General features: G+C 71.7%; 51 protein-coding genes, 1 pseudogene and 1 riboswitch (2 of these 53 only partly in view). Of the genes and pseudogenes, 24 read left to right on the top strand and 28 right to left on the bottom strand.

Annotation, left to right across the window (positions count from 1 at the left end):
* On the bottom strand, positions 1–612 hold the 5' portion of the coding sequence (locus AB0L29_RS11740) for a helix-turn-helix domain-containing protein (RefSeq protein ID WP_365825894.1). It extends 351 nt beyond the left edge of the window; the window shows 612 of its 963 coding nt (coding positions 1–612); it begins with the start codon at positions 610–612; the stop codon falls past the left edge of the window.
* Between the two features lie 95 nt (positions 613–707).
* Here AB0L29_RS11740 and AB0L29_RS11735 point away from each other — a divergent pair, with 95 nt between their 5' ends.
* Positions 708–926 carry a hypothetical protein gene (locus tag AB0L29_RS11735; protein ID WP_365825892.1) on the top strand — a complete coding sequence of 73 codons (219 nt, stop codon included), beginning with the start codon at positions 708–710 and terminating at the stop codon, positions 924–926.
* A gap of 153 nt (positions 927–1,079) precedes the next feature.
* On the opposite strand, the gene AB0L29_RS11730 is transcribed toward AB0L29_RS11735, so the two are convergent.
* The 5 genes from AB0L29_RS11730 to AB0L29_RS11710 form a co-directional block, all read right to left on the bottom strand.
* A complete protein-coding gene (locus AB0L29_RS11730; RefSeq protein ID WP_365825890.1) occupies positions 1,080–2,090 on the bottom strand; it encodes a ribonucleotide-diphosphate reductase subunit beta in 1,011 nt (336 codons plus the stop codon).
* Positions 2,090–4,432 (bottom strand): ribonucleoside-diphosphate reductase subunit alpha, encoded by a 2,343-nt coding sequence (locus AB0L29_RS11725; RefSeq protein WP_365825888.1) that lies wholly within the window; start codon positions 4,430–4,432, stop codon positions 2,090–2,092. Before AB0L29_RS11725 ends, AB0L29_RS11730 begins: the two co-directional genes overlap by 1 nt.
* Before the next feature lie 122 nt (positions 4,433–4,554).
* Positions 4,555–4,696: riboswitch (cobalamin riboswitch) on the bottom strand.
* Positions 4,697–4,861: 165 nt separating this feature from the next.
* Entirely contained in the window at positions 4,862–6,490 is a 1,629-nt protein-coding gene (mctP, locus tag AB0L29_RS11720; protein WP_365825886.1) for a monocarboxylate uptake permease MctP, read from the bottom strand.
* A complete protein-coding gene (locus tag AB0L29_RS11715) occupies positions 6,487–6,744 on the bottom strand; it encodes a DUF3311 domain-containing protein (RefSeq protein WP_365825884.1) in 258 nt (85 codons plus the stop codon). The genes mctP and AB0L29_RS11715 overlap by 4 nt, the downstream gene beginning before the upstream one ends.
* A gap of 448 nt (positions 6,745–7,192) precedes the next feature.
* The gene (locus tag AB0L29_RS11710) at positions 7,193–7,957 is read right to left on the bottom strand and encodes a GntR family transcriptional regulator (RefSeq protein ID WP_365825882.1); all 765 of its coding nucleotides are present in this window, start codon (positions 7,955–7,957) and stop codon (positions 7,193–7,195) included.
* Between the two features lie 398 nt (positions 7,958–8,355).
* On the opposite strand from AB0L29_RS11710, the gene AB0L29_RS11705 reads away from it, so the two are divergent.
* The 4 genes from AB0L29_RS11705 (at position 8,356) to AB0L29_RS11690 (ending at position 13,012) form a co-directional block, all read left to right on the top strand.
* A complete protein-coding gene (locus AB0L29_RS11705; RefSeq protein WP_365825880.1) occupies positions 8,356–9,627 on the top strand; it encodes an extracellular solute-binding protein in 1,272 nt (423 codons plus the stop codon).
* An 81-nt stretch (positions 9,628–9,708) separates the two neighbouring features.
* Entirely contained in the window at positions 9,709–10,695 is a 987-nt protein-coding gene (locus tag AB0L29_RS11700) for a sugar ABC transporter permease (RefSeq protein WP_365825878.1), read from the top strand.
* Positions 10,692–11,522 (top strand): carbohydrate ABC transporter permease, encoded by an 831-nt coding sequence (locus AB0L29_RS11695; RefSeq protein WP_365825876.1) that lies wholly within the window; start codon positions 10,692–10,694, stop codon positions 11,520–11,522. The genes AB0L29_RS11700 and AB0L29_RS11695 overlap by 4 nt, the downstream gene beginning before the upstream one ends.
* Before the next feature lie 8 nt (positions 11,523–11,530).
* The gene (locus AB0L29_RS11690) at positions 11,531–13,012 is read left to right on the top strand and encodes a glycoside hydrolase family 3 protein (RefSeq protein ID WP_365825874.1); all 1,482 of its coding nucleotides are present in this window, start codon (positions 11,531–11,533) and stop codon (positions 13,010–13,012) included.
* A gap of 81 nt (positions 13,013–13,093) precedes the next feature.
* On the opposite strand, the gene nagB is transcribed toward AB0L29_RS11690, so the two are convergent.
* Entirely contained in the window at positions 13,094–13,879 is a 786-nt protein-coding gene (nagB, locus tag AB0L29_RS11685; RefSeq protein WP_365825872.1) for a glucosamine-6-phosphate deaminase, read from the bottom strand.
* A gap of 377 nt (positions 13,880–14,256) precedes the next feature.
* Positions 14,257–15,009 (bottom strand): SDR family oxidoreductase, encoded by a 753-nt coding sequence (locus AB0L29_RS11680; RefSeq protein WP_365825993.1) that lies wholly within the window; start codon positions 15,007–15,009, stop codon positions 14,257–14,259.
* A gap of 96 nt (positions 15,010–15,105) precedes the next feature.
* Here AB0L29_RS11680 and AB0L29_RS11675 point away from each other — a divergent pair, with 96 nt between their 5' ends.
* Both AB0L29_RS11675 and AB0L29_RS11670 read left to right on the top strand, forming a co-directional pair.
* The gene (locus tag AB0L29_RS11675; protein WP_365825870.1) at positions 15,106–15,897 is read left to right on the top strand and encodes a TetR/AcrR family transcriptional regulator; all 792 of its coding nucleotides are present in this window, start codon (positions 15,106–15,108) and stop codon (positions 15,895–15,897) included.
* Positions 15,898–16,320: 423 nt separating this feature from the next.
* The gene (locus tag AB0L29_RS11670) at positions 16,321–17,787 is read left to right on the top strand and encodes a PAS domain-containing sensor histidine kinase (protein WP_365825991.1); all 1,467 of its coding nucleotides are present in this window, start codon (positions 16,321–16,323) and stop codon (positions 17,785–17,787) included.
* A 173-nt stretch (positions 17,788–17,960) separates the two neighbouring features.
* On the opposite strand, the gene AB0L29_RS11665 is transcribed toward AB0L29_RS11670, so the two are convergent.
* Positions 17,961–18,218, bottom strand: coding sequence for a WhiB family transcriptional regulator (locus AB0L29_RS11665; RefSeq protein WP_003992873.1), 258 nt, complete (start codon positions 18,216–18,218; stop codon positions 17,961–17,963).
* 320 nt (positions 18,219–18,538) lie between these two features.
* On the bottom strand, positions 18,539–19,507 hold the full coding sequence (locus AB0L29_RS11660) for a diacylglycerol kinase family protein (RefSeq protein WP_365825868.1): 969 nt from the start codon (positions 19,505–19,507) through the stop codon (positions 18,539–18,541).
* Positions 19,508–19,622: 115 nt separating this feature from the next.
* Here AB0L29_RS11660 and AB0L29_RS11655 point away from each other — a divergent pair, with 115 nt between their 5' ends.
* Complete coding sequence (locus AB0L29_RS11655) at positions 19,623–20,063, top strand: hypothetical protein (protein WP_365825866.1); 441 nt, start codon at positions 19,623–19,625, stop codon at positions 20,061–20,063.
* Positions 20,064–20,087: 24 nt separating this feature from the next.
* Here the strand turns inward: AB0L29_RS11655 and AB0L29_RS11650 are convergent, their stop codons facing one another.
* The 3 genes from AB0L29_RS11650 to AB0L29_RS11640 all read right to left on the bottom strand — a co-directional run bounded on the left by AB0L29_RS11650 (position 20,088) and on the right by AB0L29_RS11640 (position 22,230).
* Complete coding sequence (locus AB0L29_RS11650; protein WP_365825864.1) at positions 20,088–21,281, bottom strand: RNA polymerase sigma factor SigF; 1,194 nt, start codon at positions 21,279–21,281, stop codon at positions 20,088–20,090.
* Between the two features lie 17 nt (positions 21,282–21,298).
* Positions 21,299–21,712: a hypothetical protein gene (locus AB0L29_RS11645; RefSeq protein ID WP_003992877.1), complete on the bottom strand. Its 414-nt coding sequence runs from the start codon at positions 21,710–21,712 to the stop codon at positions 21,299–21,301.
* 257 nt (positions 21,713–21,969) lie between these two features.
* On the bottom strand, positions 21,970–22,230 hold the full coding sequence (locus tag AB0L29_RS11640) for a UBP-type zinc finger domain-containing protein (RefSeq protein WP_365825862.1): 261 nt from the start codon (positions 22,228–22,230) through the stop codon (positions 21,970–21,972).
* A 63-nt stretch (positions 22,231–22,293) separates the two neighbouring features.
* Here AB0L29_RS11640 and AB0L29_RS11635 point away from each other — a divergent pair, with 63 nt between their 5' ends.
* A complete protein-coding gene (locus tag AB0L29_RS11635; protein ID WP_365825860.1) occupies positions 22,294–23,892 on the top strand; it encodes a Na+/H+ antiporter in 1,599 nt (532 codons plus the stop codon).
* A 6-nt stretch (positions 23,893–23,898) separates the two neighbouring features.
* Here the strand turns inward: AB0L29_RS11635 and AB0L29_RS11630 are convergent, their stop codons facing one another.
* On the bottom strand, positions 23,899–24,807 hold the full coding sequence (locus AB0L29_RS11630; protein ID WP_365825858.1) for a pyridoxal-phosphate dependent enzyme: 909 nt from the start codon (positions 24,805–24,807) through the stop codon (positions 23,899–23,901).
* Positions 24,808–25,014: 207 nt separating this feature from the next.
* Between AB0L29_RS11630 and AB0L29_RS11625 the strand changes: the two genes are divergently transcribed.
* From AB0L29_RS11625 to AB0L29_RS11615, 3 genes are all read left to right on the top strand, one after another.
* Positions 25,015–26,421 carry a family 2B encapsulin nanocompartment shell protein gene (locus tag AB0L29_RS11625; protein WP_365825856.1) on the top strand — a complete coding sequence of 469 codons (1,407 nt, stop codon included), beginning with the start codon at positions 25,015–25,017 and terminating at the stop codon, positions 26,419–26,421.
* Between the two features lie 147 nt (positions 26,422–26,568).
* Positions 26,569–27,696, top strand: a complete 1,128-nt coding sequence (locus tag AB0L29_RS11620) for a family 2 encapsulin nanocompartment cargo protein polyprenyl transferase (protein ID WP_365825989.1) — start codon at positions 26,569–26,571, stop codon at positions 27,694–27,696.
* Positions 27,697–27,903: 207 nt separating this feature from the next.
* Positions 27,904–28,536: a GNAT family N-acetyltransferase gene (locus AB0L29_RS11615; protein ID WP_365825854.1), complete on the top strand. Its 633-nt coding sequence runs from the start codon at positions 27,904–27,906 to the stop codon at positions 28,534–28,536.
* 168 nt (positions 28,537–28,704) lie between these two features.
* Here AB0L29_RS11615 and AB0L29_RS11610 read toward each other — a convergent pair whose 3' ends face one another.
* Positions 28,705–29,295: a TetR family transcriptional regulator gene (locus tag AB0L29_RS11610; RefSeq protein WP_365825852.1), complete on the bottom strand. Its 591-nt coding sequence runs from the start codon at positions 29,293–29,295 to the stop codon at positions 28,705–28,707.
* Between the two features lie 111 nt (positions 29,296–29,406).
* On the opposite strand from AB0L29_RS11610, the gene AB0L29_RS11605 reads away from it, so the two are divergent.
* From AB0L29_RS11605 to AB0L29_RS11590, 4 genes are all read left to right on the top strand, one after another.
* Positions 29,407–29,991 carry a dihydrofolate reductase family protein gene (locus AB0L29_RS11605; protein WP_365825850.1) on the top strand — a complete coding sequence of 195 codons (585 nt, stop codon included), beginning with the start codon at positions 29,407–29,409 and terminating at the stop codon, positions 29,989–29,991.
* A 26-nt stretch (positions 29,992–30,017) separates the two neighbouring features.
* The gene (locus AB0L29_RS11600) at positions 30,018–30,257 is read left to right on the top strand and encodes a hypothetical protein (protein WP_365825848.1); all 240 of its coding nucleotides are present in this window, start codon (positions 30,018–30,020) and stop codon (positions 30,255–30,257) included.
* Between the two features lie 140 nt (positions 30,258–30,397).
* Positions 30,398–30,664, top strand: a complete 267-nt coding sequence (locus AB0L29_RS11595; RefSeq protein ID WP_365825846.1) for a hypothetical protein — start codon at positions 30,398–30,400, stop codon at positions 30,662–30,664.
* A gap of 278 nt (positions 30,665–30,942) precedes the next feature.
* On the top strand, positions 30,943–32,097 hold the full coding sequence (locus AB0L29_RS11590) for an inorganic phosphate transporter (RefSeq protein WP_365825844.1): 1,155 nt from the start codon (positions 30,943–30,945) through the stop codon (positions 32,095–32,097).
* A 445-nt stretch (positions 32,098–32,542) separates the two neighbouring features.
* On the opposite strand, the gene sodN is transcribed toward AB0L29_RS11590, so the two are convergent.
* Positions 32,543–32,938 carry a superoxide dismutase, Ni gene (gene sodN, locus AB0L29_RS11585; RefSeq protein ID WP_365825842.1) on the bottom strand — a complete coding sequence of 132 codons (396 nt, stop codon included), beginning with the start codon at positions 32,936–32,938 and terminating at the stop codon, positions 32,543–32,545.
* A 224-nt stretch (positions 32,939–33,162) separates the two neighbouring features.
* On the opposite strand from sodN, the pseudogene AB0L29_RS11580 reads away from it, so the two are divergent.
* Positions 33,163–33,336, top strand: a pseudogene (locus AB0L29_RS11580) (S24 family peptidase); the annotation flags it as partial.
* A gap of 65 nt (positions 33,337–33,401) precedes the next feature.
* Here AB0L29_RS11580 and AB0L29_RS11575 read toward each other — a convergent pair.
* Complete coding sequence (locus tag AB0L29_RS11575) at positions 33,402–34,061, bottom strand: CGNR zinc finger domain-containing protein (protein WP_365825840.1); 660 nt, start codon at positions 34,059–34,061, stop codon at positions 33,402–33,404.
* 100 nt (positions 34,062–34,161) lie between these two features.
* Here AB0L29_RS11575 and AB0L29_RS11570 point away from each other — a divergent pair, with 100 nt between their 5' ends.
* Positions 34,162–34,932, top strand: a complete 771-nt coding sequence (locus AB0L29_RS11570; protein WP_365825838.1) for a class I SAM-dependent methyltransferase — start codon at positions 34,162–34,164, stop codon at positions 34,930–34,932.
* A gap of 88 nt (positions 34,933–35,020) precedes the next feature.
* Here the strand turns inward: AB0L29_RS11570 and AB0L29_RS11565 are convergent, their stop codons facing one another.
* Genes AB0L29_RS11565 through AB0L29_RS11555 form a run of 3 tightly spaced genes read right to left on the bottom strand, consistent with a single transcriptional unit; the run spans position 35,021 to position 37,754 of the window.
* Entirely contained in the window at positions 35,021–35,827 is an 807-nt protein-coding gene (locus tag AB0L29_RS11565) for an amino acid ABC transporter ATP-binding protein (protein ID WP_365825836.1), read from the bottom strand.
* Positions 35,824–36,762 (bottom strand): amino acid ABC transporter permease, encoded by a 939-nt coding sequence (locus AB0L29_RS11560; RefSeq protein WP_365825834.1) that lies wholly within the window; start codon positions 36,760–36,762, stop codon positions 35,824–35,826. Before AB0L29_RS11560 ends, AB0L29_RS11565 begins: the two co-directional genes overlap by 4 nt.
* A gap of 32 nt (positions 36,763–36,794) precedes the next feature.
* A complete protein-coding gene (locus AB0L29_RS11555; protein ID WP_365825832.1) occupies positions 36,795–37,754 on the bottom strand; it encodes an ABC transporter substrate-binding protein in 960 nt (319 codons plus the stop codon).
* A 635-nt stretch (positions 37,755–38,389) separates the two neighbouring features.
* Between AB0L29_RS11555 and AB0L29_RS11550 the strand changes: the two genes are divergently transcribed.
* The 4 genes from AB0L29_RS11550 to AB0L29_RS11535 all read left to right on the top strand — a co-directional run bounded on the left by AB0L29_RS11550 (position 38,390) and on the right by AB0L29_RS11535 (position 41,704).
* Positions 38,390–39,619 (top strand): NADP-dependent malic enzyme, encoded by a 1,230-nt coding sequence (locus AB0L29_RS11550; protein ID WP_365825831.1) that lies wholly within the window; start codon positions 38,390–38,392, stop codon positions 39,617–39,619.
* Positions 39,620–39,863: 244 nt separating this feature from the next.
* Positions 39,864–40,829 (top strand): zinc-binding dehydrogenase, encoded by a 966-nt coding sequence (locus AB0L29_RS11545; protein ID WP_365825829.1) that lies wholly within the window; start codon positions 39,864–39,866, stop codon positions 40,827–40,829.
* 99 nt (positions 40,830–40,928) lie between these two features.
* Positions 40,929–41,138 carry an HTH domain-containing protein gene (locus AB0L29_RS11540; RefSeq protein ID WP_365825827.1) on the top strand — a complete coding sequence of 70 codons (210 nt, stop codon included), beginning with the start codon at positions 40,929–40,931 and terminating at the stop codon, positions 41,136–41,138.
* Entirely contained in the window at positions 41,138–41,704 is a 567-nt protein-coding gene (locus AB0L29_RS11535; RefSeq protein WP_365825825.1) for a Clp protease N-terminal domain-containing protein, read from the top strand. Before AB0L29_RS11540 ends, AB0L29_RS11535 begins: the two co-directional genes overlap by 1 nt.
* Before the next feature lie 439 nt (positions 41,705–42,143).
* Here AB0L29_RS11535 and AB0L29_RS11530 read toward each other — a convergent pair whose 3' ends face one another.
* Both AB0L29_RS11530 and AB0L29_RS11525 read right to left on the bottom strand, forming a co-directional pair.
* The gene (locus tag AB0L29_RS11530; protein WP_365825823.1) at positions 42,144–43,211 is read right to left on the bottom strand and encodes a helix-turn-helix transcriptional regulator; all 1,068 of its coding nucleotides are present in this window, start codon (positions 43,209–43,211) and stop codon (positions 42,144–42,146) included.
* Between the two features lies 1 nt (position 43,212).
* The gene (locus AB0L29_RS11525; RefSeq protein ID WP_365825821.1) at positions 43,213–44,193 is read right to left on the bottom strand and encodes a DUF4097 family beta strand repeat-containing protein; all 981 of its coding nucleotides are present in this window, start codon (positions 44,191–44,193) and stop codon (positions 43,213–43,215) included.
* A 132-nt stretch (positions 44,194–44,325) separates the two neighbouring features.
* Between AB0L29_RS11525 and AB0L29_RS11520 the strand changes: the two genes are divergently transcribed.
* On the top strand, positions 44,326–45,171 hold the full coding sequence (locus tag AB0L29_RS11520; RefSeq protein WP_365825819.1) for a hypothetical protein: 846 nt from the start codon (positions 44,326–44,328) through the stop codon (positions 45,169–45,171).
* 104 nt (positions 45,172–45,275) lie between these two features.
* Here the strand turns inward: AB0L29_RS11520 and AB0L29_RS11515 are convergent, their stop codons facing one another.
* The 6 genes from AB0L29_RS11515 to AB0L29_RS11490 form a co-directional block, all read right to left on the bottom strand.
* Positions 45,276–45,455, bottom strand: a complete 180-nt coding sequence (locus AB0L29_RS11515; protein WP_365825817.1) for a DUF6104 family protein — start codon at positions 45,453–45,455, stop codon at positions 45,276–45,278.
* A gap of 88 nt (positions 45,456–45,543) precedes the next feature.
* A complete protein-coding gene (locus AB0L29_RS11510; protein ID WP_365825816.1) occupies positions 45,544–49,338 on the bottom strand; it encodes a multifunctional oxoglutarate decarboxylase/oxoglutarate dehydrogenase thiamine pyrophosphate-binding subunit/dihydrolipoyllysine-residue succinyltransferase subunit in 3,795 nt (1,264 codons plus the stop codon).
* A gap of 281 nt (positions 49,339–49,619) precedes the next feature.
* The gene (locus AB0L29_RS11505) at positions 49,620–50,732 is read right to left on the bottom strand and encodes a HAMP domain-containing sensor histidine kinase (RefSeq protein WP_365825815.1); all 1,113 of its coding nucleotides are present in this window, start codon (positions 50,730–50,732) and stop codon (positions 49,620–49,622) included.
* A complete protein-coding gene (locus tag AB0L29_RS11500; RefSeq protein ID WP_365825813.1) occupies positions 50,729–51,469 on the bottom strand; it encodes a response regulator transcription factor in 741 nt (246 codons plus the stop codon). The genes AB0L29_RS11505 and AB0L29_RS11500 overlap by 4 nt, the downstream gene beginning before the upstream one ends.
* Positions 51,470–51,593: 124 nt before the next feature.
* On the bottom strand, positions 51,594–52,271 hold the full coding sequence (locus tag AB0L29_RS11495; RefSeq protein ID WP_365825811.1) for a spermidine synthase: 678 nt from the start codon (positions 52,269–52,271) through the stop codon (positions 51,594–51,596).
* 254 nt (positions 52,272–52,525) lie between these two features.
* On the bottom strand, positions 52,526–53,203 hold the full coding sequence (locus tag AB0L29_RS11490) for a GNAT family N-acetyltransferase (RefSeq protein ID WP_365825809.1): 678 nt from the start codon (positions 53,201–53,203) through the stop codon (positions 52,526–52,528).
* 171 nt (positions 53,204–53,374) lie between these two features.
* Between AB0L29_RS11490 and lon the strand changes: the two genes are divergently transcribed.
* A protein-coding gene (gene lon, locus AB0L29_RS11485; RefSeq protein WP_365825807.1) for an endopeptidase La crosses the window boundary here: on the top strand, positions 53,375–55,140 show its 5' portion. 658 nt of this gene lie beyond the right edge of the window; 1,766 of the gene's 2,424 nt are visible here — the first part of the coding sequence; the start codon lies at positions 53,375–53,377; its stop codon lies off the right edge, out of view.

The following is a 55,140-nucleotide window of genomic DNA, read 5'->3' as shown; positions in this document are numbered from 1 at the left end:
CCGCTCGATGTACTGGGCCTGCCCGCCGTCCCGGTGCGGCGGCACCACCATCCGCCGGGCGATCCGGTTGGCGACCTCCGGGCCCTGCTCCTTGCGGACCAGGTGCAGACAGGCGTCGATGCCGGCGGCGGTGCCGGCCGAGGTGATCACCGGGTCCTCGTCGACGTACAGCACGTCCGGCTCGACGTCCGCCCGCGGGTACCGCCGGGCCAGGGCGTCCGCGTGCCGCCAGTGCACGGTGCAGCGCCGGCCGTCGAGCAGCCCGGCCGCGGCCAGCACGAAGACGCCGGAGCAGACGCTGAGCACCCGGGTGCCGCGGTCGACCGCCCGCCGCAGGGCGTCCAGCAGCTCCGGCGGGAAGTCCCGGGTCTCGTAGTCCCGCCCGGCCGGCACGGCGATCAGGTCGGCCGTCTCCAGCCGGTCAGGGCCGTGCTCGACGTGCAGGGTGAAACCGTTGGCGGAGCGCAGCGCCGGGCCCTCGGCCGAGGCGACCGCGAAGTCGTAGACGGGCAGACCGTCGTCGCTGCGGTCGGTGCCGAACACCTCGCAGACCACGCCGAGCTCGAAGGGGTTCACGCCGTCGAGCAGGGCGACGGCCACGTTCTGCAGCATGCCGTCCAGTGTGCCTCGTCCATGGCAGTAATTCGAGGGTGTGCGGCAGTCCTGCCACTGGTCGGTAAGGAGTGAACAGCGCGACAGTGGTGTCCATGAACACGACGTACACGGAGGCACTGATGGCACTGCTCACCGTTCTCGGAATGCTGGTCCTGCTGGTCCTCCCGGCGGTGATCGGCATCGCGCGCGACCGGCGCGTCGACCGCCAGCTCAGGGAGGCCCAGCAGGCCCGCACCGCCACGGAACGGGCCCGGCACCCGGACCGCGTGGCGCGGGAGACGCCCCCGCGCCACGTCACCCGCGCGGCGTGAGCGAAAGCGGGGACGACCGTCCGGCCCCGTCCGCGACCCCACCCCTCCGCGGTGCCGCGACGCGGGAGCGCGGCACCGCGGACGGCCGGAGGCCGAGGAGGAGGGTCCCGGGGGCCGTGGGACGGACCCCGGTGACGCCGGAGCAGCCGCCGGCTAGAAGTCCTCGTCCAGGTCGACGGTGCCCTCCACCGCGACCTGGTACGCCGACGGACGCCGCTCGAAGAAGTTGGTCAGCTCCTGGACGCCCTGCAGCTCCATGAAGGAGAAGGGGTTCTCGGAGCCGTACACCGGAGCGAAGCCGAGGCGGGTCAGGCGCTGGTCGGCGACGCACTCCAGGTACTGCCGCATCGACTCGGTGTTCATGCCCGGCAGGCCGTCGCCGCACAGGTCGCGCGCGAACTGCAGCTCGGCCTCGACGGCCTCCCGGAGCATGTCCGTCACCTCCTGCCCGAGCGCCTCGTCGAACAGGTCCGGCTCCTCCTTGCGGACGGTGTCGACCACGTCGAAGGCGAACGACATGTGCATCGTCTCGTCGCGGAACACCCAGTTGGTGCCGGTCGCCAGGCCGTGCAGCAGGCCCCGGCTGCGGAACCAGTAGACGTAGGCGAAGGCCCCGTAGAAGAACAGGCCCTCGATGCACGCGGCGAAGCAGATCAGGTTCAGCAGGAAGCGGCGGCGGTCGGCCTTGGTCTCCAGCCGGTCGATCTGCTCCACCGAGTCCATCCACTTGAAGCAGAAGCCGGCCTTCTCGCGGATGGAGGGGATGTTCTCGACGGCCGCGAAGGCCGCCGCCCGGTCGTCCGGATCGGGCAGGTAGGTGTCCAGCAGCGTCAGGTAGAACTGGACGTGGACGGCCTCCTCGAAGAGCTGCCTGCTCAGGTACAGGCGCGCCTCGGGGGAGTTGATGTGCTTGTACAGCGTCAGCACCAGGTTGTTCGCCACGATCGAGTCGCCCGTCGCGAAGAACGCGACCAGACGGCCGATCAGGTGCTGCTCGGCCGGGGTCAGCTTCGCGAGGTCGGCGACGTCCGAGTGGAGGTCGACCTCCTCCACGGTCCAGGTGTTCTTGATGGCGTCCCGGTAGCGCTCGTAGAAGTCGGGGTAGCGCATCGGGCGGAGGGTGAGCTCGAAGCCGGGGTCGAGGAGATTCTGGTCGCTGGTCATCACTGGCAGGCCTCGCAGGACTCGGGGTTTTCCAGGGAGCAGGCGACCGCTTCGGTCTCCTGCGCGGGGGCGGCGGCGCGGGCCGCCCGGGCGATGCGGGTCGCCGGGCGGGAGCGCAGGTAGTACGTCGTCTTCAGGCCCTGCTTCCAGGCGTAGGCGTACATCGACGAGAGCTTGCCGATGGTGGGCGTCTCCAGGAACAGGTTCAGCGACTGCGACTGGTCGAGGAACGGGGTGCGGGCGGCGGCCATGTCGATCAGGCCGCGCTGCGGGATCTCCCAGGCGGTGCGGTACAGCTTCCGCACCTCCTCGGGGATCCACGCGAAGTCCTGCACCGAACCGTTCGACTCGCGCAGCGCCTCACGGGTGCGGGCGTCCCACACGCCGAGGTCCTTGAGGTCCTGCACCAGGTAGGAGTTGACCTGGAGGAACTCGCCGGACAGCGTCTCGCGCTTGAACAGGTTGGACACCTGCGGCTCGATGCACTCGTACACGCCCGCGATGGAGGCGATGGTGGCCGTCGGCGCGATCGCCAGCAGCAGGGAGTTGCGCAGGCCGACGGCGGCGATGCGCTCCCGCAGGGCCGCCCAGCGCTCCGGCCAGGCCGGTTCGACGTCGTAGTGGTCCGGGTGCAGGACACCGCGGGCGGTGCGGGTCCGGTCCCAGGCCGGGCACGGCCCGCTCCGCTCGGCGAGGTCGGCGGAGGCCCCGTACGCGGCCAGCATGATCCGCTCGGCGATGCGGGTGGACAGGGCGCGGGCCTCGGGGGAGTCGAAGGGGAGCCGCAGTTTGAAGAAGACGTCCTGCAGGCCCATCACGCCGAGGCCCACCGGACGCCAGCGGGCGTTGGAGCGGCCCGCCTGCTCGGTCGGGTAGAAGTTGATGTCCACGACCCGGTCGAGGAAGGTCACGGCGGTGCGGACGGTGTCGTCCAGCCGCTCCCAGTCGATGTCCCCGTCGCTCACGAAGGCACCGAGGTTGACCGACCCGAGATTGCAGACGGCGGTCTCCCCGTCGTCGGTGACCTCGAGGATCTCCGTGCACAGGTTGGAGGAGTGGACGACCCGGCCCGGCTCCGCCGTCTGGTTGGCGGTGCGGTTGGCGGCGTCCTTGAACGTCATCCAGCCGTTGCCGGTCTGCGCGAGCGTGCGCATCATGCGGCCGTACAGGTCACGGGCGGGCAGCGTCTTGCGCGCCAGGCCCTTCGCCTCCGCCGCCCGGTACGCGGCGTCGAACTCCTCGCCCCACAGGTCGACCAGCTCGGGCACGTCCGACGGCGAGAACAGCGACCACTGCCCGTCGGCGTTCACGCGGCGCATGAACTCGTCCGGGACCCAGTGCGCGAGGTTGAGGTTGTGGGTGCGCCGGGCGTCCTCGCCGGTGTTGTCGCGCAGCTCCAGGAACTCCTCGATGTCGGAGTGCCAGGTCTCCAGGTAGACGGCGGCGGCCCCCTTGCGCCGGCCGCCCTGGTTCACGGCGGCGACCGAGGCGTCGAGCGTCTTCAGGAACGGGACGATGCCGTTGGAGTGGCCGTTGGTGCCGCGGATCAGCGAACCGCGCGAGCGGACGCGGGAGTAGGCGATGCCGATGCCGCCCGCGTGCTTGGAGAGCCGGGCGACCTGGTGGTAGCGCTCGTAGATGGAGTCCAGCTCGTCCTTCGGGGAGTCCAGGAGGTAGCAGGACGACATCTGGGGGTGCCGGGTGCCGGAGTTGAAGAGGGTGGGGGAGGAGGGCAGGTAGTCGAGGCGGCTCATCAGCCGGTAGAGCGCGGCGACCTCGTCGACGGCCCGCACGCTGTCGTCCTCGGCGAGACCGGCGGCCACGCGCAGCAGGAAGTACTGGGGCGTCTCGACGACCTTGCGGGTGATCGGATGCCGCAGGAGGTAGCGGCTGTGCAGGGTGCGCAGGCCGAAGTAGCCGAAGCGGTCGTCGGCCGCCCGGTCGACCAGCGCGTCCAGCCGCTCGGCGTGCAGGCGCACGAAGGCGGCGGTGCGGTCGGCGATCAGGCCCTCGCGGTGCCCGACGGCGACGGACCCGGAGAACGACGTGACGCCCTGCGAGGCGGCCTCCGCGCGGATGCCGAGGGTCAGCAGCCGGGCGGCCAGCTTCGAGTAGGCGGGGTCCTCGGAGATCAGGCCGGCCGCCGCCTCCGTGGCCAGCTCGCGCAGCTCCGTCTCGTCCGCCCGCGCGGACCGGCCGCGCAGCGCCGCGGCGGCGACGCGGCCGGGGTCGGCGTCGGGAAGGTCGGCGGTCAGCTCGGTCAGGGTCCGCAGCAGCGCGGCACCGGGGCCGTCGTCGGGAACCGGGGGCGCTGAAGCCGGATCGGCTGGCGCGATGGTCACGTGGGGCTCTCCCTCGCTCGGCACGGGGCCTCGCCGAGGGCAGGGGGCAGCTCACGAGCGCACGGGGCGTCGCGTCCACCGGCCCATTCCACGAGGCCCGGACGTCAGGGCACCCGGACCGGTCGGCCGGGTGCGCTGTCGGCAGGTCCTCGGACTGGACAGGCGTGCGGACGCACGCGAGTACACCGTTGCGGGACAGTTCCGGATTCGCACCGGATTCCCCTGCGGCGACAACGAGCACGAGCATACATCTGGTGCCGGGTCGCGACGGCACCCCCCATATGTTGTGTCGTCATGTGTCGTCATGTGTCGCGTCGTCGGCGATCGGCACCTCGGCGCCGCCCGCCCGCAGCGTCCCGCGGCGTGCCGGGGACGAGAACGACGACGGGCCGCCGGATGTCCTCCGGCGGCCCGTCGTCGTACGGATCGCTAGTGGGCCGAGCCCGCCGTCGCCGGCGGCAGCTCCACCTGGACGCCCGGGTCGCCCGCGTCGGCCGTGTAGTCCTCCGGCCTGGTCTCGTCGACGCCCTCCGGAGCCTTCAGCGCCTTGAGGACGAAGGTCAGGACCACGGTGACGACCAGGTTCAGCACGAACGCCGTCAGACCGATGTAACCGATCTCCCCGATGCCCGGAATCTCCTTCGCCGAACCGCCGAAGTGCTTCTGCGTCGGCGACGCCACCCCGTACGCGGCGACCGTGCCGTACACCATGCCGACCGCCCAGCCCGCCAGCAGCGCCCAGCGGTGGAACCAGCGGGTGAACAGGCCGCCGACCAGGGCCGGGAAGGTCTGCAGGATCCAGATGCCGCCGAGCAGCTGGAAGTTGATGGCGACCGTCTTGTCCATGGTCAGGACGAAGGCCAGCGCGCCCACCTTCACCAGCAGCGAGACCAGCTTGGAGACCTTCGTCTCCTGCTCCGGCGTCGCGTCGGGCTTGAGGAAGTCCTTGTAGATGTTGCGGGTGAACAGGTTCGCCGCCGCGATCGACATGATCGCGGCCGGGACCAGCGCGCCGATGCCGATCGCCGCGAAGGCCACGCCCGCGAACCAGTCCGGGAACATGGTCTCGAACAGCTGAGGGATGGCCAGCTGCCCGTTCTGCACCTTCACCCCGGCGGCGATCGCCATGAAGCCGAGCAGCGCCAGCAGGCCCAGCATCAGCGAGTACAGCGGCAGGATCGTGGTGTTGCGGCGGATCACCTCGCGGCTGCGCGAGGACAGCGTCGCCGTGATCGAGTGCGGGTACATGAACAGGGCCAGCGCGGAGCCCAGGGCCAGCGTGGCGTACGTCCACTGCCCCGCCTCCGCCGGGACCAGCGCGCCGCGCGGCGCGCCCGTCGCCGGGTTGGTCTGGCCGAACGCCTCGCCCGCCGCGGCGAAGATGTCGTCGAAGCCGCCCAGCTTGATCGGGATGTAGATGATCGCCACCGCGATGACGAGGTAGATCAGGGTGTCCTTGACGAAGGCGATCAGGGCCGGTGCCCGCAGACCCGACGAGTACGTGTACGCGGCCAGCACGCCGAACGCGATCAGCAGCGGCAGGTCCTTGATGAACCAGTTGGTGTCCTCGCCGCCGCCGACGCCCATCACGTCCAGCACGGCCTGGATGCCGACGAGCTGGAGCGCGATGTACGGCATCGTCGCCAGGATGCCGGTCAGCGCGACGGCCAGCGACAGTCCCTTCGAGCCGAACCGGCCGCGCACGAAGTCGGACGTCGTCACGTAGCCGTGCTTGTGGGACACCGACCACAGGCGCGGCAGGAACGTGAAGATCAGCGGGTACACCAGGATCGTGTACGGCACGGCGAAGAACCCGGCCGCGCCCGCCGCGTAGATCGCCGCGGGAACGGCCACGAACGTGTACGCCGTGTACAGGTCGCCGCCGAGCAGGAACCAGGTGATCCAGGTGCCGAACGACCGTCCGCCCAGGCCCCATTCGTCGAGGCTGTGCTCGTTCTCGGCCCGGCGCCAGCGCGCGGCCAGGAAGCCCAGGACGGTGACGAGCAGGAAGAAGAAGATGAAGACGGCGAGCGCGACGCCGTTCACGCCGTCCTTCATCGGCCGGCACCTCCCTTGCGGGCGCGCTGGTCACGCTGCCACAGCTTGTACGCGATGCCGGTCAGCACCGTGGAGATCAGCACCCAGGCCATCTGGTACCAGTAGAAGAACGGGATGCCGATGAAGGCCGGATCGGTCCTGGCGTAGGAGCCGACCCACAGCATGGCCACGAACGGTGCTATGAGGCAGAGGGCGATGACGACGCGCACCGGCGTCACCACCGCCCCTCTGCCGACTTCTGGGGCTTGCGACATCTGGCGGCTCCGTCCCCTCGCTGGTCACCTGTGCAATGCGCAGGAAATCTAGGTCAGGCGATGGCGGAAACGGAACCCCTCGTCCGCATAGCGGTACCAAAAATCCCGCTCATGTCCGCGGCGGCGGCGAAAACCCCGCCGCGGACGGCCTCCCGCCGGCCGGTGCGCATCCGCTCGCACGCCCGCCGGGAGGACACCGCGGCCCGCGGGTGTCCGCGGCGCGGGTGCGCGGCGTGACGGCCGTACGCCGGCCCGCCGCGTCGACGAGTGCGGCGGGGGACCGGACGACGGCGGTCCGGACTGCGCGGTGCGCACCGGACCGTCCGACGTGAGCGGCGCGCACCGAAGGGTCCTCCCGTCCCGCCCTCGACACGGCGACGGAGGGGACCGTGGGGCAGGACGTGGGATCGCCCCCCGCCGCGTGTGCCACTCGGCACCGCCCCGGGCGCTACTCCTGCGGGCGCTTCAGGCGGGCCACGAACTTGTACCGGTCCCCGCGGTACACCGAGCGCACCCACTCCACCGGCTTGCCCTCCCGGTCGATCGAGTGCCGGGAGAGCATCAGCATCGGCAGGCCCACGTCGGTGCCGAGCAGGCCGGCCTCGCGCGGGGTGGCCAGGGAGGTCTCGATGGTCTCCTCGGCCTCCGCGAGGTGGACGTCGTAGACCTCGGCGAGCGCGGTGTAGAGGGAGGTGTACTTGACCAGGGAGCGCCTCAGCGCGGGGAAGCGCTTGGCACTCAGGTGGGTCGTCTCGATGGCCATCGGCTCGCCGTTGGCCATGCGCAGCCGCTCGATGCGCAGCACGCGCCCGCCGGGCGCGATGTCGAGCAGTTCGGCGAGCCGGTCGTCGGCGGTGATGTAGCCGGTGTCCAGCAGCTGGGAGGTGGGTTCCAGCCCCTGGGCGCGCATGTCCTCGGTGTAGGAGGTGAGTTGCAGCGCCTGGGAGACCTTGGGCTTGGCGACGAAGGTGCCCTTGCCCTGGATGCGCTCCAGCCGGCCCTCGACGACGAGCTCCTGCAGGGCCTGGCGCACGGTCGTGCGGGAGGTGTCGAACTCGGCGGCCAGGGTGCGCTCGGGCGGCACCGGCGTGCCCGGGGCCTGGGTCTGCGTCATGTCGAGCAGGTGCTTCTTCAGGCGGTAGTACTTGGGCACGCGTGCGGTACGGACAGTCGCCCCGTTCTCGTTCTCCGCACTGCTGACGTCGGTGCTCATGCTCCGCCTTCCCGGCTCCCTATGCCGACAGGACCGGCCCGCGCCGGTCACGGCTCACATCGTGGCACGGCTGTGGAGAAGGGGTTCTCCGCACATTCCGTGATCTCCTCTGTATACCGTCGGCGTCTCTTTTGGTCTAGTCCACAAGACCCGAGTGGTCTACCTGAGCGCATGGGCCCAGGGTCGCTGTTTTCGAGGGTTTCTTACTTAAAGGTTCCTGCATATGTAGGTCCCGTAACGGCTGGTGGGAGCCCATACGAGACCCTTGACAGGCCATATGGTCTGGGCCAAGCTCCCCGTACTGGTCTACACCATTGGTCCAGGTCCCGGCCCCATGGGCGGTACGTCGGAACACCGCGGGGAGCAGGGGGGTTTGTGGCATCCCTGAGGAGGGTGGCGTGAAGCGCAAGCTGATATCCGCGATCGGTGTCGCGGGCATGATGTTCTCCATCGCGGCGTGCGGGGGCGACGACGGAGAGGGCAAGGCCGGGGCGGACGGCTACAAGGGCCAGACCCTCACCGTGTGGGTGATGGACGGCTCCTCCCCGGACCAGTGGCAGAAGGACCTGGCCGCCGAGTTCGAGAAGAAGACGCAGGCCAAGGTCAAGTTCGAAGTCCAGCAGTGGAACGGCATCCAGCAGAAGCTGACCACCGCCCTGTCGGAGGAGAACCCGCCGGACGTCTTCGAGATCGGCAACACCCACACCCCCGCCTACGCCAAGACCGGCGGCCTCGCCGACCTCGCCGACCTCAAGAGCGAGATCGGCGCCGAGTGGACCGAGTCCCTCAACGAGTCCTCGATCTACGAGGGCAAGCAGTACGCGGTGCCCTGGTACTTCGCCAACCGCGTGGTCCTCTACAACAAGAAGATCTGGGCCGACGCCGGCATCAAGGACACCCCCAAGACCCGCGACGAGTTCTACGCCGACCTGAAGACGATCGGCGAGAAGACCGACGCCGAGCCGATCTACCTGCCCGGCCAGAACTGGTACCACTTCGTCGGCCTGGTCATCGGGGAGGGCGGTGAACTGGTCAAGAAGCAGGGCGACAAGTACGTCTCCAACCTCGACGACCCGAAGGTCGCCGCCGCCATGGAGACATACAAGAAGTTCCAGGCCCTCTCCGAGGCGCCCAAGGACAAGGACGAGGCCACCCCGCAGCAGGGCGAGGTCTTCGGCAAGGGCAAGGTCGGCGCGTTCATCGGCATGGGCTGGGAAGCCGGCATCGCCGTCAAGGCCAACCCGAAGATCGAGAAGGAGATCGGCTACTTCACCATCCCCGGTGCCACGGCCGGCAAGCCCGAGGGCGTCTTCGTCGGCGGCTCCAACCTCGCCGTCGCCGCGGGCAGCAAGAAGCAGGAGCTGGCCAAGGAGTTCCTCAAGCTCGCCCTCTCCGACAAGTTCGAGGGCCAGCTCGCCAAGCTCAACGGCGTCATCCCGAACAAGGAGTCGCTGCAGGGCAACCTCAAGGGCAACGCCGTCGCCGAGGCCGCCGCGCCGGCCGCCGCGGGCGGTGGCACCACGCCGCTGATCCCGGAGTGGGCCGCCGTCGAGAACGCGCCCAACCCGATCAAGACGTACATGACGGCCGTCCTGAACGGCAAGTCCCCGGCCCAGGCCGCCCGGCAGGTCGAGGACGAGTTCAACAAGCGCCTGGCGCAGCAGCAGTAGGGAGCTCGGGCCGGGGCGGGGCCGTCGGACCAAGGCCCCGCCCCGGCGACCGTACGCAGGTCGAGAAGAGAGATCGCGAGCATGACCGTGCAGACCGAACGGCCGCCCTCCGGCCCGGCGGACGTCCGCAAGGCGGACGACGGGGACACCGGCCGGCCCACATCCCGAGCCGCGTCGCGCACCGGCGCGCTCGCCCCGTACCTGTTGCTGCTGCCCGCCTGCGCAGCCACCGTGCTGCTGCTCGGCTGGCCGCTGGTGAAGGACGTCCTGCTGTCGTTCCAGAACCTCAACATGGCGCAGCTGATCCAGCACGTCACCGAGTGGAACGGTGTCGACAACTACAAGGAGGTCCTCACCGGCGAGGACTTCTGGCGGGTCACCCTGCGCTCGATCCTGTTCACGGCGGTCAACGTCGTCCTGATCATGGTCCTGGGCACGCTGGTCGGCCTGCTGCTCGCCCGCCTCGGCAAGCGGATGCGGCTGACGCTGCTGCTCGGCCTGGTCCTGGCCTGGGCGATGCCGGTGGTCGCCGCCAGCACCGTCTACCAGTGGCTGTTCGCCCAGCGCTTCGGTGTCGTCAACTGGGTGCTCGACAAGCTCGGCTGGCACTCGATGGCCGACTACAGCTGGACCGGCAGCCAGATGTCGACCTTCTTCGTGGTCACCCTGCTGATCGTGTGGATGTCGATCCCGTTCGTCGCGATCAACCTCTACGCGGCGACCACCACCATCCCGAGCGAGCTGTACGAGGCCGCGGCCCTGGACGGCGCGGGGGCGTGGCGCAGCTTCACCACCGTGACCATGCCCTTCCTGCGGCCGTTCCTCTACGCGACGACGTTCCTGGAGATCATCTGGGTCTTCAAGGCGTTCGTGCAGGTCTTCACCATCAACGGCGGCGGACCCGACCGGCTCACCGAGATCCTGCCCGTCTACGCCTACGTCGAGGGCGTCGGCAACCAGCACTACGGCATGGGCGCGGCCATCGCCGTCCTGACCATCCTGATCCTGCTCGGCCTCACCGCCTACTACCTGCGGATCGTGCTCAAGCAAGAGGAGGACGAGCTGTGAAGCGCTCATTCTTCGGCCGCCTGTGGCCCAACGCCACGGCCGTCGTCCTGTTCGTCGGCTTCGTCTTCCCCGTCTACTGGATGTTCGCCACGGCCTTCAAACCGACCGGCGACATCATCTCCGAGGACCCGGTCTGGTTCCCGACCGACATCACCTTCGAACACTTCAGGACCGCGACCGACGCCGACCACTTCTGGACGTTCGTCGTCAACTCGTTGACCGTCACCATCTGTGCGGTCGTCTTCTCGCTGGTCATCGCACTGGCCGGCGCCTTCGCCCTGGCGCGGATGCGGTTCAGGGGGCGGCGCGGTTTCATCGTGGGCTTCATGCTGGCCCAGATGGCGCCCTGGGAAGTCATGGTCATCGCGATCTACATGATCGTACGGGACGCCTCGGTGCTGAACAGCCTGGTGCCGCTGACCGCCTTCTACACGATGATGATCCTGCCCTTCACGATCCTGACGCTGCGCGGCTTCGTCGCCGCCGTGCCCCGGGAACTGGAGGAGGCGGCGATGGTCGACGGCTGCACCCGCGGCCAGGCCTTCCGCAAGGTCATCCTTCCCCTCCTCGCGCCCGGCCTCATGTCCACGTCGATGTTCGGCTTCATCACCGCCTGGAACGAGCTCCCGCTGGTCCTGGTCCTCAACAAGGAGGCCGGGGCCCAGACGCTGCCGCTGTGGCTCACCAGCTTCCAGACCGTGTTCGGCAACGACTGGGGCGCGACCATGGCCGCGTCCTCCCTCTTCGCGATCCCCATCCTGATCCTCTTCGTCTTCCTCCAGCGCAGGGCCGTCAGCGGCCTGACCGCGGGCGCCGTGAAGGGATAACGCACCCGATGACGACATTCGCCAGCGGCACCGACACCCTGACGCGCGACGCGCTGACGGTCCTCCAGCCCGGCTTCACCGGCACCACCGCCCCCGACTGGCTGCTGCGCCGCCTCGGCGAGGGCCTGGCGTCGGTGGGCCTGTTCGGCCGCAACATCGCCTCGCCGGACCAGCTGGCCGCGCTCACCGCCCAGCTGCGTGCCGAGCGGGACGACGTCCTGGTCGCCATCGACGAGGAGGGCGGTGACGTGACCCGTCTGGAGGTGCGGGCCGGTTCCTCCTTCCCGGGCAACCACGCGCTGGGCGCGGTGGACGACGTCGACCTCACCCGCGAGGTCGCCCTCGAACTCGGCCGCCGCCTCGCCGCCTGCGGCGTGAACTTCAACTGGGCGCCCTCCGCGGACGTCAACTCCGACCCGGCGAACCCGGTGATCGGCGTGCGCTCCTTCGGCGCCGACCCCCACCTGGCCGCCCGGCACACCGCCGCCTACGTCACCGGCCTGCAGGCGGCGGGCGTGGCCGCCTGCACCAAGCACTTCCCCGGCCACGGCGACACGGCCGTCGACTCCCACCTCGCCCTGCCGCGCATCGACGTGGACGCCTCGCTGCTCGCCGACCGCGAGCTGGTCCCGTTCCGCGCGGCCATCGCCGCCGGCACCCGCGCCGTGATGAGCGCCCACATCCTGGTCCCTGCGCTGGATCCCGACCGTCCGGCGACCCTCTCCCGCCGCATCCTCACCGACCTGCTGCGCGGCGAACTCGGCTACGACGGCCTGATCGTCACCGACGGCATGGAGATGCAGGCCATCGCGGGCACCTACGGCATCGAACGGGGCAGCGTCCTCGCCGTCGCGGCCGGCGCCGACGCGATCTGCGTGGGCGGCGGCCTCGCCGACGAGGAGACGGTGCGCCGGCTGCGCGACGCCCTGGTCGCGGCGGTGCGCTCGGGCGAGCTGCCCGAGGAACGCCTGGCCGACGCGGCGGAGCGCATCCGCAAGCTGGCCCGCTGGACGGCCGCGCAGGCCGCCTCCCCGGCCGCCGCCGACAGCGAGGTCGGCCTGCGCGCGGCCCGGCGCGCCCTGAAGGTGACCGGTGCGGCGGGTTTCACCCCGCTCACCGAGCCGCCGTACGTCGCCGCCTTCACCCCCGTCGCGAACATCGCCGTGGGCGACGAGACCCCGTGGGGCGTGGCCGCGGAGCTCCTCCGCCTCCTGCCCGGCACGGAGACGGGCAGCTTCGCCGGGCAGGACGCGGGACGCGAGGCACTGGCCGCGGCCGGTTCCCGCCGCGTCGTGGCCGTCGTCCGCGACGAGCACCGCCACCCCTGGATGGCGGGGGCCCTGGACACCCTGCTGGCGGCGCGGCCCGACACCGTCGTGGTGGAGATGGGCGTACCGCAGGCATCGCCCCGCGGCGCCCTGCACATCGCCACGCACGGCGCGGCCCGCGTCTGCGGCCGGGCGGCGGCGGAGGTCATCGCGGGGGGATGACCTGCGGGCCTTCCCGGAACGCCGGTGCCGGACAGCTCCACGAGGGCTGTCCGGCACCGGCGTTCCGCGTACGGCCCCGGATCAGATGCCCTGCCACTCGGGCTTGTTGGCGTAGGTGTGCCGGAAGTAGTCGGCGAGCTTCAGCTTGGCGGCGGCGGCCTCGTCGACGACCACGGTGGCGTGCGGGTGCAGCTGCAGCGCGGAGGCGGGGCACACCGCGGCGACCGGTCCCTCCACCGTCGCGGCCACGGCGTCCGCCTTGCCCTCACCGGTGGCGAGCAGCACCAGGTGACGGGCCTCCAGGATGGTGCCGATGCCCTGCGTGATGACGTGGTGCGGCACCTGCTCGATGTCGCCGTCGAAGAAACGGGCGTTGTCGATGCGGGTCTGCTCGGTCAGCGTCTTGATCCGGGTGCGCGAGGCGAGCGAGGAACAGGGCTCGTTGAAGCCGATGTGCCCGTCGGTCCCGATGCCGAGCAACTGCAGGTCCACCCCGCCGGCCTCGGCCAGCGCCCGGTCGTACGCCTCGCACGCGCCGGTGATGTCCTCGGCGGTCCCGTCGGGTCCCATGAAGGCGTCCATCCCGATCCCCAGCGGCTGGAGCACCTCGCGCCGGAGCACCGAGCGGTACGACTCCGGGTGGTCGGCGGGCAGCCCGACGTACTCGTCGAGCTGGGCGATCCGTGCCCGCGAGGTGTCCACCGCGCCGGAGCGCACCTTGGCCGCCAGGGCCTCGTACACGGGCAGCGGCGTGGAGCCGGTGGCCACGCCGAGCAGGGCGTCGGGCTTGCGTCGCAGGAGCTGCGCCATGGCCTCGGCGACGAGCTCGCCGCCCGCCTTGGCGTCCGGAACGATGACAACTTCCACGCTGGGCCTGCCGATCTGAGAAGAGGGCTCGACTGGGACTGGGACCCGGAAAGGGGCCATGTGGTTTAGACCAATCTAACAGAGCCGGATCCTGCGTCCCAGGCGAGCGGCGCCGCCCGTACGGCGGGTGGACGCCGCTCGTACGGCGGGTGGTGGAGCGGTGTCGGCAGCGGGATGTGCCGGGTGAACGGCGAAGCCGGGCGATCGGGTTCGGCGCGCTCCCCGGGGGAGAGGGACCGGCCGGCGGGGAGCAGGGAAAGGCCGGCCGGCGCGGCCCGTCCGGGGCCGGCCCGAACGGGCGGCCGGTCCCCGCGCAAGCGGCGCCCCCGGCCGCCCGCGCTCGCGCAAGCCCTCCGCACGGCGGGGCGGCAGCCCGCCTACGTCAGCGAGCCCCCCGTCGCGTCCACCCAGCTCCCGGTCACCCACCGGCCCCCGTCCGAGGCCAGGAACGCCACCACGTCCGCGACATCGGCGGTCTCGCCCACCCGGCCGAGCGCCGATATCGCGGCGGCCCGCTCCCAGCCGTCCTCGGTCCCGTGCAGCAGCCCGGCCGTGTTGTCCGTGTCGATGATCCCCGGCGCCACCGAGTTCACCGTGATGCCCCGGGAGCCCAGCACCTTGGACAGATCCCGGGAGAGGATGTCGAGCGCGCCCTTCGTCATCGCGTACGCCATGTTGTGCGGCATCACCGCGGTCCGTGCGAGACCGGAGGAGACGTTGATGACCCGGCCCCCGTCCCGCAGCCGGGTCAGGCCGTGCTTGACGAGGAAGAACGGCGCCTTCACGTTGACCGCGAAGAGCCTGTCGTACTCCCGCTCGTCGATCTCCTCGATCGGGCGGCTGCTCCCGATCCCGGCGTTGTTCACCAGGATGTCCAGCCCGTCCGCGTGCCGGTCGAACTGCTCCCACAGCGCCTCGGCGTCCCCGGGTGTCCCGAGCTCCACGCCGATCGCGAACGCCGAGCCGCCCGCCTCCTCGATCGCGGCGACCGTCTCCTTGGCCGCCGCCTCGTTCCTGCCGTAGTGCACCGCGACCCGTGCGCCGTCGCGCCCCAGCCGCTCGGCGATCCCCCGCCCGATCCCCCTGCTCGCCCCGGTGACCAGTGCCGTCCTGCCCGTGAGCACGCCCATGCCGACGCCCCTCCACATTTTTCTAATGGTCGCTACAGAAATGACCGTACAACAGTCCGCCGACATTTCTCTAGCGCTCGCTATAAAATGCACTCCATGGTGAGCAGCCGACAGGCCGAAGACGCCGCGAAGACCGCGAGGACCGCAGAGGTCGCAGGGGGCGCGGACAACGAGGCGACCGAGACGGCCGAGACGGCCGAGACGACCCGGGCGGCAGGGGCGTCTGGAGTCGCCGGGGCGGCGCGGGCCGCCGGGAGCGAGGAGGGTGAGCGCACCTCACGCCCCCGTGGCCGTGGCCGCCCCCGCTCCTTCGACCGCGCGACCGCGCTGGAGAAGGCCCTCATGGCCTTCTGGGAGCACGGCTACGAGGCCACGTCGGTCTCCGACCTCACCCGCGTCATGGACATCGGCGCGCCGAGCCTGTACGCGGCCTTCGGCGACAAGCGGTCCCTGTTCGAGGAGGCCGTGCGCGAGTACGGCACGCGGTACGGCTCCTTCGCCGCCCGCGCCCTCGACGAGGAGGCCACCGCCCGGGCCGCCGTCGAGCGGATGCTCCGCGAGGCCGCCACCGCCTATACGGAACCCGGTCATCCGCACGGCTGCCTCGTGGTCCACGCCGCCGCGAACTGCTCCGACCCCGAGGTGGAGCGGTCCCTGCGGGAGCGGCGCAACGCCAACATCGCCGCGATCGAGAACCGCATAAGAACCGACGTCGCCGCGGGCGTGCTGCCGGCGGACACCGATGCCGCCGCACTGGCCCGGCACACCGGCGCGATGATCCAGGGCATGTCCCAGCAGGCGCGGGACGGGGCGAGCCGGGAGGAACTCCAGGCGCTCGCGGAAATTGCCCTGGCCGTCTGGCCCCGCACGGCGAGCCGCACGGGTTAGGCTGCGTGGTGGATGCCCGGGCGTCCGGCACGTCGGGGACGCGGCGACCGTGACAACGCAACCGCGGGACCAACGCACAGGCTCCGACGCATGGACACCCCCTAGTGGTCTAGTCCACAATGCGTACGAGGGCAGCGTGCGGGACACGCACAGATCTCCGTCTTCCCCGCACAGGAAGGCGGATCGAGGAACCGGAGCTCTCTGCCCTGACTGCCCCGGCTCCTCATCCTTCGGCCGACCGGGACCGCACACCCCACGGCCGATATTGCTCCGGGCTGCGGTGCCGGGAGGGTTGAGGGTCCCTCCCAGGCGCCGCGGCCCGCGGGTGTTTCGGAGGCCGGACGGCAACCGCGCGCCGACCGCGGACCCCGGCGCTTTTCGGACTCGCACAGACCCCCGGGTACGCTCGCTGACGTGCCCTCCATGAACGAGCTCGTACGCCAGCACACCGCCCTCGACGACACCGACCTCGAGTGGCTCCACCTGCTGGTATCGGAGTGGCAGCTGCTCTCCGACCTCTCCTTCGCCGACCTGGTCCTGTGGGTCCCCACCCGCGACGGCACCCGGTACGTCTCGGTCGCCCAGATGCGCCCCAACACCGGCCCGACCTCGTACCAGGACGACATGGTCGGCCACCTCGTCCCGCGCGGCCGCCGCCCCATGCTGGACGCCGCCCTCGACGAGGGCCGGATCGTGCGCGAGGGCGATCCCGAGTGGCGCGAGGAGGTCCCGGTCCGCGTCGAGTCGATCCCCGTACGGCGCGAGGGGCGCGTCCTCGGCGTCATCGCGCGCAACACCAACCTGCTCACCGTGCGCACTCCCAGCCGGCTGGAACTCACCTATCTGCAGAGCGCGTCCGACCTCGCGCAGATGATCGCCGCCGGAGCCTTCCCGTTCGCGAACCAGCAGGTCGACATGGACGCCTCGCCGCGCGTCGGTGACGGCCTCATCCGGCTCGACGCCGACGGCCTCGTCCAGTACGCCTCCCCGAACGCCCTGTCCGCCTACCACCGCCTCGGTCTCGCCTCCGACCTCGTCGGCCAGCACCTGGGCCGGACCACCGCCGAACTGGCCCCGACCCGGGGGCCGGTGGACGAGGCGCTCGCCAAGGTCGCCAGCGGCTGGGCCCCGCGCGAGTTCGAGATCGAGGCCCACGACGGCGTCATCCAGTTGCGCGCGATCCCCCTCAAGCCCAAGGGCACCCGCATCGGTTCGCTGGTCCTGCTCCGCGACGTCACCGAACTCCGGCGTCGCGAAAGAGAATTGATCACCAAGGACGCGACGATCCGGGAGATCCACCACCGCGTCAAGAACAACCTGCAGACGGTGGCGGCCCTGCTCCGCCTCCAGGCCCGGCGCATCGAGTCCGACCGCGGACGCGAGGCCCTTGAGGAGGCGGTGCGGCGGGTCGGGTCGATCGCGATCGTGCACGAGACGCTCTCCCAGAACCTGGACGAGCGCGTGGAGTTCGACGAGATCGCCGACCGGGTCCTGGCGATGGTCGCCGAGATCTCACCGGGCAAGGTCACCGGCCGGCGCACCGGCCGCTTCGGCATCCTCGACGCCGAGGTCGCCACCCCGCTGTCGATGGTGCTGACCGAGATCCTGCAGAACGCCCTGGAGCACGGCTTCCGCGAGGGCGACACCGGCACGGTCGAGGTGTCGGCGGTGCGCGGCGGCACGACGAAGGAGGCCCGCCTGCTGGTCACCGTCCAGGACGACGGCGTCGGCCTGCCCGACGGCTTCGACCCGCAGACCGCGGGCAACCTCGGCCTGCAGATCGTACGGACCCTGGTGGAAGGCGAGTTGGGCGGCACCTTCGACATGGTCCCGGCCCCGGGGGGTGGCACCCGCGTGATCCTCGACGTCCCGGTGCGGGCACAGAAGTAAGCCCGTTCCGGGACGCCCCACACAGCAAAGAGCCTCGGACCGTGCGGTCCGAGGCTCATGCTCGTGCTGCTCTACTAAGCGCATCGGGGGAACTGCGCGCTGCGGCTCGGGGGCGGGAGATGCGTACGCGCTGTACGCGCCGCCAAGCTCAGGCTGTCAGCAGGGGTGGGATGTCAGGCGGAGGCCTGACGGGCCCGGTTGCGGGCGGCGCGACGCTTCATGGCGCGGCGCTCGTCCTCGCTGAGACCACCCCAGACGCCGGAGTCCTGGCCGGACTCGAGCGCCCACTGCAGACACTGCTCGATCACCGGGCAGCGACGGCAGACGGCCTTGGCTTCCTCGATCTGCAGCAGCGCAGGACCGGTGTTGCCGATGGGGAAGAAGAGCTCGGGGTCTTCCTCGCGGCAAACGGCGTTGTGACGCCAGTCCATGGCTGCTACCTCTCCTTGGTATTACGTGCAAGTGCTTGTGAATGTGAACGCTTTCACGAATCCCTCAACAAGTGAAGGGCCGACCGCCGAGTCTTCCCCGGCGTGGTCCTGTGGTTTGTAGAGGGGTTCCGGTGACCTGTGGAGGCCGGTGTTGCGGGCCGTCCCGATCGCCACGTAGAGACTCGCAAACCTCAGCGGCGGATACAACCCCTTCAGGAAAGTTTTTTTTGATTCTTCGGTGTCGACTAGGTCACAGCCGTACTTCCATGGGGTGGATCCTGGCCTAAACGTTCGAGTGAAAGGACTTTAGTCCCTTCTGCTCACACAATCACACGCAGTGCACGGCGTACGCCTGTGAACGTCACGCTGGTGCGCAGCCCCAGGTGGTCACCGTCCATCTGGAGGGGGAGCGGGGCCTTCGAATGCAAGGTGAACTCGGTCTGGTCGTGCAGTGCGACGGCGTGCTTGCCATGGGGTCCGCGCTCGGGGGACGAAGTGAGCAACTGGGTGCCATACCGGGCAACCGCGGCCGTGGACAGGCGGCTGAGACCGAAGAGATCGAGGCCGGTATCGAACGAGGCTTTAGGCGACGCGTAGATCGGGCGATTGCCCAGAAACGTCCACGGGGAGGTGTTCGAGACTATGGACAGCACCAGATTGGTGACCGGTTCCTCGCCCGCCCGCTCCAGGGTGATCGTGCCGTGCCGGCGGTTGGGTTCGCCGAAGAGCTGGCGCACGACCTGACGGACGTAGAGAGCGTGGGTGGATTTCCTGCCGCGCTCGCGGTGCTGCTCGACCCGGCCCACCACGCCGGCGTCGAAGCCGAGACCCGCGTTGAAGGTGAACCAGCGGGCGGGCACCGCCTCGTCCTCCGTGCCGGGCGTGCCCGAGGCGAGGCCCAGGCCGACGGTGCGTTCGCTGCCCTCGCGCAGGGCGTCCAGCAGGGCGCCGGTGGCCTCCACGGCGTGGTTGGGCAGGCCCAGGGCGCGGGCGAAGACGTTGGTGGACCCGCCGGGGACCACTGCGAGACCGGGCAGGCGGTCCGGGTCGGGGCCGGCGTGCAGCAGGCCGTTGACGACCTCGTTGACCGTGCCGTCGCCGCCGAGGGCCACCACCAGGTCGATGTCGTCGCTCTCCGCGGCCTGCCGGCCCAGGTCGCGCGCGTGGCCGCGGTACTCGGTGGTCACCGCCTCGAGCTTCATCTCGCTCGCGAGCGCGTGGATCAGGACGTCGCGCGTACGCGCACTTGTGGTGGTTGCCGCCGGATTGACCACGAGAAGTGCACGCATGGGTTGCAGAGTACCTACTGGGTGGTACCGGGCACAGGGTCAGGTGGGGATCGGGCGGACCGCGGGACGTGAACCTCGGCACGGGCGCGCGCGGCGCGAGGGCTACCCTGCAGGGGTGAGCAGTGAGCAGACCCCCACCGCCCCGGACACCGCCGGCCCCCGCCCGCGGCGCCTGACGTACGCCGCGGCGCTCGCCGCCCTGGAGGGGCTGGCGCTGGTGGTCGGTGGAGCCTGGATGCTCGTCCTCGGTCTCACGGGCGAACCGGACGACCGGCAGCAGGCCGTGACCGGCGGGGTGACGGTGATCGTGCTGGCGCTGCTGCCGCTGCTCGCCGCGCGCGGGCTGCTCGCCCGCCGCAGCTGGAGTCGCGGCCCGGCCGTCATCACGCAGATCCTGGCGCTGCCCGTGGCCTACAACCTGCTGCAGGCCGACAGCGTGGCCGTCCCGGCGGGAATCGTGATCGCCGTCGTGGCCGTCACCGCGCTCGTTCTGCTGGTCAACCCGGAGACGACCCGGGCCCTCGGGATCCGGGGGCCCGGCGACGCCCGGAAGTAGCGCCTTCGCGGACCTTCGGGGGGATCACTCCTCGACCAGCAGCTTCTCCCGCAGCTGGGCCAGTGTCCTGGCCAGCAGCCGCGAGACGTGCATCTGCGAGATCCCGACCTCCTGCGCGATCTGCGACTGGGTCATGTTGCCGAAGAACCGCAGCAACAGGATCCGCTTCTCGCGCGGCGGAAGGTCCTCCAGCAGGGGCTTGAGCGACTCCCGGTACTCCACACCCTCCAGCGCCTCGTCCTCGGCGCCGAGGGTGTCGGCGACCGCCGGGGACTCGTCGTCGGTGTCGGGGACGTCCAGGGACAGCGTGGAGTACGCGTTGGCGGACTCCAGGCCCTCCAGGACCTCCTCCTCCGAGATCGCCAGCTTCTCGGCGAGCTCGTGGACCGTCGGGGAGCGGCCGTGCAGCTGCGAGAGCTCCGCCGTGGCCGTGGTCAGCGACAGGCGCAGCTCCTGCAGCCGGCGCGGGACGCGCACCGCCCAGCCCTTGTCGCGGAAGTGCCGCTTGATCTCGCCGACGACCGTCGGGGTCGCGTACGTGGAGAACTCCACGCCGCGGTCCGGGTCGAAGCGGTCGACCGACTTGATCAGGCCGATGGTGGCGACCTGCGTGAGGTCGTCCAGCGGCTCGCCGCGGTTGCGGAAGCGGCGCGCGAGGTGCTCGACGAGCGGCAGGTGCATCCGGACCAGCTGGTTGCGCAGCTCCGCGTACTCGGGGCTGCCGTCCTGCAGCGTGCGCAGCTTGAGGAACATGGCACGCGCTTCGCTGCGGTCCTGCGGGCCGTGATGCGTGCCCTGCGGCGCACTGTGCACACCCGGCGCCTCGTCGTCGGCGTATCGCTCGTGCTCGCTCATCGTCCCGCCCGTCGCCCTTCCCCGAGCCCTCGCCTCCCCCGTCCCCCTCGACCGTGCGCGAGTGGGGGGAACCCCCTCGACGGGGGGAACGGGGGAGGCCCCGGTCCGTCCGTCCGCGGGCGCGCTCCGTGCGGCATCGTCCCGGTTCTGCCGCCCGCCGCCCGGGACGGCCTGCGTGAGGTCGTCCTCCGGGTGCGGCCGGGCCTGCTCGGGGATGCCGTCGATGCCGTCCGCCATGTGCCGGGACGCCTCCGGGCCGGCCGTGCCCGTGCCCGTGCCCCGCCCCAAGCCCTCGAGCCCGCTCGAGCTGGGGGTGCCGTCGTCGGCCGGCAGCTCCCGTGTGCCGCGCTCTTCGTCCCGCACCGGCCCGTCCCCGTTCCTCACGCCGGCCCGGGTCCCGCGCCGCGCTGTTTGTAGAGGCTGATCGAAACGGTTTTGTCCTTGTCCACGGCGGAGGAGACCTTGCCCGCGAGGGCGGACAGGACGGTCCAGGCGAAGGTGTCCCGCGAGGGGGCATGGCCATCCGTGGTCGGTGCCGAGACCGTGACCTCGAGCGAGTCGTCGACGAGCCGGAACACACAACTGAGCACCGAGCCGGGCACGGCCTGCTGGAGCAGGATCGCGCAGGCCTCGTCCACCGCGATGCGCAGGTCCTCGATCTCGTCGAGGGTGAAGTCCAAACGGGCCGCGAGGCCGGCCGTGGCCGTACGCAGCACCGACAGGTAGGCACCCGCGGCCGGCAGCCGGACTTCCACGAAGTCCTGGGTCGCGGGCTCGCCTGCGATCTGGGACACCCTCACCTCCATGGTGGTACAAGCGTTAAAGAGCCGAGGATCGTCCCCCGGGTAACGCGATAGTGGTTCAGCGGTGACGCTACCGCGCTCTCGACATTCCTGTCCCCGGGACCCCGGCCCCTTGCCGTCACTCACAGTAAAGCTGTGGACACGCTCCGTGTCTAGGGGTCTGCGGGCCCAAATGGGAAGAGCGGGCGCCGGGTTGACGTACCCAGACGTCAGACGGTCGAACCGTCCGGAACCAGGGTCGCACGTCCTCACACCAGGACGTGGTCGACGAAGCACCAGCGCCAGGCCTCGCCGGGCTCGAAAGTCCGCATCACCGGGTGGCCGGACTCCTTGTGGTGCTCCGTGGCGTGCCGCCCCGGCGAGGAGTCGCAACAGCCGACGTGACCGCAGGTGAGGCACAGCCGCAGCTGCACCGGGTCCGTACCGTCCCGCAGGCACTCCGGGCAGGTCGGGCCGAGCGGCGCGGGCTCCGGGTGCGGCAGCGCGTCGGCGTGCGTGCACTGTTTCATGATGGCCAGGTTACGACGGTCGCGCGGACGACCGCGCGGAAAACGTGAGGGCGGGCGAGGACGATGGACGTGATGCCACTGCTGTTGCTGGTGGCGGGCAGCGCCGCGATAGCGGCGGCCGGGCGGCGCACCCCCGTGCCGGCGCCGCTGCTGCTGGTCGCGGCCGGCCTGGCGGTCAGCTACGTCCCCGGAGTGCCCGACTACACCCTCGACCCCCACATCGTCCTGCCGCTGCTGCTGCCCCCGCTGCTGCACACGGCGGCCACCGACAGCTCCTACCTCGACCTGCGCGCGCAACTGCGGCCCGTCGCGCTGCTGTCGGTGGGATACGTGCTGTTCGCGACCTTCGTCGTCGGCTGGGCGCTGTACATGATCGTGCCGGACCTGCCGCTGACGGCGGCGCTGGTGTTCGGCGCGGTGGTGGCGCCGCCGGACGCGGTCGCGGCGACCGCGGTGGCGCGCCGCGTCGGGCTGCCCTCGCGGATCACCACGATCCTGCAGGGCGAGTCCCTGTTCAACGACGCCACCGCGATCACCGCCTACAAGGTGGCGCTGGCGGCCGCGGTCGGCGAGGGCGCCACCTGGGCCGGGGGCATCGGCGAGTTCCTGGTGGCGGCCATCGGCGGGGTCGGGATCGGGCTGGTGCTCATGGCGCCGCTGCACTGGCTGCGCACGCGCGTGGAGGAGGCGCTGCTGCAGAACACGCTCTCCCTGCTGATCCCGTTCGCGGCGTACGCCGTCGCCGAGCAGGTGCACGCCTCCGGGGTCCTCGCCGTCGTGGTCGTCGCGCTCTACCTGGGACACCGCGCCTGGGAGGTCGACTTCGCCACCCGTCTGCAGGAGGAGGCCGTCTGGAAGATGGTCGCCTTCGTCCTGGAGTCGGCCGTGTTCGCGCTGATCGGGCTGCAGCTGCCGGTGGTCCTCAGAGGGCTCGGGGAGTACGAGGGCGCGGTCGCCGCCCGGTACGCGATCATCGTCTTCCTCGTGGTCGTCGCGGCCCGGTTCGTGTGGGTCTACCCGGCCACCTACCTGCCGCGCGTGCTGTCGGCCAGGATCAGGGCGCGGGAGGAGGACCCGACCTGGAAGGGGCCCTTCGTCATCGGCTGGGCCGGTATGCGCGGTGTGGTCTCGCTGGCCATCGCCTTCTCGATCCCGCTCACCCTGCACGGCGGCGAGGGAGCGTTTCCGCAGCGGAACCTGCTCCTCTTCCTGACCTTCACGACGGTCATCGGGACGCTCGTCGTGCAGGGCGTGACCCTGCCCCCGCTGATCCGGCTGCTGAAGTTCCCCACGCGCGACACGCAGAGCGAGACCCTCGCGGAGGCCAACGCCCAGGCACAGGCCTCCCGGGCCGCCGAGCAGCGCCTGGAGGAGCTCCTCTCCGACGAGCGCAACGCCCTGCCGGCACCGCTCGCCGACCGTCTGCGCACCGTCCTGGAACGCCGCCGCAACGCCGTCTGGGAACGGCTCGGCCAGGTCAACCCCATCACCGGCGAGACCGTCGACGACACCTACCGGCGCCTGTCGCGCGAGATGATCAGCGCCGAGCGCACGGTCTTCGTCAAGCTCCGGGACGGCCGCTACATCGACGACGAGATGTTGCGCACCCTGCTGCGCAGGCTGGACCTGGAGGAGGCGGCGGCCTACCGGGAGACGGCGTAGCGCCCGTCAGGGGAAGGGGCGGCCGGTGACCACCGCCGCGACCGTCGTCCCGCGCGGGAACGCGCCCTCCTCCACCAGGGCCACGAGCCCGTACAGCAGCTTGGCGACATAGAGACGCTCGACGGGCACACCGTGGCGGTGCTCGAAGTCGGCGGCGAAGGCGTCGAGTTCGGGGGTGGTGCGGGCGTAGCCGCCGAAGTGGAAGCGGCCGTCGAGGGACCAGGTGCCGCGGGGGCCGCCGTACGTCCGCTCCTGCAGGGCGCGGACCTCGGCGGTGAGGAAGCCGCCCCTGAGCACCTCGATGCCCAGGGCGCGCCGGCCGGGCGGGAGTCCCGCGGCCAGACCGGCGAGCGTGCCCCCGGTGCCGCAGGCGACGGCGGCCACGTCGGCCCGTCCGGCCAGTTCCGCGCCGAGCGCCTGGCAGCCGCGCACGGCACGGGGGTTGCTGCCGCCCTCGGGGACGACGTACGCGTCCTCGGCACCGGCCGCGCGCAGGATCGCGCGGAGCACCTCGGGGTCCGTCTTGCGCCGGTAGGCCGCCCGGTCGACGAAGTGCAGGCGCATGCCGTCGGCCGCGCACCGGGCGAGGGACGGGTTGAGGGGGCGGCCGGCCAGCTCCTGGCCGCGCACCACGCCGACCGTGGGCAGGCCCAGGAGCCGGCCGGCGGCGGCCGTGGCCCGCAGGTGGTTGGAGTACGCGCCGCCGAAGGTGACGACGGTCCGGCCGGCCGCGGCCGTGAGGTTCGGCGCCAGCTTGCGCCACTTGTTGCCGATCAGCTCCGGGTGGATCAGGTCGTCCCGCTTCAGCAGCAGCCGGACCCCGCGCCGGGCGAAACGATCGTCCACGACCTCCTGCACCGGCGAGGGCAGCCGGGGCCGCAGCGCGGCGAGGCCGGGGGAATCGGGGCTGGTCACCCCGCCATTGTCACCCGGGACGAGCGGCGGGCCGGCCGCGGGAGGGGGCGAAGGCGGTGGGGCGGGACCCCTGTGTGCCCAGCCCTGCGAAGATCCATTCCCGCTCTTTCGGGTAATAGCACGAGCACGCTGTGTGAGGAAGGGTGGTGCGTGCACATCGATGCCCGACGCGGATGGCGTGGGGCATGACCGGGAGGGCAATTCTTTATGTCGGTAGGCGAAGAGGTCCGCACCGAGGAGACCAGGCCGCAGCAGAGTCTCGACACGGCGGCGGCGCGGAACCTGGCCACCACGACCAAGTCCGTGCCGCAGATGCAGGAGATCAGCTCGCGCTGGCTGCTGCGCATGCTGCCCTGGGTGGACATCCAGGGCGGCGCGTACCGGGTGAACCGGCGGCTGACGTACGCCGTCGGCGACGGCCGGCTGACGTTCGTCAAGACCGGCGACCGTGTCGAGGTCATCCCCGCCGAACTGGGCGAACTGCCGGCGCTGCGGTCCTACGAGGACGAAGAGACGCTCTCGGAACTCGCCCGGCGCTGCGAGCAGCGCTGGTTCGCCCCGGGAGAGCTGATCGCCTCCTTCGGCAGCCAGAACGACGAGGTGTACCTGCTCGCGCACGGCAGGGTGGAGAAGCTCGGCACGGGCCCCTACGGGGACGACGAGTCCCTCGGGATCCTCGCCGACGGCGCCTACTTCGGCGACCGGGCGCTGCTGGACGAGGACGCCATCTGGGAGTACACGGCCCGCGCGCTCACCGCCTGCACGGTGCTCGTGCTGTCCCGCGAGCACGTCGAGCAGGTCGCGGAGCGCTCCGACTCCCTGCGCGAACAGCTCGAGCAGCGCCGCCGGCTCCCCGAGCAGCCCACCAACAAGTACGGCGAGAAGGAGATCGACCTCGCCTCCGGCCACTCCGGTGAGCCCGACATCCCGCACACCTTCGTCGACTACGAGGCCAGGCCCCGCGAGTACGAACTGAGCGTCGCCCAGACCGTGCTGCGCATCCACACGCGCGTGGCCGACCTCTACAACCAGCCCATGAACCAGACCGAGCAGCAGATCCGGCTGACGGTCGAGGCGCTCAAGGAGCGCCAGGAGCACGAGCTCGTCAACAACCGGGACTTCGGTCTGCTCCACAACTGCGAGTACGACCAGCGGATCCAGCCGCACGACGGCGTGCCGAGCCCCGACGACATGGACGAGCTGCTCAGCAGGCGGCGCGGCACCAAGCTGTTCCTCGCCCACCCCCGCGCGATCGCCGCGTTCGGCCGCGAGCTCAACAGGCGCGGGCTCGTCCCCGAGACCATCGACCTCGGCGGCAACCGCATCCCCACCTGGCGCGGCGTGCCGATCTTCCCCTGCAACAAGATCCCGGTGACCGCCGCCCGCACCTCCTCGATCATCGCCATGCGTACCGGCGAGGAGGACCAGGGCGTCATCGGCCTGCGGGCCTCGGGCATCCCCGACGAGATCGAGCCGAGCTTGTCGGTGCGCTTCATGGGCATCAACGAACAGGCCATCATCAAGTACCTGGTCACGACGTACTACTCGGCAGCGGTCCTGGTGCCGGACGCGCTCGGTGTCCTGGAGAACGTCGAGATCGGCCGCTGGCGGTGACGCTCCCCACCGGTACGCCGCATCCCCGCGCGTCGGCGCGGGTAGATCCCGGGAGTACGCGCCCGGCGGCAGGGCAAGCGCCACCGTCCGCTCCTTGTGCGAGGTGGTCCCATGGGTGAGTCCCTGACGGAGGTCACGACGGAATTCATGACGGAGACCGGGCAGCACGGCGCCGGGACCCTCGGGCCGGCCGGGGCGTCAAAGGGGCGGGGGGCCATCGGCAGGCAGCGGGACGAGCGGCCGGAGGCGGCCGACGGGCACGAGGCGGAGGCGCTCCTGGCGCGGGCCCGGACGGCGGTGGACCCGGTGCTGCGGTCCGCGCTCGGGACGCTGCCCGGCCCCATGCGCCGGGTGGCGCTCCACCACTTCGGCTGGGCCCACGCGGACGGCACACCGGCGACGGGGGGCTCGGGCAAGGCGATCCGCCCCGCGCTCGTCCTCGCCTCGGCCGCCGCCCTCGGTGGCCCGAAGGCCCGGGAGGAAGCCGTACGGGCGGCCGCGGCGGTGGAGCTGATCCACAACTTCACGCTGCTGCACGACGACGTGATGGACCGGGACACCACCCGGCGGCACCGGCCCACCGCGTGGACCGTGTTCGGCGACGCCGACGCGATCCTCGCCGGAGACGCCCTGCAGGCGCTGGCCCTGCGGCTGCTCGCCGAGGACGCCCACCCGGCCGCCCCGGCCGCCGCCGCCCGGCTCGCGGACTGCGTCGTCGAGCTGTGCGCCGGACAGCACGCGGACACGGCCATGGAACGGTGCCGCCCCGGCGAGGTCGGCCTCGACGAGACGCTCGCCATGGCCGAGGCCAAGACGGGCGCGTTGCTGGGCTGCGCCTGCGCGATCGGCGCGCTGTACGCGGGTGCCGGGCGGACGGACGTGACGGCGCTGGACGCGTTCGGCCGGGAGGCCGGGCTCGCCTTCCAGCTCATCGACGACGTCATCGGCATATGGGGGGACCCGCACCGCACCGGCAAACCGGCCCGCGCGGACCTGGCCGCCCGCAAGAAGTCCCTGCCGGTGGTCGCCGCCCTCACCTCCGGCACCCCGGCCGCCGCCGAACTCGCCGCCCTGTACGAAGCGCCCGGCGGGCAGGGGGACCTGGAGCACATCGCCCGGACCGTGGAACGGGCGGGCGGCCGCGACTGGGCGCAGGACCAGGCGGCCGACCGGATGGCCCGGGCGATGCAGGAACTGGCCCGCGCGGTGCCCGACCCGGAGGCGGCGGGCGGCCTGCTGGCCCTGGCCGAGTTCGTGACGCGGCGCAGCACCTGAGCGCCGTCCGGCCCCCGGGGTCACCGGAACCGTGCGGTTCTGACCCCGCGCGGCCGCCGGCCCGGCGGGTCCCGCACTGCCCCACGGTGTGCGGGACCCGCCCTCCCGTCGTTCCGGCGAGGTCCCGCCGGGCTTCGGCGACGGCCACCGGATAGGCTTCAACGGCCATGGCGGCAGGGCCGGTTGAGGCGGACGAAGGGCGGGGACATGGGCGTGGCGATCCGGACGGCGGGGGAGGGCGACCGGGAGCTGGTCGTCGGGCTCCTGGACGAGGCCTTCCGCGACGACCCGGTGAGCCGCTGGGTCTTCCCCGGTGAGGAACACCGCCGTGCGGCACATCCGAAGCTCATGGCCGCCTTCACCGACATCGTGCTCGCCGACGGGCGCATCGACGTGACCGAGGACGGCGCGGCCTGCGCGCTGTGGCTGCCGGTGCCGGCGGACGAGCACGGCGGGGACGCCGGTGACGGCGCCGACGACGGCCCCGCCCGGATGCGCGAGGCCGTCGACCCGGACAACGAGCGCGTGGAGCTGATCAGCAGCCTGACGGCCGGGATCCACCCCTCGGGACGCGCCCACGAGTACCTGTGGATGATCGGCGTGACCCCCGGCCGCCAGGGCGAGGGCCTGGGCACCGCCCTGATCGAGCCGGTCCTCGACCGCTGCGACCGCGAGGGGCTCCCCGCCTATCTGGAGGCGAGCAGCGCCCGCAGCCGGCGGTTGTACGAGAGGCTCGGCTTCGAGCCCGCCGGCCGACCCCTCGACCTCCCGGACGGCCCGCGGATGTGGCCGATGTGGCGCGAGCCCCGGCGGCACGAGGTCTGCGGACAGCACGGCTAGGGCCTGTCGTCGAACTCCCGTCGTCCGCCCGGAGGGCGGGCCCCGCGGCGTCGGGTGCGTGCTCCCGGCGTGCCGGCGCGGGCCCGCATACGGGATTCGGGTCTGCGCCCGGTGCGGCGAGAGGGCGTGCAGGGCGTCGCGGGGCAGGCGGGAGTTCGACGACCGGCCCTAACCCTCCGGCACGATCGTCTCCGCGATCCGTTCGACCAGCCCGCCCGGCACGTCCACGCCGGGCAGGACACCCTCCAGGACGCCCGGCAGCGTCAGGTGCTCCAGGAGCAGCCCGAGCATCGCGAGGTGGAGCACGGCGACGGTCTCGTCGCCACCGGGCAGCCCGGCCGCCCGGTGGAACTCCATGCCCTCCTGCAGGCCGGCACGGACCGAATCGGCGCAGGAGGCGCGCAGTCCGGGGCGCCGGGTGGCCTCCAGGCGCAGTTCCAGCAGGGCCAGGCAGCCCGCGCGGTCGCGGGTCGCGCGGGCCGTCAGGTCGTGCATGAAGGCGGTGACCAGGGAGCGGTCCTTCGGGCGCGCCATCAGTCCGGCGATCACTTGGGGGTCGGGCGCGAGCCGCGCGTGCACCCGTGCGTCGATCTGGCGCAGCAGGTCGTCGCGCCCGGTGAAGTAGTTGGAGGCGGTGCCCACGGGCACCCCGGCTGCGGCGTCCACCGCGCGGAACGTCAGCCCGCGCGCCCCCTCGCGGGCGAGCACCTCGACGCCGGCGTCGACGAGCGCGGCCCGGCGCTCGGGGTTGCCGGCCATGTGGAATCCCTTCTCCCACTTTCCGCGATCACGGGAAATCCCTTGCAGCCACTACATGTGAAGTACTACAAGTGGAGTTGTTGCGTCGACAGCCTACGAAAAGAGACCGCCTTGCGAAAGCTCACGTACTTCATCGCCTGCTCCATCGACGGCTTCATCGGGGACCCGGACGGCGACGCGTCGTCCATGATTTCCTTGCTCGACGAGGAGTTCCTCGGGTTCCTCAAGGAGGAGCACCCGGAGACCATCGCGACCCCGGGCCGCCGGGCTCTGGGCATCGACGACGTGCCGAACAAGCGGTTCGACACGATCATCCAGGGCCGCGGCAGCTACGAGCTCGCGCTGAAGGAAGGCATCACCAGCCCCTACGCCCACCTGCGCGAGTACGTCGCCTCGCGCAGCCTGAAGGAGTCGCCCGACCCGAACGTCGAGATCATCGCCGACGACCTGCTCGGCAAGGTCCGCGAACTGAAGGCGGAGGACAGCGGGCTCGACATCTACCTGTGCGGCGGCTCGCAGCTCGCGGGCGAGCTGATCGACGAGATCGACGAGCTCGTCATCAAGAGCTACCCCCTCGTGTACGGCTCGGGCATGCCGATGTTCGGCTCCGGCTTCGCGATCACCCCGTTCGCGCTGGAGTCGGTGCGGGCCTTCGGCAACGGCGCGGTGGTGCGCACGTACGCCAGGAAGCGCTGAGCCCGCGCCGGGCCTACGCTGGGGACATGGGCAGCGAACAACACGTCTGTCCCGACTGCGGACAGCCAGTGGAGACGGTCGTCCGGCGCCACAAGACGCTGGGCGCGTGGGTTCCGGTGTGGGTGCCCGGCCCGTGCCGCAACCCCGAGTGCGCGACGCACGCCGACGCGGTCGCCAGGAGCGCCGAAGGCGCCGGGGCCGCCGGTGCCGGCCGGGCCGCCGAGGCGGAGAAGGAGCCCGGACGGACCGCGGCGCGGAATCCCTGAACCTCCCGTGCCGGGAAACCCGGGCCGGCTCCCACCGCCCCCGTGAGAGCCGCCCGCCCCGGGTGGCCGGGAACCGACGGACGCGGCCGGCCGGGCCGTAGCGTGATCCCCGGGTCACTTCCGGACGGGGAGGCGTCGACGTGGGCGAGGCGGGGCGCGGGCACCGCGCGGTGTGGCGGTGGGCCGCGGGCGTGTGGGCGGCCGCGGTGGTCGTCGGGGGCGGGCTCACGGTATGGCTGCAGGACTCCGCCGAGCCCGGGGGACCGTACACCTGGCAGCCGGCCGAGTCCGGGGACCCGGCGCCCGACCCTCCGGACCGCGGCGACCGCAGTGACCAGGGCGACCGCGCCACGCGATGCCCGGCGGACGGGACCGCCGTCCTGTGCGCGTACGCGACGATCCCGTGACCACCCCCGCTCGTCGGGGCGACGGCGGCCCGTCCGACTCCGGGCAGCGGCTCCCGACCGGCCGCCAGGGCATTTTGGGGGGCGCTTCGGCATCGCACGACGCGGCCCGGCGTCGGGGCACACCCGGTCGTCCCACGCGGGCTCCAGCCGCCGGAGCCGCGGCGCCCGGGTTGCATGACGTCAGCATCGCGCCGTTCCCGCCAGCCTCCTGTGTGAACCTGGGACGGCCCGTGCCCCGGGTTCGCCCCGCGTCGGCCGCCAGTTGCTTGCATGCGTCAATGGACCACATCACGTTCCTCGTGGCGGTCGTCATCGTCACAGCGCTCGCCTTCGACTTCACCAACGGCTTCCACGACACGGCGAACGCCATGGCGACCTCCATCGCCACCGGCGCCCTCGCCCCCCGCACAGCGGTCCTGGTGAGTGCCGTCCTGAACGTCGCCGGCGCCTTCCTGTCCACCGAGGTCGCCAGGACGATCTCCGGCGGCATCGTCGACGACTCCCTCGTCACCCCGGGGATGATCTTCGCGGGGCTGGTCGGGGCGATCCTGTGGAACCTGCTGACCTGGCTGCTCGGCCTGCCGTCGAGCTCCTCGCACGCCCTGTTCGGCGGGCTGATCGGGGCCGTGTGGGCCGGGGCGGGCGGCCACGCCGTGCACGGCGGCGAGGTGGTCGCGAAGGTGCTGGTCCCGGCGGTGGCCTCGCCGGTCGTGGCGGGGATCGCCGCGCTGGCCGCGACCCACCTGGCGTACCGGCTCACCGAGCGGGCCCGCGAGAAGTCCGTGGCGGACGGCTTCCGGGTGGGCCAGATCGCCTCGGCCTCCCTGGTCTCCCTCGCGCACGGCACCAACGACGCGCAGAAGACCATGGGCGTCATCACCCTGACCCTGGTCTCCGCGGGCGCGCTGGGCGCGGACGCCGAGCCGCCGGTGTGGGTCATCGCCTCCGCGGGGCTCGTCATCGGCCTCGGCACCTACCTCGGCGGCTGGCGGATCATCCGCACCCTGGGCAAGGGCCTCACCGAGATCCGCTCCCCCCAGGGCTTCGCCGCCGAGACGGCCACCACGACCGTCATCCTCGTCTCCGCCCACCTCGGCTTCGCCCTGTCCACCACGCAGGTCGCCTCGGGCAGCATCCTCGGCGCGGGACTGGGGCGGCGTCTGGCGGAGGTCCGCTGGAACGTGGCGGGCCGCATGGTGATCGCCTGGCTGGTCACGCTGCCCGCCGCCGCACTCGTCGGCGGCCTGGCCGCGAGCGCGGTCCGGCACGGCGGTGACCTCGGTACGGCGGCCGTCGCGCTGGTCGGCGCGGCCCTCGCCGCGGGCATCGTGGCCCTGGCCCGCCGCAGCCCGGTGGACGCCCGCAACGTCAACGACGCCCCCGAGGTCACCTTCCGCTCCGCGCCGCCGGCCGAGGTCGGCACGGCCGTCTGAACAGGGGGTCCGTTTCCGGTGCGGCTGGACCGGACCGCACCCGGCCGGGCCGCCGCGGTGAGCCTCGGCGGCACCGTCGTCGTGGTCCTCGTCCTCGCCCTCGTCGGCCTCGCCCCGGCGCCCTCGGCCTCGCCCGCGGCGGGAAGGCCCGGGAGGAGGACGGTGGCACGTCCGCCGCCGGCATCGCCCAGGCGGGGCCGTGCCCCCTGGTGTGCGCGGCCGCGGTGGCGCACGGGGTGCACGTGATCGTGCGCAGTTCCACCGACCACGGCATGACGGAACGACGGAACGACGGAACGGTGGAGCGGCGGAAGCGGGGCCGACGGGTCCCGCCGGGCGCCGCAGGACGCCGAAGGGGCCCGGCCGGTAAGGGCCGGGCCCCCTCGGGAAGCCCGTTGACCTGCGATGGTGCACCGATCGCCGGTCGCTTCGAACAGGCCGGTGATCAGGCCTTCTTGGTCTCCCAGAAGATCTTGTCGATCTGGGCGATGTAGTCCAGCGCCTTCTGGCCGGTGGCCGGGTCGGTCGAGGCCTTGGCGGCGGACAGGGCCTTCAGGGTGTCGTTGACCAGCTGGTGCAGCTCCGGGTACTTCTCGAAGTGCGGCGGCTTGAAGTAGTCGCTCCACAGCACGGAGACGTGGTGCTTCGCGAGCTCCGCGCGCTGCTCCTTGATGACCGCGGCACGCGTCTGGAAGTGCGGGTCGTCGTTGCCGGCCATCTTCTCCTGGATGGCCTTCACCGACTCCGCCTCGATGCGGGCCTGGGCCGGGTCGTACACGCCGCAGGGCAGGTCGCAGTGCGCGCTGACCTTCACCTTGGGGGCAAACAGGCGGGAAAGCATGAAGCAATCCTTCCTCGTGATCGTCTTCTCAGGGGGGACATTACTCCCTGGGAGGCCGGTTTTCGCGAGTGCCCCCTTGGGCTTAGGACGAAAGTCCGGGGTGAGACTGGGACCGGTGGAGGAAACAAGCGGGGAGGTGCCGGGTGAGGCCGGAGCCGTCGCAGGAGTCCGAGCGGGGGAGGGCGGTCCTGCCCTTCGGGGTGGCCGAGGTGACCGGGCCGTCCATGGTGCCCACGCTTCACCACGGGGACCGGCTCCTGGTGCACTACGGGGCCCGCGTCAGACCCGGTGACGTCGTCGTCCTGCGCCATCCCTTCCAGCAGGACCTGCTCGTCGTCAAGCGGGCCGTCGAGCGGCGCGCGGGCGGCTGGTGGGTGCTCGGCGACAACGCGTACGCCGGCGGCGACAGCACCGACTACGGGGTCGTGCCCGACGACCTGGTCCTCGCCCGGGTCCGTTTCCGCTACCGGCCGCGCAGGCCCGGCCGGCGTTCGCCGCTGGCGCTGCTGGGCTGGGCGCTGTCGGCGGCCAGGCCCGTCTTCTCCGGCAGGCCGGGCCGGGCCGCCTCCAGGCGCTTGCGGGCCCGGTAGGCCGCCACGTTGGCGCGGGTCGCGCAGCGGTCCGAGCAGTAGCGCCGGGAGCGGTTGGTGGAGGTGTCCAGGTAGGCGTTGCGGCAGGGGGCCGCCTCGCACAGGCCGAGGCGGTCCACGCCGTACTCGGTGAGGTGGAAGGCGAGGCCCATCGCGGCGATCGCCGCGTAGCCGGCGGTCGCGTTGGACGGGTGGTCCGCCAGGTGCATGTGCCACAGCGGACGGCCGTCGTCGTCGCGGAAGTCGTGGCCGGAGATCTGCGGGCTCACCGGGAACTCCAGCAGCAGCGAGTTCAGCAGGTCCACCGCGAGCGTCTCGTCGCCCGAGTCGGCCGCCTCGAAGACCGCGCGCAGCCGGGCCCGGACCGAACGGAACCGGGTCACGTCCGCCTCGGTGGCGCGCCGGGCCGCCGACTGGTTGCCCCCGAAGAGGTCGCGGACGGCCTCGATCGAGGTCAGGACGTCCTTGCCCCGGACCGGTTCCTCGGTGTTGACGAGGCGTACGGCATAATCCGAGTAATAGGCCAGTTCCACTTGTAGTCCTTACGGAGGGGCTCTATGGTCGTGGTGCGGTCGGGTAATAGCCGGTCGTACTTCCAGGGTATTACGTAGGTGTGGGTGACGGAGGGACTCGATGACGGACGCGGACACCACCACGACCGCCGCCGACTGGCACGCCTGGCAGGACAGCTGGGACCGCCAGCAGGAGTGGTACATGCCCGACCGCGAGGAGCGGTTCCGGATCATGCTCGACATGGTGGAGGCCCTCGTCGGCCCCGCCCCGCGCGTGCTCGACCTCGCGTGCGGCACGGGCAGCATCACCGCCCGGCTGCTGAAGCGGTTCCCCGAGGCCACCAGCACCGGTGTGGACCTGGACCCCGCCCTCCTCGCCATCGCCGAGGGCACCTTCGCGGGCGACGAACGGGTCCGTCTGGTGACCGCCGACCTCAAGGACCCGCACTGGACGGCGAAGCTGCCGCACGACTCCTACGACGCCGTCCTGACCGCCACCGCCCTGCACTGGCTGCACCGTGAACCCCTCGCGGTCCTCTACGGCCGGATCGCGGAGCTCCTCCGCGACGGCGGTGTCTTCATGAACGCGGACCACATGATCGACGAGACGACGCCCCGGATCAACGCGGCCGAGCGGGCCCAGCGGCACGCCCGCATGGAACAGGCCAAGCGGGAGGGCGCCCTGGACTGGACCGAGTGGTGGCGGCTCGCCGCCGAGGACCCCGTCCTCGCCGGGCCGACCGCCCGCCGCTTCGAGATCTACGGCGAGCACGCGGAGGGCGACACCCCGTCGGTGGCCTGGCACACGCGCGTGCTGCGGGAGCGGGGCTTCGGCGAGGTGCGGCCCGTGTGGTGCTCGCCGTCCGACACGCTGCTGCTGGCGCTGAAGTAGCCCGGGCGGCCCCGGGAGCCACCCAAGAGGCGAGGGGCGGTACGGGAGATCCCGTACCGCCCCTCGCCGGGCGTGCGCCCGCGGACCGTCAGAGCACCTTGGACAGGAACGACTTCGTCCGCTCGTGCTGCGGGTTCGTCAGGACCTCGCGCGGATGGCCGGACTCCACCACCACACCGCCGTCCATGAAGACCAGGCTGTCGCCCACCTCGCGGGCGAAGCCCATCTCATGGGTGACGACGATCATCGTCATGCCGGACTCGGCCAGGTCGCGCATGACGTCGAGGACGTCGCCGACCAGCTCCGGGTCGAGCGCCGAGGTCGGCTCGTCGAAGAGCATCAGCTTGGGCTCCATCGCCAGCGCCCGGGCGATGGCCACGCGCTGCTGCTGGCCGCCGGAGAGCTGCGAGGGGTAGTTGCCGGCCTTGTCGCCGAGGCCCACGCGCTCCAGCAGCTGCATCGCGCGCTCCCTGGCCTGGGCCCTGCTGACGCCCTTGACCTGCACCGGCGCCTCGATGATGTTCTCCACGGCCGTCATGTGCGGGAACAGGTTGAAGCGCTGGAAGACCATGCCGATGTCCCGGCGCTTGAGGGCGACCTCGCTGTCCTTGAGCTCGTACAGCTTGTCGCCCTTCTGCCGGTAGCCGACGAGCTCGCCGTCGACGTACAGGCGGCCGGCGTTGATCTTCTCCAGGTGGTTGATGCACCGCAGGAAGGTCGACTTGCCGGAGCCGGAGGGGCCGATGAGGCAGAAGACCTCACCCTGCTTGACCTCCAGGTCGATGCCCTTGAGGACCTCGACCGCACCGAACGACTTGTGGACGCCCTCGGCCTTGACCATGGGGACGGCCGTGTCCCGGACGGGGGTGTCCGTCCTGGCGATCTTCTCGGTCATGCCATGCCCCCCTTCGGGCGGCCCAGCGACAGCATGTTGGCCTTCACCTTCTGCCACGGCGTCGGCGGCAGCTGGCGCGAGGAGCCACGCGCGTAGTACCGCTCCAGGTAGAACTGGCCCACGCTGAAGACCGAGGTCAGCAGCAGGTACCAGGCGGCCGCCAGGAACAGCATCTCGGCGGGGGCGCCGGAGGTCTGGCCGATGTCCTGGGCGACGCGGAACAGCTCGGAGTACTGGACGACCGACACCAGCGAGGTCGTCTTCAGCATGTTGATGACCTCGTTGCCCGTCGGCGGCACGATCACGCGCATCGCCTGCGGGATGACGATCCGGCGCAGCGTCCTGGAGTGGCTCATGCCCAGCGCGTGCGCCGCCTCCGTCTGGCCCTCGTCGACCGAGAGCAGACCGGCACGGCAGATCTCCGCCATGTACGCGGCCTCGTTGAGGCCGAGGCCCAGCAGTGCCGTCAGGAACGGGGTCATGAAGTCCGACCACTCGTCCTTGTAGAACGGCCCGAGGTTGATGTACTCGAAGACCAGGCCCAGGTTGAACCAGACCACCAGCTGCACCAGGACCGGCGTGCCGCGGAAGAACCAGATGTAGAACCAGGCGATCCAGGAGGTCACCGGGTTCTTCGACAGGCGCATCACGGCGAGGACGATGCCGCCGACGATGCCGATCGCCATCGACAGGATGGTGATCAGCAGCGTCCGGCCCACGCCCTGCAGGACCCGGTCGTCGAAGAAGTAGTCGGGGATCGCGTCCCAGTTGATCCTGCCCTGGGCGAACGCGTAGATGATCCCGCCCAGCAGGGCGAGGGCGACGACGGCGGAGACGTACCGCCCGTAGTGCCGGACCGGGATGGCCTTGATGGCCTCCGGTCCGGCCGGGGGCGTGTCGGCCGGGCCCGTCGTCTTGTCGATGTCAACAGTCACGGGTGTTGCCTTTCAGTGCCGCTGGGCCGCGGTCACTTGCCGCCGTTGATGGTGGCTTCCTTCACGGCGCCGTCCGTGACGCCCCACTTCTGAAGGATCTTCTCGTACTCGCCGTTGGCGATGATGGCGTCCAGCGCGGCCTTGAGGGCGTCCCGCAGCTGCGTCTGGTCCTTGGCGACCGCGATGCCGTACGGCGCGGCCTCGACCTGCTCGCCGACCAGCTGGAAGTCCTTGCCGCCGCCGGAGGTCTTCACCGCGTACGCGGCCACCGGGAAGTCCGAGGAGCCGGCGTCCGCGCCGCCCCCGCGCAGGCGGGTCTGGGCCTGCTGGTCGTTGTCGAAGGCCTCGATGGAGATCTTCTTGCCGGCCGGACACTTCTTCGACTCGGCCTTGGCGAGGTCCTCGGAGACCGTGCCGCGCTGCAGCACGATCTTCTTGCCGCACAGGTCGGACCAGGTCTTGATGCCCTGGTCGTCGCCCTTCTTGGTGTAGATCGAGACACCGGCGGTGAAGTAGTCGACGAAGTCGACGCCCTCGCCGACCTTCTTGCCGGTGTCGGGGTCGATGCCCTGCTGACGCTCCGGGTTGTCGGTCATGGCGGACATGGCGATGTCGTACCGCTTGGACCGCAGACCCGTGAGCAGGGCGTCGAAGGTGCCGTTCTCGAACTGGAACTCGACGCCGAGCTGCTTGCCCATGGCGGCCGCGAGGTCCGGGTCGATGCCGACCGTCTTGCCGGATTCGTCCTTGAACTCGACCGGGGCGTACGCGATGTCGGAACCGACCTTGACGACGCCCTTGTCGCGGATCGACTGCGGCAGCTTGTCGGCGAGCGGGGCCGCCGTGGTCTTCGCGGTCTCGCTGCCCGAGCCGTTGTCCTTGGTCTGGTCACCGCATCCGGTGAGCATCAGCGCGCCTGCGACCGCGATCGCACCGACCGCTGCTAGCCGGGAGTGCGCGGCGGTCGTACGACGGGTGGAGCTTGCGGTCATGGTGGGTTCCTCCGGCGGATGGGTGGAGTTGCCGATGGGGCGGGCGGTCGCCGATGGATTCGACAGCCGCCGGTATGCCGGCACGGGCCGATGGGACCGGCACATGCCGTGGGTCGACGAGAACACACGTCTTCGAGTGTCGCGACCTCGTGTGATTACGGCATCTTGCCATTCGGACTGCGCCATTCAGGGGGCCAGCCATGTCAAAATCGGATAACGGGCGGTCCCCGAACCCCACCACTCCGGTACATCACGGCCGGACCTTCTGCGGGAATCCTCTCTTCCGGCCGGAGAATCTTCGGCGCATCTCGGGATGTGGATGCCTGGGGCGTGGTGTTTGCGGATTCCTGGGTGGTTGTCGCGGTGTCGGACGGCGATTGTCCTCGTATGGCGTCTTTGCCGGAGCGCCGTCATGTGACCTTCGCGTTATGGACTCGTCGTCGGTGCCGTCCGTCCGGTAAGAAGGTGCTTTACACCCCTCATCCGGGGCTCAGGGCGCGTGTGCGGCGCGCCCGTCGCGTATGTGCCCGTACGTATCCCGTACGCAGCACCACCAGGGCCGTGCGCGGTGCCCGCCCACTTCTCAACCAGGAGTGGCCACCCTCAACCATTGAAGACTTAAGGGGTAAAGACAAGTGGCAGCGGAGATCGTCAATCCTCGCAGCGAAAGCGCGGACCACGGGAATCAGGAGAGCGGTGCGGAGCCCCTCGATTCCTTCGATCCGGCGTTCGCCCTGCATCGCGGGGGCAAGATGGCCGTGCAGGCCACCGTGCCCGTCCGCGACAAGGACGACCTGTCCCTGGCGTACACACCCGGCGTCGCGAAAGTGTGCAGCGCGATCGCCGAGAAGCCGGAGCTCGTCCACGACTACACCTGGAAGTCGTCCGTCGTGGCCGTGGTCACCGACGGTACGGCGGTGCTGGGGCTCGGGGACATCGGGCCCGAGGCCTCCCTTCCGGTGATGGAGGGCAAGGCCATCCTGTTCAAGCAGTTCGGCGGTGTCGACGCGGTCCCGATCGCGCTGGACTGCACGGACGTCGACGACATCGTGGAGACGGTCGTCCGGCTCGCGCCGTCCTTCGGCGGCGTGAACCTGGAGGACATCTCCGCGCCCCGGTGCTTCGAGATCGAGCGCCGGCTGCAGGAACGGCTGGACATCCCGGTCTTCCACGACGACCAGCACGGCACGGCGGTCGTGACGCTGGCAGCGCTGCGCAACGCCGCGCGGCTGAGCGGGCGCGCGCTGGGCGATCTGCGGGCGGTGATCTCCGGGGCCGGCGCCGCGGGTGTCGCCATCGCGAGGATGCTGGTGGAAGCCGGGGTCGGGGATGTCGCGGTGGCCGACCGCAAGGGTGTCGTGTCGGCGGACCGGGAGGACCTGACGTCGGTCAAGCGGGAGCTGGCCGGGTTCACGAACAAGACCGGGCTCTCCGGGTCGCTGGAGGCGGCTCTGGCGGGAGCCGACGTGTTCATCGGGGTCTCCGGCGGTACGGTGCCGGAGGCCGCGGTCGCCTCCATGGCCGAGGGTGCCTTCGTCTTCGCGATGGCCAACCCGAACCCCGAGGTGCACCCCGACGTGGCGCACAAGTACGCGGCGGTCGTGGCGACCGGACGGTCGGACTTCCCGAACCAGATCAACAACGTGCTGGCGTTCCCGGGGATCTTCGCCGGGGCGCTGCAGGTGCGGGCGTCCCGGATCACCGAGGGCATGAAGCTGGCGGCGGCGGAGGCGCTGGCGGCCGTGGTCGGGGACGACCTCGCGGCCGACTACGTCATCCCCTCGCCGTTCGACGAGCGGGTCGCGCCGGCGGTGACCGCGGCGGTGGCCGCCGCCGCCCGGGCCGAGGGCGTGGCCCGTCGCTGAGGTGACATGACCCCAATGGCCCCGCCCGAACGGGTGGGGCCTTTTCCGCCTGTGGCCGGGGTGCCGCGGTCGGGGTGTCGCGTGGCCCGGCACCCCGGGGTGCCGGGCCACGCGACACCCCGACCGCGGGCGCCGGTACCGCGCCCGCTCGGTGCGGCGGTGCTCACCCCGCTGTTGGCAAGAGGGCGTGTCTCACAGGGGCCCGTGGTTCCGTCGGCCGGGCCGGGACCCTATCGTCAAGGTCATGTTCGCTGTCTACGCCGCCCGGATCGACCGCGACCAGCCGCTGAACGGCCTGGAGTCGGGCGAGCGCCCGGCTCCCGGGGCCCGCCCCGGCTGGAGCGCCGTCAAGGTCAAAGCCGCCTCCCTCAACCACCACGACCTGTGGTCCCTGCGCGGCGTCGGCCTCGCAGAGGACAAGCTGCCGATGATCCTCGGCTGTGACGCCGCCGGTGTCGACGAGGACGGCAACGAGGTCGTCCTGCACTCCGTCATCGGGCAGAGCGGGCACGGGGTCGGGCCGAACGAGCCCCGTTCCATCCTCACCGAGCGCTACCAGGGCACTTTCGCCGAGCAGGTCGCCGTACCCACGTGGAACATCCTCCCCAAGCCCAGGGAGCTCTCCTTCGAGGAGGCCGCCTGCCTGCCGACCGCCTGGCTGACGGCGTACCGGATGCTGTTCACCAACGCGGGCGTCCGGCCCGGCGACTCCGTACTGGTGCAGGGCGCCGGCGGTGGTGTCGCCACGGCCGCCATCGTGCTGGGGAGGGCGGCGGGACTGCGGGTCTTCGCCACCAGCCGGGACGAGGCCAAGCGGAAGCGGGCCGTGGAGCTGGGCGCCGTGGAGGCGCTGGAGCCCGGGGTCCGGCTGCCGCAGCGGGTCGACGCCGTGATCGAGACCGTCGGGGCGGCCACCTGGTCCCACTCGGTGAAGTCGCTCAGGCCCGGCGGCACCCTGGTCATCTCGGGCGCCACGAGCGGCGACCGGCCCTCCCACGCCGAACTGACCCGGATCTTCTTCCTGGAGCTCAAGGTCGTGGGATCGACGATGGGCACCAAGGACGAGCTGGAGGACCTGCTGGCGTTCTGCGCCGCCACCGGTGTGCGGCCCGTCATCGACGAGGTGCTGCCGATGGACCGCGCCCGTAAGGGCTTCGAGCGGCTCCAGTCGGGTGATCAATTCGGGAAGATCGTGCTCACCAATCCCTGAGGGGTGCGCGTCGTGCGACGGCCGGTCCGGGTCTCCGGGCCGGCCGTCGGTGTGTCAACGGGGGTTGACGTGGGAGGGGTGTCAACGTAGGTTGACGTCATGACCGAAGCAACGGATCTCGCCGAGCGTGCGGGCGACCGCGATCCCCGGGTTGGGCTGCGGGCCGTCGCCGCACTGCGCAGGCTGCTGGAGCAGCTGGAGGCCGTGCAGGTGCGCAGCGCACGCCGGCAGGGCTGGTCGTGGCAGGAGATCGCCACCGAACTCGGTGTGAGCAGGCAGGCCGTGCACAAGAAGTACGGGAGGCGTTGATGTTCGAGAGGTTCACGAGGGATGCCCGTGCGGTCGTGAAGGGCGCGATCGAGCATGCCGAGGAGGGCGGTGCGCGCAGCGTCGACCCCGAGCACCTGGTGCTCGCCCTGCTCGACCGCCAGGGCAGTCGCGGCGCGTCCGCGCTGGCGGCCCTCGGACTCGGCGAGAGGGCGGAGTCGGTGCGGCGGGCGCTGCGGGAGGCGCGGCGGCGGGCGGGACTGTCCCAGGCCGAGGCCGATGCGCTGGCCGGGCTGGGCATCGACGTGTCGGAGATCGTCGCCCGGGTGGAGGAGGTGCACGGGATCGGGGCCATGTCCGGCGACCGGAAGGGCAAGGGCTGGTGGCCGGGGCGCCGGGTGACCTTCAGCCGCGCGGCCAAGGAGATCCTGGAGAGGTCCCTGCGCGTGGCCCTCGCCCGGCGGGACCGGCACATCGGCGACGAGCACCTCCTGATGGCCCTGACCGCCCGGCCCGGCGTGGCCGCGGAGGTCCTCGCCGACCACGGGGTGACGTACGAGTCCCTGACCCGCGTGCTGTACGGGGACGGCCGGGCCAGGGCGAGCTGAGCGGGACGCGGTTCGGTGACGGGTTCCGGGACGGCCCCTTTGCTGCGGCGGGCTGTCCTCGAAGGAGGTCCCGTGACCGTACCGGCGTCCGTGTCCGAGGCTGTGCCCGTGGTGGTCGTCGCGGTGGACGGGGCGGGCGCGGGGCGGTGACCGAAGGGGGCGGGCGGCCGGCGGCGAGGACGGGATGCAGGGCCGGCGGTTCCTCGGCGTGGGCGGTGTCGTGCCCCGCCGGCTCCAGGAGGAGGAGACACCGGGTGAGGGACGGCGGCTGGTTCCACTCGGCTCCTGCGGCCTGCCGTCCGTCCTCGGCTCCTGCGACCTGCTATCCGCCGCCGGCGACGTGGGCATCGGAGGCGCCTTCCTCTCGCCGGACGGCGCGGAGGGCCGCTTCCTCCGGCGGCGCGGCCGCAGCGGCGCCCGGCGGAGGAAGCGGGTCGCCTCAGCCCTTCGGCGCGCGCAGCAGGGCCCCGATGTGCGCCGCCGCCGTCGACAGATGGCGGCGGGCTTCGCGGAGCTGGTCGGCGGTGACGCCGTGGTCGCGGGCCGCGTCACGGATGTCGTCCCGGAAGCGGTCGAGCAGGCGGTCGAGGTCGCGGGCCGGGTCGCCGGTGGAGTCCGCGGCGGATTCGTGGGCCCAGGCGGGCTCGTAACCGGCGGGGAAGTCCTGCGGGGTGTCCGTGTACTCCGGGTGCGCTGCCGCCCTGTCGCCGCCCGTGCGACCGAAGCCGAAGTCCTTGCCGAAGTCCTTGCCGAAGTCCTTGCCGAACCCGCCGACTTCCTTCAGGAACTCGCCCAGGCCCTCGCGCAGCCCCGTCGGCCAGTCGCCCCGAGCGAAGTGGTCCTGCATCTGCTCCTGCACCTGCCGGGCGATGCGCTGCACCTCCTCCTGCGCCTGGGCGCGGGCCCGCTCCTGCGCCTCCTTCGCCTGGCGCCGGGCCCGCTGGGCCTCCTCGCGGGCGCGGCGGCTCTCGTCCTTGGCGCGCCGGGCCTGCTCCTTCCACTCCTGTTTCACGCGCCGCATCTCCTCCTTGGCGGCACGCCAGGCCTCCTTGTCGCCGAGGTCGGCGACATCCCCGAAGGGGTCCGTCTCCTCGCCGCGCACCCTGGTCCCCGCGCTCCGGCGGGCCTCGCCGGCCGCCGCCCGCATCTCCCGGCGCAGGTCGCCCGCCGCGCCGCGCACGTCGGCCCGGATCTCGGCCGCGAGCTCGGCGACCGACTCCCGGATCTCCAGCTCCAGGTCGGCCAGCTCACCGCTGCGGTCGGCCAGTTCGGCGCGGCCCGCGTCCGTGATCGAGTACACCTTGCGGCCGCCCTCGGTGGTGTGGGTGACCAGGCCCTCGGCCTCCAGCTTGGCCAGCCGCGGGTAGACGGTGCCCGCCGACGGGGCGTACAGCCCCTGGAAGCGCTCCTCGAGGAGGCGGATCACCTCGTAGCCGTGGCGCGGGGCCTCGTCCAGCAGCTTCAGCAGGTACAGGCGCAGGCGGCCGTGGGCGAAGACGGGAGGCATGTCAGAGCACCTTCTTGTCGGTCGTGCCGTCGGCCGGGGCGCTGGTGGCGGGACCCTCGCCCGGGCCGGAAACGGAATTGTCCCCCGAGTGGCCCTCCGGTCCGCCGGCCGGGTCGCCGCCCGGCGAGGCCGCGCTGCCGGGCCCCGTCTCCCACGGCTCGTCCTCCCGGGGCGGGCGGCGCAGCAGGGCGATCGAGCCGGAGACGGTGGTGGCCCGCAGTCTGCCGTTGCCCGCGCCGAGCCGGCCGGTGATCCGTTTGGCGCCCCACTGGCCGGTGACCCGCAGGTCCTCGAAGGCGTTGGAGACCGAGCCGCTGGCGGTGTTCGCCTCCACCTGCGCGTCCGCCGGATGGGGCAGCCGGACGGCGATCTCCCCCGAGACACTGGTCAGGCTCACATCGGTCGGACCGCCCGCCGGGTCGAGATCCACGATCATCGAGCCGCTCACGGAGTCCGCCTTCACCGAGGAGCCGGCGCCGTCCACCACGGTCAGGTCCCCGGAGACGGAGTGGAACCGCAGATCGCCGCCGAGCGCCTGTGCCTCCACGTCGCCCGACACGGTGTCCGCGCGCACCGGCCCGCCGAGGCCCACCAGGGTGGTGTCCCCGGAAACGCCCTTGACCTCGGCGCGTCCGTCGATCCCGGAGACGACGGCCGCGGCGCTGACCACTCCCACCTCCACCCGCGTGCGCACCGGGACGGCCAGGGAGACGACGGCACTGCGCCGCCAGCCCTTGCGGTCGAGCCAGTTCAGGAAGCCCTTCCAGGGCAGGTCCTCGTAGGCCACCGTCAGCGTGCCGCCCCGCAGGGTGACCACCAGGGGAGGGCCCTCGATCTCGGTGACCTCCAGGCGGGCGGAACCCTCCTCCGTCCCCACGACGTTCACCGTTCCGTTGACGATGCGCACGTGGAGCTCGCCGACCGGCTCGTCGAAGGCGAGCTTCGCCGGCTCGGCGACGGACCACTCTGCACGGGGGGACATGGACAGACCTCCTCGACACGCCATATCGCGTCTTACGTTATTCACGATATATCGCGCCCATCGAAAGTCAAGACACTCGTTCCAGTGACCGCCTGTCGGGAAAAAAGCGGCAAAGCGCCCTAGCCTGTGACCATGCCGACGGATGAGCCCACGTCCGGCCGCCGGGCCGGTTCCGCCCCCGGTGCCCTCCTGCTGTGCCGGACGGGACCCGGGTCCGTCGCCCCCGTCGCCCCCCTGCTGCGCGAGCGCATGCTGCTCGCCCGGGCCGGTGAGGAGTGGAGCGTCCTCGTCCCCGAGGGCGGGCCCTGGCTGCGCGGCGGCGAGCCGGTCGACCGCGTGGTCACCGGCTGGGCCACGGCCCTGGCCGTCGCCGGCCCCTGGCCCGTGCTCGCCCTGTGGTGGGACGCCGACCGCGCCGGCTACGTCCTCGCGTCCGGCTTCCGCCGCCCGGTCGGCTACGACTGGCTCGCGGGAGGCACCCCGGCCGGCGAGGACGAGGCGATGCGCACCTTCGCCGCCCGCCTCGGCCTCGACCCCGTACTGGACCTGCGGGCCCTCGGCCCCCTGACGCGGCCGGACCCCGCCTCCGACGCCCGCGCCCGCATGCGCGCCCTGCTGGCGGTCCTCACCCGCGTGGGCGTCCGCCTGCCCGGCGGACTCGCGCCCGGGGAACCCGCGGACCGGCTCGGCGAGGCGGCACGGCGCCACCCCGGCACCGTCCCGGTCGGCCCGCCCGGAGGGCGGGAGGCGACCCGCCCGCGCCATCACGCGACCGGCGGCAGCCGGTTCGGCCCCTGGCTGCCCTGGGCCGGCGGCCCCGCGGTCCGTGTCCTCGCCCTCGCCCAGGTGGCGGCCGGCGTTCCCCTCCTGGTCCGGGGCGTACGGCGGCGCAGCGGCGGCTGGTTCGCCGCGGGGGCGCTGCTGCTGGCGCAGGGCGTGCTGGGGCTGGTGTACGACCTGGCGCACCCCCGCGACTGAGGCGACCCCCGTGCGGGCGACACGCCGAAGGGGCGCCCGCGGGCGCCCCTTCGGCACGACCCTCCGCCCCCGGCCCCCCCGCCCCCGGGCCCGCCCTCGGATCCCTACGCGTCGTCCTCGTCGTCCAGGCGCGCCAGCCAGGTCGCCAGCCGCTCCACCGGCACCTCGAAGTCCGGGTTCAGATCCACGAACGTCCGCAGCTGTTCGGCGAGCCACTCGAAGGTGATCTCCTCCTCGCCGCGCCGCTTCTCCAGTTCCTCGATGCCACGGTCCGTGAAGTACATGCGGTCAAGGATAAGTGCGCGAACGCGGCCGGGCCGCACCCCGAACGGGGGTGCGGCCCGGCCGCGTACGACCCGCGAGGGCAGGCGGCTACGCCTCGAACACCTCGCGCACCAGCTGCTCCTGCTCCGCCTGGTGCCGCTTGGCGGAACCGACGGCCGGGGACGAGCTGTGCGGGCGCGAGATGCGGCGCAGGCGCTCGCCGGGCGGGATGTCCGCGCCGACCGCCAGGTCCAGGTGGTCGATCAGGTTCAGGGCGATGAACGGCCAGGCGCCCTGGTTGGCCGGCTCTTCCTGGGCCCACAGGTACTTCTCGGCGTTCGGGTACTTCTTGATCTCCGCCTGGAGCTCGGTGCCCGGCAGCGGGTACAGGCGCTCGATGCGGATGATCGCCGTGTCCGTCACGCCGCGCTTCTGGCGCTCGGCCTCCAGGTCGTAGTAGACCTTGCCGGCGCAGAAGACGACCTTGCGCACCGCGGCCGGGTCGGCCGACGTGTCGCCGATGACCGGGCGGAACTGGCCCGTGGTGAACTCCTCCGCCTTCGAGGCCGCGGCCTTCAGGCGCAGCATCGACTTCGGGGTGAAGACGACCAGCGGCTTGTGGTGCGGGTTGTGCACCTGCCACCGCAGGAGGTGGAAGTAGTTCGACGGCAGCGTCGGCATGGCGACCGTCATGTTGTTCTGGGCGCACAGCTGCAGGAAGCGCTCGGGGCGGGCCGAGGAGTGGTCCGGGCCCTGGCCCTCGTAGCCGTGCGGGAGGAGCAGCGTGACGCCGGAGGTCTGGCCCCACTTCTGCTCCGCCGAGGAGATGAACTCGTCCACGACCGTCTGCGCGCCGTTGACGAAGTCGCCGAACTGGGCCTCCCACAGCACGAGCGCGTCGGGGCGGGCCAGCGAGTAGCCGTACTCGAAGCCCATCGCCGCGTACTCGGACAGCAGGGAGTTGTAGACGTTCAGGCGCGCCTGGTCCTCGGAGAGGTACTGCAGCGGCGTGTACTCCTCGCCCGTGTTGCGGTCGATGATGACCGCGTGGCGCTGGCCGAAGGTGCCGCGCTGGGAGTCCTGGCCCGCCAGGCGGACCGGGACGCCCTCCAGCAGCAGCGAGCCGAAGGCGAGGGTCTCGCCCATGCCCCAGTCGATGGTGCCGTCCTCGACCATCGCCGCCCGGCGCTGCAGCTGCGGCAGCAGACGCGGGTGGACGGTGATGTGGTCGGGGATGTTGACCTGGGACTCGGCGATCCGCTTGACGACCTCCGTGGTCACCGCGGTGTTCACGGCGACCGGGAACTCGGCCTGCGGGTCGGAGGTCTCCACGACCGTCGGCTGCGAGGTGGCCTCGCGGACCTCGGTGAAGACCTTCTCCAGCTGGCCCTGGTAGTCCTGCAGCGCCTGCTCGGCCTCTTCCAGGGTGATGTCGCCGCGACCGATCAGGGACTCGGTGTAGAGCTTGCGCACCGAGCGCTTCTTGTCGATCAGGTCGTACATCAGCGGCTGGGTGAAGGCCGGGTTGTCCGACTCGTTGTGACCGCGGCGGCGGTAGCAGATGAGGTCGATCACCACGTCCTTGTTGAAGGCCTGGCGGAACTCGAAGGCCAGGCGCGCCACGCGGACGCAAGCCTCCGGGTCGTCGCCGTTGACGTGGAAGATCGGGGCCTCGATCATGCGGGCCACGTCCGTCGCGTACATGGAGGAACGCGAGGACTCGGGGGCCGCGGTGAAACCGACCTGGTTGTTGATGACGACGTGGACCGTGCCGCCGGTGCGGTAGCCGCGCAGCTGCGACATGTTCAGGGTCTCGGCCACCACGCCCTGGCCCGCGAAGGCCGCGTCGCCGTGGATCGCGATCGGCAGGACGGTGAAGTCCGTGCCGCCCTTGTTGATGATGTCCTGCTTGGCGCGGGCGATGCCCTCCAGGACCGGGTCCACCGCCTCCAGGTGCGAGGGGTTCGCGGCGAGCGAAACCTTGATCTGCTCGCCGTCCAGGCCGGTGAAGGTGCCCTCGGCGCCCAGGTGGTACTTCACGTCGCCGGAGCCGTGCATCGACTTCGGGTCGAGGTTGCCCTCGAACTCGCGGAAGATCTGCGCGTACGACTTGCCGACGATGTTGGCCAGCACGTTCAGGCGGCCGCGGTGGGCCATGCCGATGACGACCTCGTCCAGGCGCGACTCGGCCGCCGAGTCCAGCACCGCGTCGAGCAGCGGGATGACGGACTCGCCGCCCTCCAGGGAGAAGCGCTTCTGGCCGACGTACTTCGTCTGCAGGAAGGTTTCGAAGGCCTCCGCCGCGTTCAGGCGGCGCAGGATGCGCAGCTGCTCCTCGCGCTCCGGCTTGGAGTGCGGGCGCTCCACGCGGTCCTGGATCCACTTGCGCTGCTTGGGGTCCTGGATGTGCATGAACTCGATGCCGGTGGTGCGGCAGTACGAGTCGCGCAGCACGCCGAGGATGTCGCGCAGCTTCATCATCGACTTGCCGGCGAAGCCGCCGACGGCGAACTCCCGCTCCAGGTCCCACAGGGTGAGGCCGTGCTCGGTGATGTCCAGGTCGGGGTGCTTGCGCTGGCGGTACTCCAGCGGGTCGGTGTCGGCCATGACGTGGCCGCGGACCCGGTAGGAGTGGATCAGCTCGAAGACGCGGGCGGCCTTGGTGACGTCGTCGTCGTGGCTGGTGTCGATGTCCTTGAGCCAGCGGACCGGCTCGTAGGGGATGCGCAGCGCCTCGAAGATGTCGTCGTAGAAGCCGTTCTCGCCCAGGAGCAGGTTGGCGACCTGGCGGAGGAACTCGCCGGAGGCGGCGCCCTGGATCACCCGGTGGTCGTAGGTCGACGTGAGCGTCATGACCTTGGAGATGCCGAGCTTGTTCAGGGTGTCCTGGCTGGTGCCCTGGAACTCCGCCGGGTAGTCCATGGAGCCGACGCCCATGATCACCGACTGGCCGGGCATCAGGCGCGGCACCGAGTGGACCGTGCCGAGGCCGCCGGGGTTGGTCAGGGAGACCGTGACGCCGGTGAAGTCGTCCATCGTCAGCTTGCCGTCGCGGGCGCGGCGGACGATGTCCTCGTAGGCCTGCCAGAACTCGAAGAAGTTCAGCGTCTCGGCCTTCTTGATCGCCGCGACGACGAGCTGGCGGTCACCGTTCGGCTTGACCAGGTCGATGGCCAGGCCCAGGTTGACGTGGTCCGGCTTGACCAGGGTGGGCTTGCCGTCCACCTTCGCGTAGTGCCAGTTCATCGACGGCATCGCCTTGATGGCCTGGACCATCGCGTAGCCGATGATGTGCGTGAAGGAGATCTTCCCGCCGCGGGCCCGCTTGAGGTGGTTGTTGATGACGATGCGGTTGTCGAACAGCAGCTTCACCGGGACCGCGCGCACGGACGTGGCCGTGGGCAGTTCCAGGGAGGCGTCCATGTTCTTCGCGACGGCGGCGGCGGGGCCGCGCAGCGTCACGTTCTCCGGGCCGGCGGGGGCCTCGGCGGCGGGCTCGGCCTTCGGCTTCGCGGCCGGAGCGGGCGCGGCGGCCTTCGCGGGCGCCGGGGCCTCGGCGGCGGGCTTGGCCGGGGCGGCGGCCGCGGGCTTCGGAGCCGCCGGGGCGGGAGCCGCGGGCGCGGGCTGCGCCGGGGCGGCCGGAGCGGCCTGCCGAGCCGTGCTGGTGGTCCCCGCGGCCCCCGCGGCCGCGGTACCCGCCGGAGCCGGGGCGGCGGCCGCCCCCGGCTTGTAGTCGGCGAAGAAGTCCCACCAGGCGCGGTCTACCGAATTGGGGTCCTGGAGGTACTGCTGATAGATCTCGTCGACGAGCCACTCGTTGGGACCGAACGCGGCCGCGGGGTTCTTCCCGGCTTGGTCGGTGTCGGTCGAGATGCTCGAGTTACTGGGGGACTGTGGCGACACGGCGGCAACCGCCCTCTTCCGCTTCACAAGGTGATGGACAGCGGAAATAAAGGCTACGCCTCCCGGAGCGCGAAGGTCAGGCCGGGCCCGTTCATCGTCGCGTAAGTCACATCTCGGAGCGTGTTTCGGGGCTTGAAATGGCGGGAAACAAGCGTGGTTCCGCCTCAGGTGGGAAGGAGAGAGCCCGGCCCGGCGCGCAGGAGGCGCGGGCCTGTGCCTGATCACACGTGTCCGTCAGCGCGGATGCCGGTGGATCTTGTGGCTCCGCTTCGAACTTTACGTCAACTCGGCACGGAGGGAACTCCCGGAAGGGTGACAAGGATCCGGCAACCCCGCTCGGATTCGGCCACTCTGATCCGGCCGCCGTGCAGATCCACCGCCCAGCGGGCGATCGCCAGGCCGAGACCCGTGCCGCCGTCGCTGCCCGGTCCCTGCGACCGGCCGGCGCTGCCGCGGTTGAACCGTTCGAAGACCCTGTGCCACTCGGACTTGGGGATGCCGGGACCCTCGTCCAGCACCTCCAGCTCCAGCGACTCCGGCTGCGGCCCGCGCCGCGCCTTGACCGTCACACGGCCGTGCGGCGGGCTGTGCTTGACCGCGTTGTCGATGAGGTTGGCGACGACCTGGTGGATGCGCTCCGGGTCGGCGTGCGCGGTCAGTTCCGGCGGCGAGACGTCCAGGTGCAGGTGGACGTCCGTACGGGTGTGGCTGCCCGAGCCCGTGGCGATGCCGGCCCGCACCGAGGCCACCATGTTGGCCTCCTTCAGCACACCGGACAGGTAGGGCCACACCTCGAACCGCCGCTTCTTCAGCGGGACCACGCCGTTGTCCAGGCGGGACAGGTCCAGCAGCGTCTCCACCAGCCGGCCGAGGCGCTCGGTCTGCTTCAGGGCCGTGCGCATCGTCTCCGGGTCGGCCTCCGTGAACCCGTCGACGATGTTCTCCAGCACCGCGCGCAGGCCCGCGATCGGCGTGCGCAGCTCGTGCGAGACGTTGGCCACCAGCTCCTTGCGCTGGCGGTCCTGGGCCTCCAGCTCGTCGGCCATGACGTTGATCGTCTGGGCCAGGTCGCCCAGCTCGTCACGGCGGTTCTCACGCACCCGGCGGGTGTAGTCGCCCTGCGAGATCGAGCGGGCCACGGCGTTCATCTCGTCGAGCGGCGCGGTCAGCGAGTGCGCCACGAACTGTGTGATCAGCAGCGTGGCGATCATCGAGAAGACCGTGATGAAGCGCAGCTCCGTCTTGGTGTGCACCGCGATCACCGACAGACCCGTGGTGATCAGCACCGAGGTGACGACCAGAGCGCCCAGCTTCGTCTTGATCGAGAACGGGCGTACGCCGCCCCAGGGATCCGGCTCCCCGGGGCCTCTCCGTGCGGCCGGCCCGCGGCTCATGGCGCCGGCGTCTCCAGGGCGTAGCCGACCCCGTGCACGGTGCGGATCCGCTCGGCGCCGATCTTCCGGCGCAGCGCCTTGATGTGGCTGTCCACGGTGCGGGTGCCGGAGGCGTCCGCCCAGTCCCACACCTCCGCCAGCAGCTGTTCGCGCGAGAGCACCGCGCGCGGGGTGTTCGCCAGGCACACCAGCAGGTCGAACTCGGTGGGCGTCAGGTGGACGTCCTCGCTCTTGACCCGCACCCGGCGCTGGGCGTGGTCGATCTCCAGCTCGCCGAGGCGCAGGATGCCGCTGCGCGGCGTCGCGGCGGCGAGGGCCGCCCGTTCCACGCGGCGCAGCAGCACGTGCACGCGGGCCGCCAACTCCCGCATCGAGAACGGCTTCGTCATGTAGTCGTCGGCGCCGACACCGAGCCCGACCAGCATGTCGGTCTCGTCGTCGCGCGCGGTGAGCATCAGCACCGGAACGGGCCGCTGGGCCTGCACGCGCCGGCAGACCTCCAGGCCGTCGAAGCCGGGCAGCATGATGTCGAGGATCAGCAGGTCGGGCTGCCAGGCCTCCGCCGTGTCGACGGCGGCCGGGCCGTCGCCGGCCGTTTGCACCAGGAATCCCTCGGCGCGCAGGCGGGTCGCGATGGCGTCCACGATCGTCGCGTCGTCCTCGACCACCAGGACCCGGCGCTGTGCGCCCGGGGTAGCCGTCGCCGTGCCGTTGTGGGAGGTGTGTGTCTGCTCCATCGCCCGCCCCTGAAGTGTGCTTTCCGGAACCCGTGGGGTGGTTCCTCGGTCTGCGCATGGTTGCGATTGACGCTTGAATGATCGGCGTCAGGGCAGCAGCGTACGGGGAGTCCGCTTCCCTTTGCTATCCAGGTCTGACGCAGAGATGCACGACGTCGGGCACGCCCCGGGCAACGGGGATCTCTTCGGTACGCACCTGCTGGAACCCGGCATTCCACAAGGTTTCTTCGAATTCCGCAGAGGGCTGCGCCGACCAGACCGCCAGCACCCCCCGCGGCCTCAACACCCGTGCACAGCCTGCGAGTCCGGCCGGGGAGTACAGGCCCGCGTTGTCCTCGGTGACGGTCCAGCCGGGCCCGTTGTCGATGTCCAGGCACAGCGCGTCGAATGTGGCGGACGTCTCATTGACGTACGCCAGGAGATCCGCTTCCAGGACGTCCGCGCGCGGATCGGCGAGGGCGGCCGCGGAGAACGCGGCCAGCGGGCCGTCGCGGTGCCAGTCGATGACGGCCCGCTCGCGTTCCACGACGGTGATCCGCCCCCAGCGGGGGTTCGCGGCGGCGTGTGCGAGCGAGAAGCCGACGCCGAGGCCGCCGAGGAGGAGGTGGGGGTCCGGCCGCCCGTCGAGGGCGCCGAGCGCCGCGTCGACGAGCCGCCGCTCCGAGCGGCCGTCGGAGGTGTCCATCAGGAAGCAGCCGTTGGCGATGATCTGCAGCAGGCCGCCGTGCCGCCGCAGCACGACCTCGCCGTGCGGGCCCTCGCGACGGTCCAGGACTTCGGGGATGTCGTACGAGGAGGACATCCGCTCATCCTGACAGGTTCTCCGAAGAACCCTCACGGGATTTTCCCAGCCGCCCACGCGGTGGCGCGGGGGCCGGATCCCCGGGATTTCCGTGCGGGGAAGGACGGGGCCCGCCGTGCCGTCGGGGACGCCGGGCCGTGACCGCTTCGCCGCCGCCGTGGGGCGCTGCGGCCCGGCCGGCGACCGGCGGGTCCTCCGGTCCGCGCCCTCCCGGACGGGACGTCCGGCGGCGCCGCGCCGCCCGCCCCGGCACGTCAGCCGGCGTCGGCCCCGCCCCCCGGGCCCATGAACTTCGCGCTGGTCAGCGGTGCCGCCACCGTCCACCCCAGCGACTCGTACAGCGCCCGCCCCGCCGGGGTCCCCGCCAGTACGCCGGTCTCCGCGCCCCGGCCGGCCGCCGCCCGCTGCAGCGTCCGCACGACGGCGCTGCCGAGCCCGCGGCGCCGGTGGGCCGGGGAGGTCTCGATCTGGTCGGCGACGGCGGTCGCGCCGGTCGGCGCGATCTGGCCGCGCGCGGCCCAGGAGCCGTCGGGCGCGGCCACCATCGCGCGGATGACGCCGCCGCGCGACCAGGTGCGCAGCCGGTAGCCGTCGGGGAGGGCCGGCCCGCCGGCCGCCGGTGTGAGCGGCGCGGTCATGAGGTACCCGGGTTCCGGGTCGACCCACCACCCCGCGCCGAGCCATCCGCCGACCACCCCGGGCTCCCGGAACACCTTCAGCCACACCCCGGTGCCGGTCACCGCGCCCGCGACCTTCCGCACGGCCGCCCCGTCGGCCTCCTCGGTCTCCTCGCGGAGCGCGCCGAACACGTGCCGGGTGACGTGGTGCTCGACGCCGACGTCGATCGTGCAGCCCCACGGCTCCTCAACGGGGGGCGCCGCCCCGCGCGAGACGACCCATCCGTCCACCCAGGCCCGTACGATTCCGTCCACAGTGCCCCCGTAATGGTCCAGGCTGGCCTTCGGTTATTACCGGGTGACGGTATGCGGTGGATCGCCCCTCTCGACACCCTTGATCGCTCAGAGCGAACAACCCCGGGGAACATTCGACCGCTCACGAGCATTGAGTCGGCATAACTCAACTTGACTGCCGAAGGGGAGATCATGGCTACTGAGTCCTCGGCCGACACACCGCTCACCCTGCCCGTGCTGCCGCTCGACGACGAGGTCGTGCTGCCCGGGATGGTGGTCCCGCTGGACCTGAGCGACTCCGAGGTGCGCGCCGCGGTGGAGGCCGCGCAGGCCGCCGCCAAGTCACAGCCCGGAAAGCCCAGGGTCCTCCTGGTGCCACGCGTCGACGGGACGTACGCCGGCACCGGCGTCCTCGGCACGGTCGAGCAGGTCGGCAGGCTGGCCGACGGCGACCCGGGCGCCCTGATCCGCGGCCGCGGCCGCGTGCGGATCGGTGCCGGGACCACCGGGCCGGGTGCGGCGCTGTGGGTCGAGGCCACGACGGTCGACGAGCGCGTGCCGGACCCGCTGCCCGGCCACGTGACCGAGCTGGTCAAGGAGTACAAGGCCCTCGCCACCGCCTGGCTGCGCAAGCGCGGCGCCTGGCAGGTCGTCGACCGCGTCCAGGCCATCGACGACGTCTCCGCGCTCGCCGACAACTCCGGCTACTCGCCCTTCCTGACGACCGAGCAGAAGGTCCGGCTGCTGGAGACCGCCGACCCGGTCGCCCGCCTGAAGCTCGCCACCCAGCAGCTGCGCGACCACCTCGCCGAGCAGGACGTCGCCGAGTCCATCGCCAAGGACGTCCAGGAGGGCGTCGACCGGCAGCAGCGCGAGTTCCTGCTGCGCCGGCAGCTCGAAGCCGTCCGCAAGGAGCTGCGCGAGCTCAACGGCGAGAAGGAGGGCGAGGAGTCCGACGACTACCGCGCCCGTGTGGAGGCCGCCGACCTGCCCGAGAAGGTCCGCGAGGCGGCCCTCAAGGAGGTCGACAAGCTGGAGCGGGCCTCGGACCAGTCGCCCGAGGGCTCGTGGATCCGCACCTGGCTCGACACGGTGCTGGAGATGCCGTGGAACGAGCGCACCGAGGACGCCTACGACATCCAGGGCGCCAAGGCCGTCCTCGACGCCGAGCACGCGGGCCTGGAGGACGTCAAGGAGCGGATCACCGAGTACCTGGCGGTGCGCAAGCGGCGCGCCGAGCGGGGGCTGGGCGTGGTCGGCGGGCGGCGCGGCGGTGCCGTGCTCGCGCTCGTCGGGCCGCCCGGCGTCGGCAAGACCTCGCTCGGCGAGTCCGTCGCCCACGCGATGGGCCGCAAGTTCGTCCGGGTCGCCCTCGGCGGCGTCCGCGACGAGGCCGAGATCCGCGGGCACCGGCGCACGTACGTCGGCGCGCTGCCCGGCCGGATCGTCCGGGCCGTCAAGGAGGCCGGGTCGATGAACCCGGTCGTGCTGCTCGACGAGATCGACAAGGTGGGCTCCGACTTCCGGGGCGACCCGGCCGCGGCCCTGCTGGAGGTCCTGGACCCGGCGCAGAACCACACCTTCCGCGACCACTACCTGGAGGTCGAACTCGATCTGTCGGACGTGGTCTTCCTCGCCACCGCCAACGTCCTGGAGGCCATCCCGGAGGCCCTGGCCGACCGCATGGAGATCGTCCGCCTGGACGGGTACACCGAGGACGAGAAGATCGTCATCGCCCGGGACCACCTGCTCCCGCGCCAGCTGGAGCGCGCCGGGCTCGGCGCAGACGAGGTGACCGTCGAGGAGGGCGCGCTGCGCAAGCTGGCCGGCGAGTACACGCGCGAGGCGGGCGTGCGCACCCTGGAGCGTTCCATCGCGCGGCTGCTGCGCAAGGTGGCCGCCCAGCACGAACTGGGGGAGCGGAAGCTGCCGTTCACCGTCACGGAGGGCGACCTGCG

This window comes from Streptomyces sp. NPDC052701 (assembly GCF_040678355.1).
Lineage (GTDB): Bacteria > Actinomycetota > Actinomycetes > Streptomycetales > Streptomycetaceae > Streptomyces.
This window is presented reverse-complemented; position numbering and strand designations above follow the sequence as displayed.

Excerpts from the sequence above, each read along its gene's own strand:
- AB0L29_RS11735 (WP_365825892.1), top strand. The coding sequence starts at position 708 with ATGAACACGACGTACACGGAGGCACTGATGGCACTGCTCACCGTTCTC.
- AB0L29_RS11730 (WP_365825890.1), bottom strand. The coding sequence starts at position 2,090 with ATGACCAGCGACCAGAATCTCCTCGACCCCGGCTTCGAGCTCACCCTC.
- mctP (WP_365825886.1), bottom strand. The coding sequence starts at position 6,490 with ATGAAGGACGGCGTGAACGGCGTCGCGCTCGCCGTCTTCATCTTCTTC.
- AB0L29_RS11715 (WP_365825884.1), bottom strand. The coding sequence starts at position 6,744 with ATGTCGCAAGCCCCAGAAGTCGGCAGAGGGGCGGTGGTGACGCCGGTG.
- AB0L29_RS11710 (WP_365825882.1), bottom strand. The coding sequence starts at position 7,957 with ATGAGCACCGACGTCAGCAGTGCGGAGAACGAGAACGGGGCGACTGTC.
- AB0L29_RS11700 (WP_365825878.1), top strand. The coding sequence starts at position 9,709 with ATGACCGTGCAGACCGAACGGCCGCCCTCCGGCCCGGCGGACGTCCGC.
- AB0L29_RS11690 (WP_365825874.1), top strand. The coding sequence starts at position 11,531 with ATGACGACATTCGCCAGCGGCACCGACACCCTGACGCGCGACGCGCTG.
- AB0L29_RS11680 (WP_365825993.1), bottom strand. The coding sequence starts at position 15,009 with ATGGGCGTGCTCACGGGCAGGACGGCACTGGTCACCGGGGCGAGCAGG.
- AB0L29_RS11675 (WP_365825870.1), top strand. The coding sequence starts at position 15,106 with ATGGTGAGCAGCCGACAGGCCGAAGACGCCGCGAAGACCGCGAGGACC.
- AB0L29_RS11670 (WP_365825991.1), top strand. The coding sequence starts at position 16,321 with ATGAACGAGCTCGTACGCCAGCACACCGCCCTCGACGACACCGACCTC.
- AB0L29_RS11665 (WP_003992873.1), bottom strand. The coding sequence starts at position 18,218 with ATGGACTGGCGTCACAACGCCGTTTGCCGCGAGGAAGACCCCGAGCTC.
- AB0L29_RS11660 (WP_365825868.1), bottom strand. The coding sequence starts at position 19,507 with ATGCGTGCACTTCTCGTGGTCAATCCGGCGGCAACCACCACAAGTGCG.
- AB0L29_RS11640 (WP_365825862.1), bottom strand. The coding sequence starts at position 22,230 with ATGAAACAGTGCACGCACGCCGACGCGCTGCCGCACCCGGAGCCCGCG.
- AB0L29_RS11635 (WP_365825860.1), top strand. The coding sequence starts at position 22,294 with ATGGACGTGATGCCACTGCTGTTGCTGGTGGCGGGCAGCGCCGCGATA.
- AB0L29_RS11625 (WP_365825856.1), top strand. The coding sequence starts at position 25,015 with ATGTCGGTAGGCGAAGAGGTCCGCACCGAGGAGACCAGGCCGCAGCAG.
- AB0L29_RS11620 (WP_365825989.1), top strand. The coding sequence starts at position 26,569 with ATGACGGAGACCGGGCAGCACGGCGCCGGGACCCTCGGGCCGGCCGGG.
- AB0L29_RS11615 (WP_365825854.1), top strand. The coding sequence starts at position 27,904 with ATGGGCGTGGCGATCCGGACGGCGGGGGAGGGCGACCGGGAGCTGGTC.
- AB0L29_RS11610 (WP_365825852.1), bottom strand. The coding sequence starts at position 29,295 with ATGGCCGGCAACCCCGAGCGCCGGGCCGCGCTCGTCGACGCCGGCGTC.
- AB0L29_RS11600 (WP_365825848.1), top strand. The coding sequence starts at position 30,018 with ATGGGCAGCGAACAACACGTCTGTCCCGACTGCGGACAGCCAGTGGAG.
- AB0L29_RS11590 (WP_365825844.1), top strand. The coding sequence starts at position 30,943 with ATGGACCACATCACGTTCCTCGTGGCGGTCGTCATCGTCACAGCGCTC.
- sodN (WP_365825842.1), bottom strand. The coding sequence starts at position 32,938 with ATGCTTTCCCGCCTGTTTGCCCCCAAGGTGAAGGTCAGCGCGCACTGC.
- AB0L29_RS11570 (WP_365825838.1), top strand. The coding sequence starts at position 34,162 with ATGACGGACGCGGACACCACCACGACCGCCGCCGACTGGCACGCCTGG.
- AB0L29_RS11565 (WP_365825836.1), bottom strand. The coding sequence starts at position 35,827 with ATGACCGAGAAGATCGCCAGGACGGACACCCCCGTCCGGGACACGGCC.
- AB0L29_RS11555 (WP_365825832.1), bottom strand. The coding sequence starts at position 37,754 with ATGACCGCAAGCTCCACCCGTCGTACGACCGCCGCGCACTCCCGGCTA.
- AB0L29_RS11545 (WP_365825829.1), top strand. The coding sequence starts at position 39,864 with ATGTTCGCTGTCTACGCCGCCCGGATCGACCGCGACCAGCCGCTGAAC.
- AB0L29_RS11540 (WP_365825827.1), top strand. The coding sequence starts at position 40,929 with ATGACCGAAGCAACGGATCTCGCCGAGCGTGCGGGCGACCGCGATCCC.
- AB0L29_RS11535 (WP_365825825.1), top strand. The coding sequence starts at position 41,138 with ATGTTCGAGAGGTTCACGAGGGATGCCCGTGCGGTCGTGAAGGGCGCG.
- AB0L29_RS11530 (WP_365825823.1), bottom strand. The coding sequence starts at position 43,211 with ATGCCTCCCGTCTTCGCCCACGGCCGCCTGCGCCTGTACCTGCTGAAG.
- AB0L29_RS11525 (WP_365825821.1), bottom strand. The coding sequence starts at position 44,193 with ATGTCCCCCCGTGCAGAGTGGTCCGTCGCCGAGCCGGCGAAGCTCGCC.
- AB0L29_RS11520 (WP_365825819.1), top strand. The coding sequence starts at position 44,326 with ATGCCGACGGATGAGCCCACGTCCGGCCGCCGGGCCGGTTCCGCCCCC.
- AB0L29_RS11515 (WP_365825817.1), bottom strand. The coding sequence starts at position 45,455 with ATGTACTTCACGGACCGTGGCATCGAGGAACTGGAGAAGCGGCGCGGC.
- AB0L29_RS11505 (WP_365825815.1), bottom strand. The coding sequence starts at position 50,732 with ATGAGCCGCGGGCCGGCCGCACGGAGAGGCCCCGGGGAGCCGGATCCC.
- AB0L29_RS11500 (WP_365825813.1), bottom strand. The coding sequence starts at position 51,469 with ATGGAGCAGACACACACCTCCCACAACGGCACGGCGACGGCTACCCCG.
- AB0L29_RS11495 (WP_365825811.1), bottom strand. The coding sequence starts at position 52,271 with ATGTCCTCCTCGTACGACATCCCCGAAGTCCTGGACCGTCGCGAGGGC.